Origin of the sequence: Mesorhizobium sp. M1329 (genome assembly GCF_040318035.1) — a bacterium.
In the GTDB taxonomy this organism is placed as follows: domain Bacteria; phylum Pseudomonadota; class Alphaproteobacteria; order Rhizobiales; family Rhizobiaceae; genus Mesorhizobium.
On sequence record NZ_JAMYLN010000022.1, the window covers coordinates 53,259 to 108,834 of the forward strand.

Here is a 55,576-nt window from a genome sequence, read left to right on the forward strand (position 1 = left end):
TGATTACCGTGCTGTTCTTTGCCAGCGTCATGCTGCCGCTGTTCCTGCCGGCCGGCGTCAGCTTCGACAAGTTCCTGCGCGCGCTGATCGGCGTGTCGCTGTTTGCCGCCGCCTACATGGCCGAAGTGGTGCGCGGCGGCCTGCAGGCGATCCCCAAAGGCCAGTATGAGGGCGCCGATTCGCTCGGCCTCAGCTACTGGCAGAAGATGGGTCTGGTCGTCATGCCGCAGGCGCTGAAGCTGGTCATTCCCGGCATCGTCAACACCTTCATCGGCATGTTCAAGGACACCAGCCTGGTCATCGTCATCTCGATGTTCGACCTCCTCGGCATCGTCAAGCAGAACTTCTCCGACGCCAATTGGGCGACGCCGCAGACGGCCAGATCCGGCCTGGTGTTCGCGGCCTTCATCTTCTGGCTGTTCTGCTTCGGCATGTCGCGCTATTCAATGTATACGGAACGCCGTCTCGACACCGGCCACAAACGCTAAAAAGGGGACCTTGTCATGGTCATAGAAAACGCCGTCAGCGCGGAAGAGATCAAGGTCAATGCCGCCAAGATGCACATTTCCACCACCGATGTCGCCATCGACATCATTGCCATGCACAAATGGTACGGCGAATTCCATGTGCTGAAGGACATCAATCTAAAGGTGATGCGCGGCGAGCGGATCGTCATCTGCGGCCCGTCGGGCTCCGGCAAATCGACGATGATCCGCTGCATCAACCGGCTGGAGGAACACCAGAAGGGCAAGATCATAGTCGACGGCAAGGAACTGACCAACGATCTGAAGAAGATCGACGAGGTGCGCCGCGAGGTCGGCATGGTGTTCCAGCACTTCAACCTGTTCCCGCATCTGACCATTCTGGAAAATTGCACGCTGGCGCCGATCTGGGTGCGCAAGATGCCGCGGAAGCAGGCCGAGGAAATCGCCATGCATTTCCTCAAGCGCGTCAAGATCCCGGAACAGGCCAACAAATATCCCGGCCAGCTTTCCGGCGGCCAGCAACAGCGCGTGGCGATCGCCCGCTCGCTGTGCATGAACCCGCGCATCATGCTTTTCGACGAGCCGACCTCGGCTCTCGATCCGGAAATGATCAAGGAAGTGCTGGAGACGATGGTCGGGCTGGCCGAGGAAGGCATGACCATGCTCTGCGTCACCCACGAAATGGGCTTTGCGCGCAAAGTCGCCAACCGGGTGATCTTCATGGATCAGGGTCAGATCGTCGAGCAGAACACGCCGTCCGAGTTCTTCGACCACCCGCGCCATGAGCGCACGAAGCTGTTCCTGTCGCAGATCCTGCACTGATCCTGTACGCCGGTTCGGGACAAGACCGGCGGACGGCCTCTCTGCCTTGCTTGGCTCCGTGCCTATTCGACGAGTGGTGATGCTCGGGGGATCTGCCCTTTGGTCGATGGCGAGCATCGAGAACTATATTAGCACCCACAATCCTCCTGCGACGATCACCGCATATCGTGCAGCCTTGCCCAATGCGACAAGCATCACGAATACGCCGAGATGGATGCGGGCCGCGCCTGCCGCGACGGTGAAGGCGTCCCCGACGACCGGCAGCCAGGCGAACAGGAGCAAGAACGCACCAAAGCGGCGAAAGGTCCGGCTCGCCCGCTCGTATCGTTCACGAGTGACGGGAAACCATCGCCTGGACTGGAGCATGTCGATGCCACGCCCCAGCATCCAGTTCACCACCGAGCCGAGCGTGTTGCCGATCGTGGCGATCGCACAAAGCAGCACCGGATCGCCACGGCCGCCGGCGATCAAGCCGGCGAGCACAACTTCCGACGAGAACGGCAAGATCGTTGCGGCGAGGAATGCGCTGGTGAACAGGACGCCATAGATTGCCAGTGCAGCCACGTCGAACGACCGACTAGGCCTGCACGTCGACGATGCCCATCATGCCGAGCTGCTCGTGCTCCAGGATGTGGCAATGATACATCCTCCGCCCGGGGCGATCCTGGCGCAGCAAAAGCCGCACCGTTTCGCCGCGTGCCACGTTGACCGTGTCCTTCCAGGCGAGATAGGCCGGTTTCGAGACCTGCCCACGACGTTCGTGCTCGACCACCTGGAACTGCGTCCCGTGCACATGGAACGGATGGTCCATGTCGGCCTTGTTGACGATTTCCCAGAGCTCGACCTGTCCTGTTTTTGACACCACGTCGATGCGGCCCATGTCGAACGCCGCGCCGTTGATCAGGAATCCCATCTGCATATCCGTCGCGCCCATCGTCATCGTTTCGGTGAACACGAAACGCCGGCTGACAGCAGGGGTGCCAAGTTGTGCAATTGGTCGAAGCCTTTCCGGCAGCGGAGGAAACGTCTCTGCAGGCGTGTCCGAAACATTAACCGTAAGCAATGTCAGGCCTGCATCGGCGGGGCGGCCTGCGCCCATCCAGCCGCGATCGTAGTCGAGCGTGTTCAGGGTGACGGGGCCGGGCTTCTCAAACGAGACGATCAGTTCAAGGCGTTCCGCCGGGCTGAGCAGGACGTCCTTGGCTGCCACCGGCGCCTCCAGCAGACCGCCATCGGTGCCGATGATCGTCATGGGTGCGCCGTCGAAGGAGAGCCGCAAAAAGCGCGCGTTGGTCGCGTTGTAGAACCGAAATCGCCGCTTTGTTCCAAACGGGACCGATAGGGCGGGATTTTTCTGTCCGTTGACCAGCACGTGATCGCCGACGCGCCCGTTCATCAAATCGACCATGGTGTTGTCCGGCATGGTGCCGTCGGCGGCAAGGCGAAGGTCTGTGAACACCAGCACAGTGTCGCCATACTCGGCCGGGATCGGGTCCGCCTTCGGCTTGACCACGAACGCGCCGGCAAGCCCGCGATAGACCTGCTCGGCCGTCTTGCCGTGCGGATGCGGATGATACCAGTAGGACCCCGCGCTTCCTTCGGGCAGTTCGAAGCTGTAGGTGCGCTCCGTGCCCGTCGCAACGGGGTCCATCGGATTGCCATCCTGGTCAGCCGGAACCGGCATGCCATGCCAATGGATGGTGCTCGTCTCTTCAGGAATTCGGTTCGTGAATGCAATCTCGACACGGTCGCCTTCAGTCACCTCGATCAATGGCCCCGGGCTCATGCCATTGTACCCAAGGATTGGCGTGTCGAGCCCCGCTGCAAAGCGAACCATGGCGGGTTCAGCCGTGAGGTTCGCTCTGAACAGGCGGGGCGTATCGGCTTCATTGACTAGCAGCTGTAACTCGCGCAACGCCTGGCCCTCAGGCAGCATGGCTGCGCTTTTTGGCGCCGCGCCCATGTCGTGGCCCGCCTGCCCCATATCCATGCCGGGCATCTCGTCCATCTTCATCTGGGCGATGGCGCGCGGACTAGCGAGAACCGTGGCAGCGCCTGCCGCCAGAAAACTGCGTCGATTCATGTGTTGTCTCCGAGATTAAGGTCACGCGCGTCGGCACGCGGTATAGCTCAGGTGGCACGCTCCGTAGCCAGATTGACATTGGCCTCGGTCACGTCATGCCACCCGTCTTCAGCGCCTTTTCGGGCGGGCGACACAGGAGGCGCAAGGTCATGCCCCTCGGTGCCAATCTGAATCGCGGGAGCGGAAACAGGCTCGTCTGGGATTCGAGGAGTGACGGCAGTCATGGGTTTGCAGCTCCAACCGGGCAGTTGCCACACGACATAAAGGTTCCCATCATGGGAAGGTCAAGAGGCAAATTTCGATGTGCTGCCTCGGCACAGCAGCGATGATTTGAGCTGGCTCAAAAGCCCTTGACCTTCCCGTGATGGGAAGCCTCATGACAACCCCACTAGGGGAGAGCCGCAATGATAAGACTGAAAGTTCCGGAAATGGGCTGCGGGCAGGCGTCATCAGATCAGTCGGTTACAACGAAAAATAGGCCGCCCGTGCGGCGTACGGCCGGCACGGATCATAAGCGCGCCAGCCGCGTTTGTTGCCATTAGGAGTTGCATAACAAGCCGCGTGGGCACGTGCGGCGGCAGGTCAAGGGCTCATCCTGATGCTTATCCAACCGATCGATTATTTCCTCGTCGTCTGGTTCGCGCTGGCGCTGGCTTCGACGCTTTATGTCGGCTTCGACCAATATCGCAACAATCCCGAGCCGGTGGTGATGAAATGGGGCTTCATCCTGGTCACCCTCTATATGGGTCCGCTCGGCTTGCTGCTCTACGTGCTCGCCGACAAGGAGCCCCGGCCGGGCGAGCATGAACTCTTCACCCGGCCGCTCTGGAAGCAGGGCGTCGGCTCCACCATCCACTGCGTCGCCGGCGATGCCACCGGCATCATTCTTGCCGCCGCCATCACGGCGGCGCTTGGCCTGCCGATGTGGATCGACCTGATCGTCGAATATCTCGCCGGCTTTGCCTTCGGCCTGTTCATCTTCCAGTCGCTGTTCATGAAATCGATGATGGGCGGCACCTATCGGGAGAACGTACGCAAGAGCTTCCTGCCCGAGTTCATCTCGATGAACTTCATGATGGCCGGCATGGCGCCGGTCATGAGTTTTCTGATGATGGGCCGCGACATGCGCGCGATGGAACCGACGGAGCTGTTGTTCTGGGGCGTGATGTCGATCGGCGTCATCGCCGGCTTTGCGCTTGCCTACCCGGCCAATGTCTGGCTGGTCGCCCGCGGCTTGAAGCATGGGTTGATGACACAGCGCGCGCAGGCAGCCGGCATCGATGGTCGAGAGCAGCCTGGAACGAGGCAACATGCGCAGATGCAAATGCAGCAGGCCGACGCCAGTGGCCATCGCGGACAGCGCCACAATATGGCTTCCCACAAAGGCAAAGGCGGCGGCCATCACATGGAGACAGATGCCACGACGCCGCAGGTCGCTGCCCTGGGTGCCGTCTCCCTGCTGGCGCTCGCCATCGGCATGGTCGCGCCTGCGAACTGGCTGAACCTGACGCTGTCGGCACGCGACGTCGGCGGGGTGATCATGCCGCAAGGCATGATCATGGATCGCGACACGCCGGCCGATACGATGCGCGACATGGCCGCTACCGATCCACGCCTCGTGGCCGCCTCTTATGGCCTGACGGCAAGGGGCGACCAGGAACTGCCTTTTCGGATGGAGAACGGCATCAAGGTGTTCGAGCTCAGGCCTTCAGTGGTCCGCTGGCAGATCCTGCCGGACGTCGCGGTCGACGCCTATGCCTATAATGGCCAGATTCCCGGTCCGCGAATTCACATTCGTCAGGGCGATCGGGTCAGGATCAACGTTACCAACGGCCTGCCCGAGGAAACGACGGTGCATTGGCATGGCTTGATCTTGCCGAACCAGATGGATGGGCCGGCCGAAATCACGCAGGCGCCGATCGAAACCGGCCAATCCTATTCATACGAATTCACTGCAACCCAGCACGGAACCTATTTCTACCACCCCCATGCGAAGCCCGACCGGACCCAGGCACTCGGCCTCTACGGTGCGCTGATCATCGATCCCGCCAATCCCGCCGACGAGGTCGCGGCCGACCATGACTACGTCATCGAGCTTCAGGAATGGCTGGTGCGGGAAGGGCTGACCTACCCGTCGATGCCGATGGACGGCGGCATGCCGAATTTCTTCACCATCAACGGCAAGGCCTATCCCTCGACCGAGACGATCCCGATGAAGGTCGGCGAGACGCTCAAGGTGCGGTTCATCGGCACCAACAACGGCTTCATCCATCCGATGCATATCCATGGCGGACCGTTCGAGGTCGTTGCCCGCGACGGCGAAACGATTCCTGCGTCCGGTCGTTTCCTTGCCGATACGATCAACGTCGGGCCTGGTCAGCGCTACGACGTGATCTGGAAGGCGCAGCGTCCGGGCAAATGGCTGATCCATTGCCACATCCCGCATCACACCACGAACAACAATGTCGAGGAGAAGGGCGGCGGCGGGCTGATGGTCGTCATCGATGTGACATGACCGACGTCGCCTGGGCTCGTTCCAACCGCTGCACCGGCCCGGACGCCTGCAGTGGCTGAAACCATATTTTCTCTCAGGTTGATGTGATCTGCCAGACAGCGACGCCGGCAAGGGCGAGACCGGCGGCGCCCTCGATGGTCCGGGAGATGGTTTCGAACAGCCGTGGCTGGCGCGCGAAAAACTGTACAAGCCGTTCCCGAAACAGGATCGACAACACCGCGACGCAGGACAGCGTCAGCGCCACGCCGACCATCATGGTGATGGCAAACAGGACGCCCGCGACCGGAACACCCCTGGAGATCGCGAAAGTCATCGCGAAAAGCGTCAGCGGGCATGGGATCAGGCCTGCCATGACGCCGACAGCCTCGCCCTCGTGCCTGTGGTGATGGCTGTGGCTCAAAGCGCGCCAGAGCAATCCAGACGCCAATGAGGCCCAGCAATCCGCGACTGATATGCTCCAGAAGCGGAGCGCGGCCGACGCTGCCCAATGCTATGGAAACCAGTGGCAGCGAGAGAGCCGCAATCAGAACGGCAATCGTCACATGCGTGAACGATAGCGTGATAGATACGAGCAGGCCGCGCGAGACCTTCGCATCCGAACCGGCAAGATAAGTCGCCAGCACGGCCTTGCTGTGACCCGGCGTCAGCGCATGGGCAGCCCCGAACACGACACCCATCGGCAGGAAGGCCACGAACGCCAGCCAATTGCCTCCTGCCGAAAGCAGCTTGATCTGTTCGCCGAGCGTCAGATAGATCGTGCGCTGAAATTCGACGAGCGTCTGGAACATCGGACGAGACTAGCAGAAAATCGGCGAGCGTCAGTGCATGTGGCCATGGTCCTGCGTGTGCTCGTGAGGATGGTCGTTCTCTCCACGTTCGGTTGAAAACCGCACATTCGCCTCAGCCAAGGCCGGCATATGCTGGGACAGTTCGTCCTTCAGCGCTGCTGCGATCTTGTTCGCATCCGACAGCGGCAGGCTTTCGTCTGCGGCAATTGCGATGTCGGCGTGCAATCGATGACCGATCCAGCGCGCCTTGGCATCGACAATGCGTGCGCCCAGAACATGCTCGGCGGCATGTCGGATTTCATCCATCACACCGGGTTCGATTCCATCCAGCATGCGGGTCAGCACCGAGCGGGCCGATTGCCAGACGATACCGAAGATCGCAATCGTGATCAGCAGGCCGACGATCGGGTCGGCCAAGGAAAAACCGAGCCAGACGCCGAGGGCTCCGATGACCACGGCAAGACTGGTAAGTCCGTCGGTGCGGGCGTGGTAGCCGTCGGCAATCAGTGCCGCGCTGTTGATTTCGCGGCCGACGCGGATACGGAACACGGCAACCGCCTCATTGCCGAGGAAGCCGACAATGCCCGCCGCAGTCAGCCAGCCGAGGTGTGTCACCACTTGTGGATTGATCAGCCTGTCGATGGCTTGGTAGGCGGCGACTACAGCGCTGAACAGGATGATGAGCACGATGATGATGCCGGCCAGATCCTCGACCCGACCCAAGCCATAGGTGAAGGTTCGCGACGGCTTGCGCCGCGCCAGCACGAACGCAATCCATAGCGGGATCGCCGTGGTCGCGTCGCCGATGTTGTGGATCGTGTCGGCCAGCAGCGCCACACTTCCCGACAACGCAACCACGACCATCTGCAATGCCGCGGTGATGGCCAGGATCACAAACGACCATTTGATTGCCCAGATGCCCCGGTCGGTGGTGGCAATTGTCGCATCGATGACGCCATGGGTGTGGCCGTGCGAACCGTGATCGCCATGATGATGTGCGGCGTGCGAGCCGAACCCGAGCCATTCCAGAATGGGGGCTACAATGGCATTCATAGATACTTCGCCAGCTGCTTGAGTTCCGCCAGCGAGTTGCCGCCGGTTTCCACGCTGTCCGTCAGGCAGTGCTCGATATGGTCGTTGATCAGCCCGCGCTTGGCGCTGCTGATCGCTTTTTCGACGGCATGAAGCTGCTGCGCCAGGTCAACGCAAGGGCGATGCGCCTCGATCATGGCCAGCACCGCCGCAAGGTGGCCTTGCGCGCGCTTCAGCCGCTTTATGATGGAAGGATGCGAGGCGTGGAGGTGATCTGACATGCCTCAGCATATCCTCCGGGGGAGGATATGCGTCAAGCTCTAAGTCAGCTGTGCAACTTTCGGAGAGGCTTCACCTTGAGCGTTGCTTGTTCTATGCCTTTCCCATGAAGAAGCTTGCCCGTTTTCTTGGCCTGCTGGTCGTTGCAGCAGTCCTTGCGGTGGCGCTGGGCACGCTGCTGCCGCGCCCGCTCTGGCCGGCGGCCATTGCCGATCCGATCGGCACAAGCCACCGTATCCTGGTGCTGCAAAATCCGATCCACACCGACATCGCCATCCCGGTCGACGACGATGTGCGCCGGCGCTTCCACTTTCTGGTCGATGCCGGCATTCCGGTCGACATGGCGGAGGTCCGCTACATCGTCTTCGGCTGGGGCGGCCGCGCCTTCTATCTGGAGACGCCGACCTGGTCGGAGCTGAAGGCAGTGCCGGTGATGAAGGCGCTGACCGTCGATGCCTCGGTGATGCATGTCGACATTTCCGGCGAAATCGCCGAGCCGCATCCCGACGTCGCCGGCTTCGATATCGGCGACGAACGCTTTACCGCGCTGCTCGATTACATTGCGGCAAGTTTCCAGCAGGGGCCGAACGGGGCCATCCTGATCGAGAATGCGGCCTATTCCCGCTTCGATCGTTTCTTCGAAGCCAATGGTCATTTCAATTCGCTGATCGGCTGCAACACCCGGACGGCGGCGGCACTGCGCACGGCCGGCCTGCGCACCGGATGGTGGAATCCGCTGCCGGCCTCACTCGGCCTGTCGATGCGGCTTTACAATTGACCGGGCGTTTCCAGCCGATCAGAGCCGCGATCCTTCGCGCGCCACTCTGTCCTATCGGACATCTCCCCCACGAGGGGGGAGATTAGCGGCTTCGGCGCCTTGCCAGGTCATGCAACCTTGAAGATTGGCGAAAGCCAATGTGATGGCCAATCTCCCCCCAATTGGGGGAGATGTCCGGCAGGACAGAGAGGGGCGCTGTCCCGCCAGCCTGTCGTGCGTATCATCGCGCGCCATCGTCCAACGCCCGCCAGCCATAGAGCCAGTCGAGATCGGCGGCGAGCTTTTCGGGTGAGCGCATCGCCAGGAACAGGTTGCGGACCATCGCCACCGGCCCGGCCGCATGCCAGGCGAGGCGATTGACGGCGCCGCGGCGGGCAACCTGGGCGACGCGCGGCCGCCGCGCCTGTTCCCAGGCGGCAAGTGCCCGCTCAAGATCGGCTGGCGAAGCGGCAACGAAGCCGGCAAGCGTCGCCGCGTCCTCGATCGCCATCGCCGCGCCCTGCGCGGCAAACGGCGTCATCGCGTGCGCCGCATCGCCGATCAGCGCGATGCCTTGCGGCGTCGTCCACCGCCGCTGCTCGACGGTGTGGATCGGCCATGCCGTCCATGGTGCCGCTTCGCTCGCCAGACGGACCAGCGCCGGCGCGGTACCGTGCATGGCGCTTGAGAGGCTGGCGGGGTCGGCATGCCCCGACCAGCCCTCGGCGATACGCTTGCCCTTGGTGAAGGCGGCGAGATTGAAGGCAGTGCCACGGCTGACCGGATAAGCGACCATATGGAAGCCGGGATAGAGGAATGCGCTAACGCAATCGGGCGCACCGATCACCTTTAGGGCTTGTCCGGCGGGGCTGTCGGCGGCCACCGTGGCGCGCCAGGCAAGCTCGCCCGAAAACCGGCTCCTACCGAATTCGGCCGCCTTGCGGGCAAGCGTTTCTCGCACCGAAGACCAGACGCCATCCGCGCCGATCAGCAACGATGCTTCCGTTTTGATGGCCGTGCCGGCAACCTCTACCGTTGCGGTGATGCCATGCGGTTTGACAGCGGCACCGATGACGAGAGCGCCGGTGACAAGTTCGATGCCGGGCCGCTCGGCTATCCGCTCCATCAGCGCTGACTGCAGATCCGCGCGGTGGGCAACGAGATAGGGCGCGCCCCAGCGCGTTTCGGCCGCCTGGCCAAGCGGTACGCGCGCCAGCTCGCGCAGCGTGGCGGCATCCTTGAGCACGACCGCCTCCGGCCGCACCGCCGTCGGCAGCAGCCGATCGAGTACGCCGAGCTGCCGTAGGATGCGCGTCGCGTTGGGTGAAAGCTGGATACCGGCGCCGGCAGCCTCGAGGTGCTGCGCCTGTTCGAACAGTTTTATCCGATAGCCGCGCTCGGCGAAGGCCAGTGCCGCGCTCAGCCCGGCGACGCCCGCCCCGGCGATGACCACCTGCCGGCACTGCGTTTCCTGCATCAGGCTTATCGCGGAAGAATCAGGCGGCCTGGTCGATATAGAGGCAGCCCGGCGGCTGCGTTTCCAAGGCCTTCAGCTTCGGCGAATAGCGATAGAGCGTCGAGCAGTAGGGGCAGACCTTTTCATTGTCGTCACCCATGTCGAGAAATACATGCGGATGGTCGAAAGGCGGATTGGCGCCGGTGCACATGAATTCCTTGACGCCGATGTCGATTGCCGGATAGCCCGCATCGTTCTGGAAATGGGGAATGGAACCGCCTGCCATCGTCGTCTCCTGATCTTATCGATTGCATCTGGATCATAACCCGTCTCTTTGCAAGATCGATGAAATGAAACTGTCGCAAAAGCCTGTCAGAGGATAAGTTAAGCCGGTTAAGGCTGTGGTCGTCGAACGGTGTGGGAAGAGCGGAAACCATGAACGAACTGAAGCCGGTCCAGAACGAATTCATCACCGTTGAGGCGGCGAGCCGCGAAGGCGGCAATCCCGACCGCTTCGTCAACCGCGAGTTTTCCTGGCTGCAATTCAACCGGCGCGTGCTCGAAGAGTCGCTGAACGCCAATCATCCGCTGCTCGAGCGTGTTCGCTTCCTGTCGATATCGGCAGCCAATCTCGACGAGTTCTTCATGGTCCGCGTCGCCGGTCTTGCCGGCCAGGTGCGCGAGGGCATCGTGCTGAAGAGCCCGGATGGCCGCACGCCCGAGCAGCAGCTCGAACAATTGCTGCGCGAGGTCGAGCGCCTGCAGGAGGACCAGCAAAAAAGCCTTTCGGCGCTGATGCTGCTGCTCGACAAGGAAGGCATTGAGAGCATCACTCGCGAGGCGCTGAGCAAGGACGAGAAGGCCTGGCTGGAGGACCATTTCCAGGAGCAGGTATTTCCGGTGCTGACGCCGTTGTCGATCGATCCGGCGCATCCGTTCCCGTTCATTCCCAATCTCGGTTTCTCGATGGCGCTGCAATTGCGCCACCGCAAGAACGGCGAGGAGATGAGTGCGCTTTTGCGCCTGCCGATGGCGCTGAAGCGGTTCATCCGTTTGCCGGATCGCAAGCGCCATGTCCGCTTCATCCCGCTCGAGGAGGCGGTCGGTCTTTATATCGGCAAGCTGTTCCCAGGCTATGAGGTCAAGGGCTCCGGCACGTTCCGCATCATCCGCGACAGCGATATCGAGGTCGAGGAAGAATCAGAGGATCTGGTGCGGCTGTTCGAGACGGCGCTGAAGCGCCGCCGCCGCGGTTCGGTCATCCGTATCGAATTCGACATGCTGATGCCGCCCGAGTTGCGCGACTTCGTTGCCGGCGAGCTTGGCGTCTCGGCAAGCCGCATCAGCGTGCTCACCGGTCCGCTGGCGCTCAGCCAGATTTCGGAGATCGTCGCCGTCGCCCGCGACGATCTGAAATTCACCCCCTACAATCCGCGCTTTCCCGAGCGCATCCGCGAGCATGGCGGCGATTGCTTTGCCGCCATCCGCGAGAAGGACATCATCGTCCACCACCCCTATGAATCCTTCGACGTCGTGGTGCAGTTCCTGCGCCAGGCAATGGCCGACCCGGAAGTGGTGGCGATCAAGCAGACGCTCTACCGCACCTCCAACGACAGCCCGATCGTGCGCGCTCTGGTCGACGCCGCCGAGGCCGGCAAGTCGGTGACGGCGCTGGTCGAGCTCAAGGCGCGTTTCGACGAGGAGGCCAACATCCGATGGGCGCGCGACCTCGAGCGCGCCGGCGTCCAGGTCGTTTTCGGCTTTCTCGAACTGAAGACCCACGCAAAGATGTCGCTGGTGGTGCGGCGCGAGGATGGGAGGCTGCGCAATTACGTGCATCTGGGCACCGGCAACTACCACCCGGTCACCGCCCGCATCTACACCGACCTGTCCTTCTTCACCACCGACCCGACAATCGCGCGCGATGTCGCCCAATTGTTCAACTTCATCACCGGCTATGCCGAGCCGGCCGAGCAGATGCGGCTGGCCATCTCGCCGTTCACGCTGCGCGACCGCATCCTCCAGCACATTTCGGACGAGATCAGCCACGCGCTGGAGGGCAGGCCGGCCCGCATCTGGATGAAGATGAATGCGCTGGTCGATCCGATCGTCATCGATGCGCTCTACGATGCCAGCCGCGCCGGCGTCGAGATCGATCTCGTCGTGCGCGGCATCTGCTGCCTGAGGCCGCAGGTGCCCGGCCTATCGGAGAACATCAGGGTGAAGTCGATCGTCGGCCGTTTCCTCGAGCACAGCCGCATCTACTGCTTCGGCAACGGCCACGGCCTGCCATCGGACGGGGCGATCGTCTACATCTCCTCGGCCGATTTGATGCCGCGCAATCTCGACCGCCGCGTCGAGACCATGGTGCCGATCACCAATCCAACTGTGCATGAGCAGGTGCTCGGCCAGATCATGCTCGGCAACATCATGGACAACCAGCAAAGTTTCGACGTATTGGCTGACGGAACCTCCCGGCGCGTCGTGCTGGAAGAGGGCGAGGAACCGTTCAACGCGCAGGAATATTTCATGACTAATCCGAGCCTGTCCGGACGGGGCGATGCGTTGAAGTCGCATGCGCCCAAGCGTATCGCGCAGTTCAAACGCCGCAAGAGACAGAACGCAGCGACGGGCTGATGATTTCAGCGTCCCAGGGCCGGCTCCAGGACCGCCGACCGCTGTCCATCATCGATATCGGGTCGAACTCGATCCGTCTTGTCATCTATGAGGGGCTGGCGCGCTCGCCGACCTTGCTGTTCAACGAAAAGATGCTGGCCGGCCTCGGCCGCGGCATCGTTTCGACCGGAAAACTCGATCCCGAGGCGGTGACGCGCTCGATGGAAGAGTTCCGCCGCTTCCGCGCGCTCTCCGACCAGGCCGGCGCGGAGCGCATGTATGTGCTGGCGACCGCCGCCGCTCGCGAGGCCGTCAACGGCCCCGACTTCATCCACCGCGCCGAGGATGTGCTCAAGACCGAGATCCAGGTGCTGAGCGGCCGCGAGGAAGCCCATTATTCGGCACTCGGCGTGATCTCCGGGTTCCACCCGGCCAACGGCATTGCCGGCGACCTTGGCGGCGGCAGCCTCGAACTGATCGACATCGATGGTGAGACGATCGGTGACGGCATCACGCTGCCGTTGGGCGGCTTGCGCCTGCAGGACATGGCGAAGAACTCGCTGGCCCAGGCGGCAAGGATCACGCGCGAGCAACTGGCGCGGGCGAAATTGCTGAAGGGCGGGCAGGGCAGGGCGTTCTACACGGTCGGCGGCACCTGGCGAAACCTCGCCCGGCTGCACATGGAAATGACCAACTACCCGCTCGGCGTCATGCACCATTACGAGATCGGCATCGAAAGCGCCGCGAATTTCCTCCGGCAGGTCGCCAAGGCCGAGATCGACAAGATCAAAGGCATCGAGGGCATCTCCAAGAACCGCCGCTCGCTGCTGCCCTATGGCGCCATCGTGCTGCAGGAGATCATGGCGGCGATGCAGCCGTCGAAGATCATCGTCTCGGCGCTGGGCGTGCGCGAGGGCTTTCTCTATTCGCTGCTCGACAAGGCCGAGCAGAAAGCCGATCCGCTGATCTCGGCGGCAGAAGAGCTTGCCCGCCTGCGCTCGCGCTCGGTCGACCACGCGCATGAGCTTGTCGAGTGGACCGGCAAGGCCTTCGCCGCCTTCGGCATCGACGAAACCAGGGATGAGGCGCGCTACCGCCACGCCGCCTGCCTGCTCGCCGACATCGGCTGGCGCGCCCATCCCGAATATCGCGGCAAGCAATCGCTCAATATCATCGCCCATGCCTCCTTCATCGGCGTCGACCATCCCGGCCGCGCCTTCCTGGCGCTTGTCAGCCTGTTTCGCCACGAGGGCGTGTTCAATGAAGCCGCTCCGGAAATCCGCGGGCTGGCGACACCGCGCTACCTCGAGCGCGCCCGCGTGCTGGCCGCGCTGCTGCGCGTCGTCTATTTGCTGACCGCGGCAATGCCCGGCGTCATGCCGCGGTTGAAATGGGAAAACCGCGGCAATGGCGTGCTGGCGCTGGTGCTGCCGGCAGCGCTGGCCGATCTTTACGGCGAGCGGCCGGCCGGCCGGCTGGCACAACTGGCAAGGGTCACTAACCGTCGGCTGGTGCTGGCGGTCGAGGGTGGGCCGAGCATGTCGGTGAAGTGAACGGACGGTCCGAGGCTGAATTCCGGGCGGTGGGGTAACGCGGAGCGAAGAATTCCATGACCATCCCAGAGTTATCGTCATCTCCGTCCGTAGCTGCGGCCGAAGCGCTCGGCTTCGATCCAGCGATCCACCGTAAGCTGCTTGCCGGGCTTGAGTCCGGCCTGTTGCGCGACTTGCACATCGTTCTCGCTGCCCGCTCCGAGAAGGTCTTCCTGGAGCACTATGCCGAGGGCAGGGACGAAGAATGGGGGCGCCCGATCGGGCAGATCGCCTTTGACGCCGGTACGCTGCATGATCTGCGCTCGGTGACGAAGAGCATCGTCAGCCTGCTTTACGGCATTGCGCTCGACAAGGGACTGGTGCCGCCACCCGATGCGCCGCTCTTCGCCCTGTTTCCCGAGTACGCTGATCTCGCCGCCGATCCCGCGCGCGCGAAGATCACGATCGGCCATGCGCTGACGATGACGCTCGGTATGGAGTGGGACGAAAACCGTCCCTATAGCGATCCGCAGAACAGCGAGATCGCGATGGAGAACGCGCCCGATCGTTATCGCTTCATCCTTGAGCGGCCGATCATCGCCGACCCCGGGAGCCGCTGGATCTATTCCGGCGGCAGCGTCGCTGGTTGGCGCGATCATTGAAAGAGGCTGCGGTAAATCCCTGCCGGATTTCGCGCGCGCGGCGCTTTTCGCGCCACTTGGCATCGAGCGCTTCCACTGGTCGGCTGGTCGTGACGGCGTCGCCTCCGCAGCCTCCGGCCTCAGGCTGGCGGCTCCAGACCTTTTGAAGATCGGTCAGCTCCTTCTTCGCAAGGGCTTGTGCAATGGGGAGAGGATCGCGTCGGAAGGCTGGATCAACGCGTCATTCACAGCCGCGACCTCGACGCCGGACGGCCTTGGTTATGGCCGGTTGCGGTTCACCGGCGACGCGCCGGCGCCGGCATTCGCCGCCCCGAAACCATGGTATGGCGGTTTCGGCAATGGCGGACAGCGGCTATGGCTGATGCCTGAAACCGACATCGCGGCGGTGATCTATGCCGGCAAGTACAATGCCTGGGATGCCTGGGTGACGCCGACCCGCGTCTGGCGCGAGATCATCCTGGCCAATTTCCTGAACGCTTGATGATCTGTGCTGACGCCAAAGTCTTTCACGTCGCTTCGGCACCGATGCCGATGCCACGCCCGTCGGCCGACCAGGCGCCCGCACCAGCCATTGCCAGCGCCAGAAAACCGCCGGATATGGCGATGTCCTTCATCAACATCTGTGAATGCATGAAGGTCAGCGTCGGATCGTCGCCGCCCTGGCCATAATGACCGATGAAGCCCGCCGCGATGCAGAACGCGGCGAGCAACAACGCCACGATCGGCGTCTTGAAGCCGACGAGGATGAGCAGCCCGGCGATCAGCTCGAACAGGCCTGTCGCCCAAGCCACCAGCGTCGGCAGCGGCAGGCCGAGGCCGGCGAAATAGCCCGATGTACCGGCGATGTCGGCAAGCGCATGGAAGCCGGACGGCACGAACAGCGCGGCGAGCAGCAGCCGGGAAAGCAAGAGCAGCGTATTGCGAGGCATGGTCTCCTCCGATATCGGCGGTCGATCCTAGCAGAGTTCCAGCCGGCAGATATAAACCGACAACGAAAAAGGGGCGCGGAAAATTCCGCGCCCCTTTGTTCAGGAATGCTGGGCTGCTTCAGCCGCGCTTGGCATCGATCGAATACGAGCCTGGACCCGAGGAGGCGAGTACGAGGAAGCCGCCGGCAATGCCGAGGTTCTTCATGAAATTGATCATCTGCATCTGATCGGCCCAGCCGGTGTGGGCGACCAGTGCGGTGGCGACTGTGAAGATCGCCATCACCCAGCCGACGATCCGGGTCTGGAAGCCGACGAGGATGGCGAGGCCGCCAAGCAGTTCGATCAGGCCGACGACAATGGCGGTCACCATCGGCAGCGGCAGGCCGAGGCTGCCGAAATAGCCGGCCGTGCCGGCAATCGCCGTCAGCTTGCCGAAACCGGAAAGCAGGAAGATGACAGCAAGCAGGATGCGGCCGAGCAGGATCGTGCCCGAGGCGCCGGAGGCGGTGCCGGAACCGGCAAACGAAGTGTTGGTGGACGTGTTGGTGGACATGCGTAACTCTCCAGAAGGGTTTGGCCAAACGACTTGGGATAGCCGTCCAGTTAGCGCATGCCGACTGTTCACCAAAGACGTCAGATTGGTTACGGATTGTTCACTCAGGTAACGTTTTCGCGATCAACTCACCCTGGGTGCGTCATGTCCTCCGGCCGCACCAGCCGCTCATAATCGGCTTCGCTGACCAGCCCGGTAGCCAGCGCTTCCTCGCGCAGCGTCGTGCCGTTCTTGTGCGCCGCCTTGGCGATCTTGGCCGCGTTGTCATAGCCGATCGTCGGCGCCAGCGCCGTCACCAGCATCAGCGAACGGTCGAGTGCCGCCTTGATGTTGTCTTCGCGGGCCTCGATGCCGACGACGCAATTGTCGGTGAACGACACCGAAGCGTCGGCCAGCAGCTGTACCGATTGCAGGAAACAATAGGCCATCAGCGGATTGTAGACGTTGAGCTCGAAATGGCCTTGGCTGCCGGCGAAGCTGATCGCCGCATTGTTGCCGAACACCTGCACGCAAACCTGCGTCATGGCCTCGCATTGGGTCGGATTGACCTTGCCCGGCATGATCGAGGAGCCCGGTTCGTTTTCCGGCAGCGACAATTCGCCCAAGCCCGAACGCGGGCCCGAGCCGAGCAGGCGGATGTCGTTGGCGATCTTGAACAGCGCCGCCGCGCAGGCATTGATGGCGCCGTGCGAGAAGACCATGGAATCATGGGCGGCCAGCGCTTCGAATTTGTTCGGCGCGGTGACGAAATCGATGCCGGTGATCGCAGCGATGCGCGCCGCCACCTTTTCGGCAAAACCGACCGGTGCGTTGAGGCCGGTGCCGACCGCGGTGCCGCCCTGTGCCAATTCCTGCAGGCCGGGCAGGGTCATCTCGATGCGCTTGATCGACGAGGCGACCTGCGCCGCGTAGCCCGAGAATTCCTGGCCGAGCGTCAGCGGCGTCGCGTCCTGGGTGTGGGTGCGGCCGATCTTGACGATGTGGGCGAAAGCCCTGGTCTTGGCCTCGAGTGCCGCATGCAAATGTCTCAGCGCCGGCAGCAGGTCGTGGATGATGCGCTCGGCGCAGGCGATGTGCATGGCCGTCGGATATGTGTCGTTCGACGACTGGCTCATATTGACGTGGTCATTGGGATGCACCGGCTTCTTCGACCCCATGACGCCGCCCAAAAGCTCGATCGCGCGGTTGGAAATCACCTCATTGGCGTTCATGTTGGACTGGGTGCCTGAGCCGGTCTGCCAGACGACCAGCGGGAAATGCTCGTTGAGCTTGCCGTCGATGACCTCCTGGGAGGCCTCGATAATGGCCTTGCCGATCGCCGGATCGAGCCGCTTCAGCTCCATATTGGCTTCAGCGGCCGCCCGCTTGACGATGCCCAGCGCCCGCACGATCGATGCCGGCTGCTTTTCCCAGCCGATCTTGAAATTGGCCAGCGAACGCTGCGCCTGCGCACCCCAATAGCGGTCGGCGGCGACCTCGATGGGACCGAACGTATCGGTTTCGGTTCTGGTCTCTGGCGCGCTCACGAAGTCTCTCCGGTTTGCAATTTGCAAACGGCGTATCGCGTTGCACAAACGCCTTCAAGCGGAGATTGCGGGCGATGGAGATGCAAATCGGTTGAAGCAGCGCCTTTTCCTCCTCCCGCAAGGGGAGAAGGAAGAGCGCGCGCTCCTCACCCCGCCGTGTATCCTCCATCCACGGCGAAGATTCCGCCGCTGGTCCATGCCGCTTCGTCGCTGGCGAGATAGACCGCGATGCCGGCAAGGTCGCTGGTTCGTCCGATGCGGCCGAGCGGATAGCTGCGCTCGACATAGGCCTTGAGCTCGGCTTGCGCGGCTTCCGGCAGGTTTTCGATCGACCGGCGCCGCATCGCCGTGTCGACCGTGCCGGGCGCGATGGCGTTGACCCTTATGCCGCGCGGCCCGAGCTCGAAGGCGAGCGACCTGGTCAGCGAATTGAGCGCGCCCTTCGACAGCGAATAGAGGCTGGATGGCCGCTTCGGGATCATCTTGTGCGCGAAATAGGACGAGATGTTGATCACCGAAGCCGCGCCCGGCGCGAGATGCGGCAACAGCCGCTGGGTGAGGAAGAATACCGCCGTGACGTTGAGTGCGAAGGACTGCTGGAACTGGTCCTCGCTGACGGTTTCGAACGGCACCAGGAACGCCACGCCGGCATTGTTGACGAGGATATCGAGAGGTGGGCCGCGCCTGGTATGCTCGACCACGGCATCGATGCCGGCGCTGGCCGACAGATCGGCCGACAGCGTTTCGACGCCGTCCCCGAGCTGCTTGCGGGCGGCGTCGAGTTTTTTACCGTCGCGGCCGACGATCAGCACGTCCGCCCCTTCGCGCAAGAAAGCTTCGGCGATTGCCAGCCCGATCCCGTCCGAGCCGCCGGTGACCAGTGCCCGTTTGCCGCCCAGTCTCATCCAACACTCCCACGCATTGCCGTCTTGTCTGATAAGGAGAACAGCGCCATTGCCAATTGTGGTCAAGCCGCCGGCCTATCCTACAATATGAACTTTCGGCTGATGCGCCTGTCTATTCGGCAGCGGCTGCACCGCGCCGAACAGCCAGCCGCGTAGCGACGAAATCCTTGACCTGATGAATGGCCTGTTCACGCGTGACGCCGCCGGGCTGCAGGCCAAGCCGCAACCACAGCCCGTCGATCAGGGCGGTGACGCCGAAAGCGATCTCATCAGCATCGCGCGCTGGCGCCAGACCGCGCAGGCCGGACAGCAGGTTAGAGCGCATGCGCGCATGGATCACCTTCTGGATGCGGGCAAGCTTTTCGTCGCGCGGCACCTCCGCGCAAAGTGAAAGCCAGGCATGGCAGAGGGACGGCTGGAAAAGATGCGGCTCGAAATTGCCTTCGATGATGGCATCTATTCGTTGCATTGGCGTGCGCGCCTGTCTCAGCCGCTCGACCACCGCATGCCGCAGCACCAGGTTCGATTCTCGCATGGCGTGCTCGAACAGTTCCTGCTTGCTGTTGAAATAATGCAGCACGATGCCCTTCGACGCGCCGGCCTGCGCCGCCACCTTTTCTATGGTCGCGCCAGCTATGCCTTCGCGCTGAAGCACGGCAAAGGCGGCCTGCCGCAGCTCTTTGCGGCGTATGTCGCTGAGACGCTTGAGTTTCACGAGCCTGGATCCATGCATCGAGAACCGACGTTGACATTTTCGTCCGCTGAGATCAAGAATTGACCGGTGGGACAATTTAAAAACCGAATGGTCAACATCGTTGGTGAAATGAGGAGAACCGAAATGCTTCGTAGCCTTGGAATGGGCGCCTCGCTCTGCGTCCTGCTGGCTAGCCAGCCGGCCTTTGCGGCTGAACCCGAGCAATGCAAGGTCGTGCGCATGGCCGAGCCTGGATGGAACGACCTTGCCTTCACCACCGGCGTCACCAGCGTCTTGCTCGATGCGCTCGGCTACAAGCCGGCAAGCTCGCTTCTGGGCATCAACGTCATCTATGAATCCTTGAAGAACAATGATTTGGACGTATTCCTTGGCTATTGGGATCCGGCGATGATCACCTACTACGAGCCCTATAAGAAGGACGGCTCGGTAGACGATGTGCGCGTCAATCTCGTCGGCGCCAAATACACCTTTGCCGTGCCGACTTACGTCTGGGAGGCCGGCGTCAAGGATTTTGCCGACCTGCAAAAGTTCGCGGACAAGTTCGGCAGGAAGATGTACGGCATCGAGCCGGGCTCCAACCAGTTGATGATGGACGCCATCGCCGACAAGTCGCTGGGCCTCGATGGCTGGCAGGTCGTCGAATCGAGTGAAGCCGGTATGCTTTCCGAGGTCGGCTACGAGATCAAGGAAAAGCGCTTCATCGTCTTCCAGGGCTGGGCGCCGCATCCAATGAATACGATGTACGACTTCAAATATCTGAGCGGCGGCGACAAGTTCTACGGCCCGAACTTCGGCGCCGCGACGGTGACGACGCAGGTGCGCAAGGGCTATCTGCAGCAATGCCCGAATGTCGGGCAGTTGCTGAAGAACCTCGCCTTCGATATCGATTTCGAAAATCTCGGCATGGGCTATCTCATCAATGACGGCATGAAGCCGGAGGAAGCCGGCCTGAAGGCGGTCAAGGAGAATCCGGATAGGCTCGGCGCCTGGCTTGCCGATGTCACCACATTCGATGGCAAGCCCGCGCTCGACGCAGTCAAGCAGCAGCTCGGCCTGTGATATCGGCCGATCAGGCGGGCTGGAACCGCCGCAAGCGCAAGGTCGGTGCTGAAACGGCCTGCGTCGAAATCGCTGGGCAGGAGCCCGCGCTGGTGCTGGTGCACGGCTTCTCCGATACGAGCCGCAGCTTCTCATTGCTGGCGCCGCATCTCGCCGGGCGCCGGCTTGTCATTCCAGACCTGCGCGGGCATGGCGCCTCGCCGGCCGGCACGCGCGGCTTCGCCCCAGCGGATTTCGCGGAAGACGTGGCGGGTTTGATCGAGCGATTGCGGCTCGAGCGGCCGGTTCTGGTCGGGCATTCCCTGGGCAGCATGGTGGCGATCGAGGCAGCCGCGCACTACCCCGAGATGATCGGCGGCCTTGTGCTGATGGCCGGAACGCTACGGCCGCAGATCGGCGAGGACCACCCGATGACCATTGGTGTGCGGGCGCTTCGAGATCCAATATCGCCGGCCGATCCGTTCTATGACTATTGGCATGCCTGCGAGGCCGAGGTTCCAGCGGACTTCCTGACCATGGCTGCAGAGGAGGCGTCAGCCATGCCGGCGGCACTTTGGCGCGCAATCCTGGAGCAGGTTCGGCGCGTCGATCTGACCGACAAGGCGCGCATGCTGCGCCTGCCGGCGCTTGTCATTGCCGGCGGGCGCGACCTGCTCTTCGACGAAACGCACCAACAGCGGCTCCTCGAAGAAATCCCTAGCGCCGCGTTCGTAGGCGCGGTGCGCTGCGGACACAACCCGCACTGGGAGGATCCGGCATTGGTTGCGGCAGCCATTGCCCGATATTTCAAGGTCTGGAGTGAAGCCGACCTCGAAGCGACCGGCAATCCGGGGTGAGAGCAGTCATGAACCTTTCCGAATACGTGGCGCTGGATGCCGTCGCCCTGGCCGGGCATGTTCGCTCGGGCGAATTGTCCGCCGTCGAGGTCGTCGAGGCGGCTATCGAAGCGATCGAAAGCATCAATCCCGCCATCAATGCCGTGACGCTGATCGATGCGGACCGTGCGCTTTCCGTAACGGCAAGCTGCAACCGGCAGGCCGCACTCGCCGGCATTCCCTTCCTGGTCAAGGACACCGGCGTCAATGTACGGGAGTGGCCGACGACGCACTCCTCGCTCTACTTCAAGGATGCCGCGCCGAAGCCCGACAGCGAGATCGTCCGGCGCTGGCGGGCCGCCGGTCTGATCCTGCTGGGCAAGACAAACACGCCTGAATTTGCCAACGACTTCGTGACCGAACCCAGCTTTCGCGGCCCCACCTTGAACCCCTGGGATCCGTCGCTGACGGCGGGCGGCTCAAGCGGCGGAGCTGCTGCCGCGGTGGCAAGCGGCATGGTGTCGGTCGCCCACGGTTCCGACATTGGCGGCTCTATCCGGGTGCCGGCTGCCTGTTGCGGTGTGTTCGGCATGAAGCCGTCGCGCGGGCTCACGCCTGTCGGCCCGTGTCGAGGTCAGGTCGGTGCCGGGCTCTACGCCGAGAACGTCCTGTCCCGCACCGTTCGGGACAGCGCCGCCATGCTGGACATGACTGCCGGTCCAGAACAAGGAGCGCCTTACTCCGTGTCCAAATCGGTGCCGTCCTACCTGGATTGGCTGTCTTCCCCCGGCGAGCGTCTGCGCGTCGCGTGCCTGGCGCACCGGCCGGATGGCACGCCCGTCGCGTCCGAGATCGGGGCAAAATTCCAGGAGGCCATGATCCTCCTCGAGGACATGGGGCACGAGGTCATAGAGGCGCGTTTCCCGCGGGAAGCCAGCGCCGAAGCGGACTGGAGCATCTTCTGGATGTCGGAGGTCGCGCGGCTGGTTGACGAGCGCGCCGACGAGATCGGGCGGATGCCGGGGGCCGGCGAAATCGAAAGCCTGACTCGTCACGCGCTCGACTGTTTTCGGCGGTCTTCTGCCGCCGACTATCTGAGAGCGCAGGACCATGTGCACAGCGCTTCGCTGGCGATGGCGAGAGCCTTCGATGCGTTCGACCTGATCATGACGCCGACGACGGCCGACCTGCCGCCCCGGCTTGGCGCCATCCATGGCGATGGTGCTGTCTTCGATTACGAGGCTTGGGCGAGCCGGGCCTACGGCTTTGCGCCTTTCACCGAAATCTTCAACGTCACCGGGCAACCGGCCGCCAGCCTGCCGCTGTTCCAGTCGAAAGGCGGCCTGCCGATCGGCATCCAGCTCATCGGCCGCAAGAACGAGGATCACCGGCTGCTGCGCGTTTGCCTTGACCTGGAGCAGGCAACCGCATGGACCACGCGTTACCAGGTGATCCATGCCAGATATTTTCAGGCGTGAACCAGACAGGGCTTCGGCGCACATAGGTGGCTTCGACGGCGTTGGTCACGCCGGCGTTGGCTGTCCGAGCAGCGATCGCGCCGTCGGCGCCAGGCGCAGAACCTCCACGGGCCTGGCAAATTCCCGCTGCGCGGTCTGCTCGAATGCCTGCCACTCCGGGGAGGCAGTCAAGGCTGCCTCATGGCGGGCATGGGCTTCGGCGCTGGCGAAACCTGTGATGCTGATGAAGACGTTTTCGCCGGCCCGCACCGGCAACCGCGGAAAGCTGTTTTCGGCATGTTCGGTGACGAAGGCGGCAAGCGGCCGTGCGCCAAGTGCGGCGAGCACAGGAAGAGCCCCGGTCTGGAAATCCTTGGCAAAACGGGCTTCCAGGCCCGGTTGCAAATGATGAATCCTGATGACAACAATTGCCTGCAAATCGCTGCCTGCGCTCGGTTTTTCGAGGTCCGCCTGGGGTAATCGTTGCGATCCAGAGAGGTCCAGGCCGGCGCCTGGCCAGGCCGGCTTCAGCAGCAGCACGTCGTCGGATGAGATCATCGTGGCGTTCGCGGCGTCGCGCCAGGCAGCCCAGACCGGCCCGTCATAGAAGGCGGTCAGAGCGTTTTTTCGCGCTTCCATGCCGTCGAAGCCGCGCAGCCAGACGAACATGTCCGGCCGGTCGAGATCGCGGAACTGGCCGATGATCGTCATTCCCGCGGTTTCCTGGCCCTCGATCAGCTGATTGTCGAAGATGCCGATCAGCGTCTCGCGCCGGCCGGGTTTCAGCGTGTATTGCCTGAGTTCAACAACGGGCGAGGCGAGCAGATCGGATTTAGGCGCGGCGTTCAAAGGCAGGTTCATCGCTCGATCTCCAAAACAGGACAGTCATCCTGTTTTACAAAACAGACCGGTTGTCCTGTTTTGTCAATCTGCTATCGTGTGAAGATGTCAGCAGAGATAACAGCCCGCCCAAAGTCGCGGGCTCAAAAACGCACCAACGACCCCGAAGGCATGCGCAAAAAGGTGCTCGATGTCGCCGAGGAGGCGTTTCAGGCACGCGGGTATCAGGCCTCCAGCATGGGCGACCTGATGGCGACGGCGGGCGTCACCGGCGGCGCGCTGCACCATCATTTCGCGACCAAGAAGGCGCTGGCGCTTGCAGTGATCGAGGAGCGGGTCGCCGCCGCGGTGGAAGAGACGTGGATCGAGCCGGTGCGGATGGCCCCCTCAGCGCGCGAGGGCGTGCGCTCCGTGTTCGCGGCCGTCGCGGCGGAGCTGGAGCAGCAGGGTTTCGTGCGCGGCTGCCCGCTCAACAACCTGGCGCATGAACTGTCGCTTGCCGATCCGGATTTCCGTATTGCCCTTGCCGGCATCTTTTCGGGCTGGCGTCAGGCGATCGCCGACAAGATCAGCGCCGACCAGCAGGCGGGCCGGGAGCTGGGCACCGATCCGCAGCGCTTCGCAGCGCTCGCCGTCGCCAGCTATTCGGGCGCCATGTCTATGGCCAAAACCGCACAGGACGCAAGCGTGCTGCGCGACTGCCTGATGGCGTTGGAGCAGGGAGTTATGTCGTCCAAAACAGGAACGAGGCGACGTAACAGGATACTGCACAGAGCCCTTTGACGCCGGCAGGACGGTCGCTCACTATGACCGAGGCGGGGAGGCCGAGCTCTTAATTGGGCAGCGGCTTGATCAGCTGGTAGCCGACCACGCTTTCGGCGCTGGTGCCCTCGTCATAGCGCCTGGCCAGAACTGCCTGCAGGTCGGGTGCGTAAAGCGCGGTAAACTCGTCCCGCATCTCGCCGGCCTCGCTCCTGATGGTTTGCTTGACCGCGAGCACGGAGTATTTGCAATCACCCAGGCTGAACGTCTCCTTGCCCTTGACGTTGATCTCCAGCGTCTCGGTGCCCTTCGGCGACTTATTCGGCGCGAGGCGAGCAAACACGATCTTGCTCTTAGCCCCCGCCTTCAGCGGGAACACCTTCCTGAGATCGGAAAACGGGATCATCGCCAGCTGCCCCGTGCTGCTGTCGCGAAACACTTCGATCAGCCCGCCGAACAGGTACTGCGACTGCGGCGATTGCGACTGGTATTTGTTGGCCACGGCAACCATTCCGCCCGCCGCCGGACGAAATTCGCTGTGGATGCCAGGCCTTTCGAGAATGAAGCCGGCCTTGGCCGATTTGGCGTCGATGCACGCGGAGCCATGCGCTGCGCTCGTCGCCGCCAGAATGGCCATTGTCATGCCGATGGATGCAGTTTTCATGGCGTCCTCCTCTGCTCGCGCAAGTTGAATGCCGAAAGCAATGCCAGACCTGGGAGAACGTGTCGACATACTTTGCGAGCAACTGGACTGCCGGTCCGCGTCGTGCTGAATTTTAGCGCATGATGCATCGCATTCCCGCACGACCGGTTTCCCGGCGCAGCTTCCTGATGAAGGCAGCGGCCGTTGCCGCTGCCGGCGCCGTTTCGCGCCCGGCCTTCGGCCAGACCGGGCAGCGCATTCCGTCGATCGACGCCACCTTCCTGTTTATCGCTGATGTCCATGCCTGCCGCACGGCGAACGGATTGAGCCCGCACTGCGAGCAGGAGGGCAAGACCGACGCCGCCTTGCTGCGCAATGTCGCCGCCCTCAACAGCGTCGGCGACAGGCAATGGCCGGCTGAAATCGATGGCGTCGCCACCGGCCTGCGCTCGACGGGCAACATCGGCGCGCCGCTCGGCCTCGTCGTTGGCGGCGACATCACCGATGATGGCGGCGGCCAGATCACCCAGCCCAGCGAGGGCACGCAGCTGCTCCAGTTCAGCCAGCGCTACCAGCAAGGCGTCGGCCCCGACCGCGTGCACATGCCGGTCTATGTCGGCCTCGGCAATCACGACCTCGACCAGAACGGCCCGCGCTCGCATGTCGACTGGTACCGCCGCGAAATGCGCGACTACGTCGAGGTCAATCACCGCCCCGGCGTATTCTTCAAGCCACCCGCGCCGGCGACCGACTACGATGTCGGGACCGATTGCTATTCATGGGATTGGGGCGGTCTGCATCTTGTCCAGACGCACCGTTTTGCCGGCGATACCGGCCATGGCGCCGCCAGCAGCCTGCCCTGGCTGAAGCAGGATCTGGCGACCTATGCCGGCGACGGCCGCCCGGTCATCCTGTTCCAGCATTATGGCTGGGATACTTTTTCGATCGAAAGGTGGGACGCCGCCGAGAAAACCTTCGACGACAACGGCACGGGTCCACCGCACTGGTGGAGCGAAGCCGACAGGCAGGCGCTGCTGGCTGTGCTGAAGGGTTACAACGTCGTCGGCATCTTCCATGGCCACCAGCACGCGACGCCGATGATCTACCACCGTAACGGGCTGGATTTGTTCAAGCCGAAGGCCGCCTTCATGGGCGGCTTTGCGTTGGCGCGGGTGACGGGAAACAGCATGGATGTGGTGCTGGGCGAAGCCGCCGGAGATCATGGCGAGGTCACCTTCACCAATGCATACAGCAAAAGCCTGACTTTCTGACGGGCAGGCGAGGACGCAAAAAAGGCGGCGGAGCCGCCCTTTCCTGGTTTGCGAAGGGCTGGCGTCAAAGCGCCTTCTTCACCTTGTCCTTCACGTCGCCGTAAGCCTTCTGGATCTTGCCGGTGGCCTTGTCGACGTTGCCTTCGGCCTCGGTGCGCCTGTTGCCGGTGGCCTTGCCGGCGGTCTGCTTGACCGAGCCCTTGGCTTGCTTGGCAACGCCGGCAACTTGATCCTTGTTCACCATCTCGCATCTCCTGAACCGTTCGCCTGGAGAAACGGTCGCGGATCGCTTAGGTTCCGGGTTCGGCCGGTCGAGTTGGGCCGGCTTCCGGCCGCGAAGCCGACAGGATAGGGTGCGCGAGAAGCCCGGGCAGACAGGGCCGGAGGGACAATGGCTGAATTCACGCTCTTCATCGGCAACAAATGCTTCTCGTCCTGGTCGCTGAGGCCATGGCTGGCGATGAAGCATCTGGAGATCCCGTTCGAGGAAGGTCTTGTCCGCCTGCGCACGCCCGAGACCGCGGCCAATCTGGCCAGGATATCGCCGACCGGCCAGGTGCCGGTGCTGAACCATCGGCTGCCGGCTGGCGAGGTCCGGATCGTCTGGGAAACCCTTGCCATTCTTGAATATCTCGCCGAGCTGTTTCCGGAGAAAAAGCTCTGGCCGGCCGACATCGGCGCTCGCGCGCTGGCACGCTCGGCCGCAACAGAGATGCATTCGGGCTTTCGCGAGGTCCGCTATGGCTGGCCGATGAATTTGCGCCGGCCGAAAGGCCACAAGCCGCTCGACGCCGAAGGTGAGGCGCAACGGGCGCGCATTGAGGAGCTATGGCGCGAATGCCGCGAAAAATACGGCAAAGGCGGCCCGTTTCTGTTTGGCAGTTTCACCGCGGCCGATGCCATGTACGCGCCGGTCGTCACCCGCTTCGACACCTATGGCGGCACGCTGGCAACCGATACCCGCGCCTATGTCGACGCCGTGCTTTCAATGCCGGCGATGCGCCACTGGTATGCCGAGGCGGCGAAAGAGCCTTGGCCGGAGCCCGGCCCAGACGAATAGAGCCGAGCAACCGGCAAGCTCGTCTTCCACTTCGCGGCCCGCGGCCTATCTGAAGATCGGGCAGGGGTTTTGGAGACTTCACAATGACATCTGTTCCTTCCGCACTGGCCGGCAAGGTCGCACTCGTCACCGGCGCCTCCTCGGGCATCGGCGAGGCAACGGCTGTGGCGCTCGCGGCCGCCGGGGCCAAGGTTGCCATTGCCGCACGCCGCGCCGATCGGCTCGAAGCGCTGGCCGCACGTATCGAAAAAGCCGGCGGCACGGCGCTCCGCATCGAGGCCGACGTCACCAGCAACGACGATGTCACCGCCATGGTCGACAAGGTCGTCGCCGAATGGAGCCGTCTCGACATCCTCGTCAACAATGCCGGAGTGATGCTTCTGTCGCCCGCCGCCGAGGCGGTGCTCGACGACTGGCGCCGCATGATCGAGCTCAACCTGCTGGCGCTGATGGGCGTCACCAAGGCGGCGCTGCCGCATCTGAGGGCCGCCAAGGGGCACATCGTCAATGTCTCGTCGGTCGCTGGCCGTGTCGCCAATCCGGGCGCCAGCGGCTACGCAGCAACCAAGTTCGGTGTCGTCGGCTTTTCCGAATCGCTGCGCCGCGAAGTCTACGCCGACAAGGTTCGCGTCACCGTCATCGAGCCTGGCCTGGTGCGTACCGAACTCGGCGACCACATCACCAATCCGGCGGCGAAGGCCGGGCTCGACCAACGGCTCGCCGCCATGGAAGCGCTGACCGCCGAGGACATAGCCGCGGCCATTCTCTACGCCGTGAGCCAGCCGGCACACGTCAACGTCAACGAGATCGTCATCCGCCCGACCGACCAGGAACGGTGAACGGCGTCAGATATTTTCGCTACGCTTCGAACCCCGCCCTCAGGAAATCGCCACACTCCTCGACCAGCCGCGACGGATCCCTCGCGAGGTAGACGCCGAAATCCGCCATCGGCGCCGGCGGCAGGTTGAAGCGTCCGTTGAGGCTTTGGCAGTCGGGCGGTAGTCCTTCCTGCAGCAGAAGCCCGATGCCAAGCCCGGCCCTCAGCGCCGAGATCAGTGTCGCGAAGGTCGACACGCGGCAGCCGATCTTCCAGCCGATCCCGGCCTCGGCGAGCGAAGCCAGCATCCTGTCCTGCCAGGAGCAGGCGCCCTCGAAGATGATCAGCGGAAGCTCAACCTCGTCATCGATCTCGATCATGCGGCTTGCCGCCCAGACCAGCTGTCGTGACAGATGGCCTCGCGGCGCCATCGTGAAGCGTGCCGGATCGGCCATTACGATGTCGCATCTTCCTTCGCCCAGCGACTTGCTGAGATCGCTGCTGCTGGCCGATGTCAACTCGATCTCCACGGAAGGATGCCGGCGCCGGAAGTCGGCGATGATCAACGGCAGCCGTGTCACCGCCAAATCCTCGACGATGCCCAGCCGGACACGGCCGACCAGCCTGCGGCCTTCTATCTCGCGCCTGGCATCGTCGCCGATCTCGATGGCCTTGCGGGCGAAGGCGAGCAGGATCTCGCCTGCCTCGGTCAGCGTCACGCCGCGCGGCGAACGGCGCAGCAGCTTGGCGCCGACTTCACCCTCGAGGCGCTGAAGCTGCATACTCACCGCCGCCTGGGTGCGGGCAAGCCGATCGGCCGCCCGGCTTACCGTTCCCGTATCGGCCACGGTGACGAAGGCGCGCAGCAGCTTGACGTCGATATCTCCAGTCATAAGAATTCCTGATAGCTGTGTCAGCACTATCAGGCTATCCGAAAGCCCGATCTGAATTCAAGGTCCGCTCGCACGAACGGAAACAGGAGCAGCCACCTTGTCGTACAGAAGAAGATTTGAGGAGTTCGGTGTCGCCTGGCCCTCGCTCGAGCGGCCCGCTTTGCCGTTCTCGCCGACGGTTCGGGTCGCCGACATCATCTATGTCTCCGGTCAGATCCCCGAGATCGGGCAGGAGATCGCTGCGATCGGCCAGGTCGGCAGAGAGATCGATCTGACTGCGGCGCGGAACGCTGCCCGGCTCTGCGCGGCCAACATCGTCTATTGGCTGGACAAGGAACTGGACGGCAATCTCGACCGCGTCGTGAAATTCGCCAAGCTGACCGTCTATGTAAATGCAGCGGCCGGCTTTTCGGCCTATTCGGAGGTCGGCAACGGAGCATCCGAATTTCTGCTCCATGTTTTCGGCGAGCGTGGCGAGCACGCCCGCTGCTCGCTCGGCATGGCCGGCTTGCCGGCCAATGTTCCGGTCGAAGCCGACGCTATCGTGCATATCCGCTGATGCACGCCCAAAGCATGGCCTCAGGCCTGACCCGAGGCTGCGCAGTCGAACCAGGAGGAGGCTTGGCTTGATAAGTACAGATCTTGAGGGACGGAGGGCGCTCGTTCTCGGCGGAGGCAAGGGCCTCGGTTTCGGCGTTGCCGAAGCGCTCGCGGCGAAGGGCGCCGAAGTCATCCTGGTCGGACGAGGGGAGGCCACCCTCGATGCGGCCCGGCGCGCGATCGAGGCCGCCGGCCACATCTGCTCGACCTTCAGCGCCGACCTCTCCGACAACGACAGCGTCTCCGGGCTGATCCGTGCCGTCGAGGGCGAGGATCAGCGGATCGACATCATCCTGCTCAATGGCGGCGGCCCGCCACCCTTCGCGGCCAGCGTCTTCGATGCGAGCGTCTGGGAGAAGCAGTTCACCAGCATGGTGCTGAGCCAGATGCGCATCGCCGTTTCGTTCCTGCCTGGCATGCGGGCGCGGCGCTGGGGACGCATCATCGCCGTTTCTTCGACTTCCGTCCGCGAGCCGATCCCCGGCCTTACCGCTTCGAACGCGCTGCGTGCGTCGCTCGCCGGCTGGGCCAAGACGCTGGCCGGCGAAGTGGCGGCGGACGGCGTCACTATCAATCTGTTGCTGCCGGGCCGTTTTGCGACGGACCGGACGAAACAGTTCGACGCCATGGACGCCGCCGACAGGGGTGTCGACGCTGCTGTGATCGCCGCCGAGAGTCAGGCTGAAATCCCGGCAAAGCGCTACGGCACCCCCGCCGAATTCGGCGCAGTTGCCGCATTCCTGGCCAGCGACGCGGCGACCTATGTTACCGGCGTGGCCTTGCCGGTGGATGGCGGGCTCAGCCGCGGCATGCTGTGAGGGGCAGCGGCGCGAATGGTCGTATCACACAGGAACGCCCCTCGTGCCTTTTATCTGCGCGGGGGGCGTCCTGTTTGTCGTCCGCCTTTCTCAAGATCGCTCTTTCGAGAACGGCTTTCGACACCAAAAAAATGCCCTGGCGCCGAAATGGTTCCCGGCTAAGTGGCTTGGGCTCGCCCGGCTTTCGCTCTCAAATGTGCTTGCACAGGCAGTCGCGGCGCCCCCGGCGAGTGTGACAAATCGGTAGTGTCTCAGTCTGAATTTTCAGGATTGGGCGGAAAGGCTGCCCGACATGTCAAAGGGCATCACTCGTCTGGCAGCCGCTCCGGCGACTCTTGCGCCTCTTTGGATACCCAAACTTGGCTTGGAATAGAATGACCGATCCATTCGCGCCAATGCGAGGCGAGCCACTTGGGCGATATTGCCACCGCCCCTTCTGCCTTCGCTTCTTTTGGCAGGTAAACGAGCACGTGACCTGCGTCATAGCCGCTGCACCGTACAAGACCCAGACCCGATGCCTCAAACGTATTAAACAGCATGTACTCTCGGATTTCCTCTACTGGAGTTCGAGCGCGGAAGCGGAACACCGCGCCACGGTAGAGGAGATCGTTTTCCCCCAGTGAATCAAGAGTGGTCCAAGTCAGCATCCTGCCTCTAGACTTCGCCGGTGTTCTTCTTGTATGGGCCCGCGCGACCCGGCTTCGGCGCAACGGCGTCCATCTTCTCGCAAAGATCGGCAATTGACCGGAGCGCCTCGGACTGCCGCCATGGCTGACGAAGTCTTAGGCGTCTTATAGATGTGAATGAAGTTGATGCGGGCTGCATTGCCGATTACGTCGGACGGGCGTTTCTGGCCTTTAGGTCCGGTCGGCATTGTTCAAGTCCGCCAACTCGGCTTCTGCCTCAGCTAGCTCCGCTTTGTATTCGGCGATCTTCTCAGGCGTTGGTTCCCAAATTTCCGGGTCACCCATTGTCAGAGCGCGGATCATAGCAGTTGCCGCAGTTACCCGCGCTTCCGCCGCCTGTCGCAGGAGCGAATTCACAAGGCCGTTCGTTTCGTCTGGTTGCTCACTCATACGGCGAACGTATAGGACAGAGCGTCGCAACGCGGCAAGAGAGGCGTCAAATTTCAAACTGAAACACCACCGGCAAATCAAAAAAATTGACACGGCGCGCAAAGAAGTCTACAAGAATTTTGTCGATGTTTGTTTGACCGACTTTTGTTATCCGCGCGCCGAGGCGCGCCTTTGACGAACTTCCCCATCAAAATCGAGACAAACGTTGTTATGCATCCGCATGACGGCGAATGAATATTTGCCATGGAAAGGGTTCGTTATGAGCACAGGCACAGTTAAATGGTTCAACGCCACCAAGGGTTTTGGTTTTATTCAGCCTGACGACGGTTCTGCCGACGTTTTTGTCCACATCTCTGCCGTCGAGCGCGCCGGAATGCGCGACATCGTCGAGGGCCAGAAGCTTGGCTACGAGATGGTCCGCGACAACAAGTCGGGCAAGATGTCCGCCGACCAGTTGAAGGCGGCCTAAAACGGAATTCAGCCTCACCGGTGACCACGGATGTACTGGCACCGGTGAATGGCAAATTCCAGCGCATGGTCGCGGGGAGGTTAAGTCCCCGCTCATGCGCATGAGAAGAACGTTTCTTTGCGCGTCTCTCGGGATGCGCGGGCGCTCTCATGGAAGGTCAGGCGGTGCCTGGCCTTTTTCATTTTTGCGCTTCGACCGCCGAAAGAGCGCTGCTCGACGGCCCGGACGTGCTAAGGACGTTTCAGCAATTTGAAACCGGCTGCCGTATTGCTTTGTGCGGGGTCCTGGCCGAAAGACCAGTCTCGCCACTTTTCGGCGGCGCGCTCCGAACCGGGAGAAAGACCTTGACCGAAACTTCAAAAAAACCCCGCGACCAGGCCGAATCCATTTTTAGCAAGACGCGGACCCAGTCGATGTCGCTCGACCGTATCAATTCCGAACGGGATGCCGTCAGCCAGGCCCGCGAAGCCAAGACCGCGCGGCTGCGCGAACTGCGCCTGGAAAAGGAAGCCGACGAAATGGCGGCAGCGGTTGCGCTCGCGGCCTCGCCAAAACGCGCAGGCAAACGCTAATGGCCACCAAACGCGTGCCTCAAAAGGCGATCGCCGCCGATTCGACCATCGCCGATGTCGTGGGTGAACTCGACAAGCCGGTCGAATATGTCCGGCGCGTGCTCGAAAAGCTCGAGCGCTGCAGGCGTGTCCACGGCGATGCCCAGGTTCGGCTCGGCGTGCGCGGCCGCGCCGAATGCCCCAATTACCTTATCGAATACGTCCGGGAAAACGCCAAGACCCGCGAGCGCGTGACCTTTCAGGATGCCGCCTACAGCGGCAGCACGCATCGCGAACTGGCGCCCCGGCACATCGAGGAAGCCAGGAACTGGTCGCCCGAAGAAATGAACATCACGGCCGTTTCGGCGCTCATCGGCCGCCTTCGCAATCCGAATGCGCCATCATCGCGTTTCTCTGACGAGGATTGATATGGCAATCAAGTTTTCCGCCAAGGGCCAGCCGGCAGCACCTGCTGCCGCCGTGAAGCCGGCCAAGCCGTCCGCCGCGCCAAAAACCGGTGAAGCCGCCGAAGCCGGCACCGATCTGTTCAGGTCGCCGGCCGAAGCGCCGCCGCGCAAGCCGAAGAAGAAATAGCGCCCTTGCAGCAAAATGCCGGCCGGAAATCCGCGCCAAGGCTGCTTGCCCTGGCGGTCGCGGGGGATTTTTCGTCGCCACAACAGGGCGCCGATCCGGTTGCCTTCGATTGCCAGACCTGTGGCGCCTGCTGTGCCTACTCGTCCAGATGGCCGCGCTTCTCCACCGAGGATGACGCGCAACTCGACCTTATCCCGCAAAAATACGTGGCTGCCGACGAAGCCGGCATGCGCTGCGACGGCGCGCGCTGTTCGGCACTGTGCGGCGAGGTCGGCAAGTCGACGGCCTGCGGCATCTACGACATCCGTCCTGACGTCTGCCGCGCCTGCATGCCGGGCGATGACGACTGCCTGATGGCACGCCGGGCTCACGGTCTGCCGACGCCGTAATGGCGGCCCTCGGGCTGGCGTCTCAGGTTTGAAATTCGTCAGTCAGATGATCGAAAGTCGCTGCGGTAGAGGCCGGGCGATCGTCCGGTCAACCGTTTGAATGCCTGCGAGAACGACGGCACCGATTCATATCCGACGGCGCGCCCGATCTCGCCAATGTTCTGGTTCGTTTCTCGCAGAGCCTTGGCGGCAAGGTTCATCCGCCACCGGGTCACATAGGACAGCGGCGGCTGTCCCACCAGTTGAGCGAAGCGACGCGCGAAGGTGGCTCGGGACTGTGCCGCGCCGCTGGCAAGGGAAGCGATGGTCCAGGGATTGCCCGGCCGCTCATGGATCAGGCGCAAAGCCTGCGCAATGCCTTTGTCGCGCAAGGCGCCAAACCATCCCCCTGTTCCGAGTGGCTGATGTTCGATCCAGGCACGCAACAGGAAGATCAACGTGCTGTCGAGAAGGCGTGGAGCGACAATATCGTGGCCGCCGAGATTGCCTTTCGCTTCGACCTGCAGAAGTTCCAGGGCAAGCCGCAGCGGCTCGCTGGTGCCTATCTGATTTCGGGTCAAACGGATCAGCGGAGGAAGCAGCGAAACCATCGGGTACGGCCCGACGCCGTCGAGTGAATATCTCGCACAAAGAAGAGTTGTCGCGCCGCTCTCGCTTTTCGGTTCTGGTCCGCTCCGATTTGCGGAAAGGACGGCGGATATCGATGCCGTCGGTGCATCAGCCGGATTGCAAAGGGCATGCCCGATACCGCTCGCGACAAGGATGACGTCTCCCTCGCCTAAGCGGACCGGCTCCTTTTCACCGGCTAGCCGCAGCCAGCATTCGCCGTTCTGTATGACGTGGATGGCGGCATTCCTTGTCGGATCGACCGAAATACCCCACGGCCGATGCAGGGTCGCGCTGCCGATCATGGCGCTGCCAAATCTCAGCGAAGCAAGAACTTCGGACAAGGCGTCCATGAGAACCAACCTCCAACGAATAGGACTATTAGACGATTGGATAAGAATCTAGCGGAATAGCGTATCGACCATCTCACAATCGCGACAGATCATGTTGGCAATGTCGGCGTGCGGACGCTCCTGTCCACACCGGGCAGAAGCGGGCACCTGACGGAGCAAAACATGCGTGATGAACCATCAAATCCATTCCAGCCAAGGCTCATAGTTCGCTCGAGACCAACAAGATGATCGCCCTGGACTTCATCGACAAAGCGGTAAACCAAGGCAACATCGAAGCTGCTTCGATGCATTTTGGCGAACGCTACATCCAACACAATCCGAACATTGCGGATGGTGCGGACGGCTTCAAAGCCTATCTGCAGCAGCTCAAACAGTCATTTCCCCTCGTGAAGGGAGAGGTGAAGCGGATTTTTGCCGAAGGGGATTTCGTCATCGTGCACATGCACGCAAAACGTGAACCCGAAGAGGAGGGCTTGGCCATCGTCGACATTTTCAGGCTGAAGGACAGCAAGCTCGTCGAACACTGGGAAGTTCGCCAGCCTATTGCCGATAGCAAGCTGCACGCCAACAGCATGATCTGAATGCGCATAGGCTCTCAGGCTGGCTTGTGCCCGCACGTTTCGCTGATTAGGCTGCCGGCGGCTGGGGCAGCACCGGGAGACCATCTGTGAGCATCGAATTTCTGTTGACGTCGCTGATTGTCGTGGCTTCGCCCGGTACCGGCGTTCTCTATACGCTGAGCGCCGGGCTTTCGCGTGGTGCGCGCGCCAGCATCATTGCCGCTTTCGGCTGCACGCTCGGCATCATTCCGCACATGGCGGCCGCCATCACCGGCCTCGCGGCTCTGCTGCACACCAGCGCCGTCGCCTTCGAGACGCTGAAATATCTCGGCGTCGCCTATCTTCTCTACATGGCCTGGAACACGCTGAAGGAGAAGGGCGGCCTGAGCGTCGATGAAGATGTCGCGCCGCGCTCCGCCGGCAAAGTGATCACTTCGGGCATCCTCATCAACATCCTCAATCCGAAGCTGTCGATCTTCTTCTTTGCCTTCCTGCCGCAATTCGTCAGCACCACCGAACCGCATGCGCTGTCGAAGATGCTGGAGCTCAGCAGCGTCTTCATGCTGCTCACCTTCGTGGTCTTTGTCGGCTACGGCGTTTTCGCGGCGTCAATCCGCAGCCATGTCGTGTCGCGGCCAAAGGTGCTGACCTGGATGCGCCGTACTTTCGCCGGTGCCTTTGTCATGCTCGGCGCCAAACTGGCGCTGGCGGACCGGTAGATCTCCCTGTTTTGAGGCAATTCCGGACGGAAAACCGTTCGCACATTCCTGGAATTGCTTACCGCTGCGGATCGGCCGGCCCGCTTTCGGTTTCGGAAGCCTCGCCGCCTCCGAAACCTGGCGCAGCGCGAACACCCAGCCGCCAGGCCGATGGCGGGACGCCGATCATCTTCTTGAAGGCACGGCTGAACGCCGCCTCGGACTCGTAGCCGATTTCCGCCGCTATGTTTGCGACGTTGCTGTTGCCGGTGCTGAGCAGTTCCGAGGCAATCTGCATCCGCCATTTGGCGAGATAGTGCACCGGCGGCATCCCGACGAGCCTGGTGAAACGCTCGGCGAGCACGGTGCGCGACAGCGCGGCCTCCTTCGCCAGCGCCTCCACGGTCCGAAGCTGAAGGACTTCCCCGCCGAACTCGGGGGCTCGGGTGTGAGCGTGCCGGAGTAACCCGGCAATGCCATACGATTTCGAACAGCGACATCTCACGGCAGGAGAATATGCATGGACATCACGACATTTCGCGCCACGCAGGAGCCGATCAAGGATCTATATCGCAAGGATGCGCGCGCGGCACTTCTTACGCTAAAGGCCAGGGGCAGTGCCGACGACTCCAAGGTCACCTGCAAGGTCGAGACAGGACGTGGGCTCGCGCTAGCGGGTATCCATCCGAAGGCCGGGGGCAGCGGACAGGAGCTTTGTTCCGGCGACATGCTGCTGGAAGCCCTTATCGCATGCGCCGGCGTTTCGATGAGGGCGGCGGCCGCCGTCCTCGAAATACCGATCAAGTCGGCCGAAATCTCCGCCGAGGGCGACGTCGATCTTCGCGGCACGCTCGGCGTCACCGAAGGTGTGCCGGTCGGCTTCAAGGAGATCCGCCTGCGGTTCGACATCGAGACCGACGTTGCGCAAGACCGGCTGACTGACCTGCTCGAGCTCACCGATCGCTACTGCGTGATCTTCCAGACGATCCAGCGCAGTCCCAAGACCTTCGTGAAGCTTCACAAAGTCGTGCGGTAGCCCACGACCTGCCCGGAATCCTAAACTTTGGGGATTCCGGGCAGGGCCTGAGCGCGGCCTCACTGAATGCAGCTTGGCTGAATGCAGCTTGTCGCCAAGCTCTATCCCTTAACGTAGCCCATGGCCTCGACGATCTGCCCGTCCTTGACGCGCATTAGGTTGACGCCGCGCAGCGAATTGCCGTCGGCCATCCAGTAGCGCCAGCGGATCGTCGCTCGGTCGCCGGCGACGAAGGTTTCTTCGATGTCGAAGCGCGTGCCGGGCCCGGTCGCGATCGCCGACCACAGTTCGACGCAGGCGCCCTTGCCGATGCGGCGGGCGCCGTCCGGGGCCGGCGTGGTGTTCTCGATCACGCAGTCTTCCGCCACCAGATCGTCGAGCGCCGACGGGTCGTGGCGCTGGAAGACGTCGTTGTAGCGCCGCATGATTTCGGCGGTCTCGGCGGAGCGTTCGGCTGCGGCGATGTCGATGATGAGTTCCTGTGTCATTGGATATTCCTTCCCTTCAGTGATCGGTAGCGGTTTCGATGAGCCGGGCCTTGAGCGTGATCACGGCGACGCCGGCCAGCGCCCGCGATACGAGGCAGCTCTCCTTGGCGGTCTGCGCCAGCCGCTCGAACTCCGCCGCTGCCAGCCCAGCGACGCTTGCCTCCGTCTCCAGCTCGATACGGGTCAGCGTCGGTCCGGCCGCGCTGGCGCCGAGATGGGCTTTCGCGATCGTGTGGATGTGCACGGGAGTGTGACCTTCGCGGCCGAGGATGGCGCTCAGCGCCATCGAGAAGCAGCCGGCATGCGCCGCCGCAATCAATTCCTCGGGGTTGGTACCGGGACCGTTCTCGAAACGCGACGGGAAGGAGTAGGCACCTTCAAAGACGCCGCTGCCGAGCCTCAGCCGGCCCGAACCTTCCTTCAACGATCCCTGCCATTGGGCCTCTGCTTCACGAATGGTCATTGTGTCTCTCCTTTGATTTGAGGGTTGATCAGTTTTTGAGCGAACCAGTCAGGCGCCGTCGACGACCACCTTTCCGAAGACGTCGCCTTGCTGGAAATAGCGGTAGGCGTCGTTGGCCTCGTCGAAGGCGAACACCTTGTCGATGACAGGCTTGAGCCGATGCACCGAGATGGCGCGCAGCATGGCTTCGAGGTTGGTGCGATTGCCGACGAACAGGCGGCTGATGGTGGCGAGGCTGCGCTGGTAGACGGGGCCGGGGATCTGCACCGTCCCGCCTTTCGCATCCTGTATGGTGAGAAGCACGATGCGCCCGTAAAGCGCGCAGGCGATCATCGATTGCGCGAAGGTCGGCGGGCCGCCGGTCTCGACGACGAGGTCGATGCCGCCGGTCTGCTCGCGCACCGCAGCACCCCATTCCGGCATGTCGGCGGTCGAGACGACGAGGTCGGCGCCCAGCGCCCGCAGCCGGTCCAGCTTCTCGCTGCGCGAGGTGACTGCCACGACACGGCAGCCGAGCAGCTTGGCGAATTGCAGCGCAAACAGCGCGACACCACCTGAACCGATGACGAGAACCCATTGGCCGGGCTTCGGCATTTCGGCCGCCGTCACCGCATTCCAGGCGGTCAGGCCGGCGCAGGTCAGTGTCGCTGCTTGATGCCAGTCGAGATGATCGGGAAGCCGTACCGCCCATTGCTCGTCGAGCACGGCGTATTCGGCCAGCATCCCGTCCAGCGTGCAGCCAAGCTGGTCGATCAGCCCGGCATTGATGCGGCCGTCGATCCAGCGCGCGAAATAGCTGCCGATGACGCGGTCGCCTGCCGCAAAGCGGTTGACGGCGTCGCCGACGGCAACGACTTCGCCGGCGCCGTCACTCAGCGGGATAACGCCTTGGCGCGGCGCCAGCGGATAGGTGCCGTTGAGGATCATCGTATCGCGGCGGTTGAGCGAGGTGGCGCGAACACGCACGACGATCTCGTGCGGCTTCGGGGTCGGCTGCGCCTCGTTGCGCATCACCAGGCACTTGGTCCCGCCGGTTCCTTCAAGACGATAACTGCGCATTAGCCCTCGCTCAAATATGTAGACTGATCTACATATTATATAGACCGGTTGTCATATTCGAGGCAAGGCCTATAGTGCTCACTCCTGACAGAGGTTGACATGGCGAACGACACTCGCACCCGCATGCTCGAGGCGACGGCGCTGCTGCTGAGGCAGCGCGGCTACCACGGCACGTCGCTCAACGACATCTTGAGCGCCTCCTCTGCGCCAAGAGGCTCGCTTTACTTCCACTTTCCGGGCGGCAAGGACCAGCTGGTCATCGAGGTGACGCGCAATAGCGTCGCCGATGTGACGCAGAGGCTGGACGCCGCGCTCGCCGCTGAAAAGGACCCGGCGGTGGCTGTCCACCACATCTACCAGTCGGTCGCGCGCATGCTGGAAGACAACCAGTTCACGCTCGGTTGCCCGATCGCGCCCGTGGTGTTGGATTCGCCGACCGACATGCCGGAGTTGGTTGAGTTGTGCCGGTCAGCCTTCGAGCAATGGATAGGCTTGCTCCGGGCGGCCTTCGTCAGGGCAGGGGTGCCCGAGCGCCGCGCGCATACGCTGGCGCTGCTGGTCGAATCATCGCTGGAAGGGCTGATGGTGATCGCGCGCGCCACCCACGACCGCGCCCCGGTGCTAGCGGTAGCCGATGAGGTCGCGGCGCTGATTGAGGGGGCATTGCCGGCGAAAGAGATCGCATCACGGCGCATTGACGTTTCGCGCTTCCAGGGCATCAAGGCCAGCGCGGAGCCCTGCTGAAGTGCCGACACTCCAGCTCGGCGATTCACGTTCTGCGCCGACGCCGAAGAGGGGTGAGGGGTATGCTTCCGCTTGGTTTGGAATCGAACAGCCTCTCATCCTCCGTCCCATCAACAAAAAAGGGCGACCTCTCGGCCGCCCTTTCCGTATCTGAAGGCTGACGGGTTGGATTAGAAATCCATACCACCCATGCCGCCCATGCCGCCGCCGCCCATGCCGCCAGGCATGCCGCCGCCAGCCGACTCCTTCTTCGGAGCCTCCGCGATCATGGCTTCGGTGGTGACCAGCAGGCCGGCGACCGAGGCCGCGTCCTGCAGAGCCGTGCGCACAACCTTGACCGGATCGACGATACCCATGGCGATCATGTCGCCATATTCGCCGGTCTGGGCGTTGTAGCCGAAGGTCGCGCCCTTGTTCTCAAGGATCTTGCCGGCAACGATCGATGCTTCCGCACCGGCGTTGGCCGCGATCTGGCGGGCCGGAGCCTGCAGCGCGCGACGCACGATGCTGATGCCCGCGGTCTGGTCGGAGTTGGCGCCGGTTGCCTTGATGCTCAGCGAAGCGCGCAGCAGTGCGACGCCGCCGCCGGGAACGATGCCTTCTTCGACGGCCGCACGGGTCGCGTTGAGGGCGTCATCGACGCGGTCCTTCTTTTCCTTGACTTCCACTTCGGTCGCACCGCCGACGCGGATGACGGCAACGCCGCCCGCCAGCTTGGCGAGACGTTCCTGCAGCTTCTCCTTGTCGTAGTCCGAGGTGGTCTCCTCGATCTGCTGCTTGATCTGGGCGACGCGGCCCTGGATCTCGGCCTTCTTGCCGGCACCATCGACGATGGTGGTGTTCTCCTTGGAGATCGACACCTTCTTGGCGCGGCCGAGCATGTTGAGGCCGACATTCTCGAGCTTGATGCCGAGGTCTTCGGAGATGACCTGGCCACCGGTGAGAATGGCGATATCTTCCAGCATGGCCTTGCGGCGATCACCGAAGCCCGGCGCCTTGACGGCAGCGATCTTCAGGCCGCCACGCAGCTTGTTGACGACCAGCGTGGCCAGGGCCTCGCCTTCGACGTCTTCCGAGATGATGACCAGCGGCTTCGAGGTCTGCACGACAGCCTCGAGGATCGGCAGCATGGCCTGCAGGTTGGAGAGCTTCTTCTCGTGGAGAAGGATGTAGGCGTCTTCCAGATCCGCAACCATCTTCTCGGCGTTGGTGACGAAGTAGGGCGAGAGATAGCCGCGGTCGAACTGCATGCCTTCGACGACCTCGAGCTCGGTCTCGGCGGTCTTGGCTTCCTCGACGGTGATGACGCCTTCATTGCCGACCTTCTGCATCGCTTCCGCGATCATCGAGCCAACCGAAACATCGCCATTGCCGGCGATGGTGCCGACCTGGGCAACCTCTTCTGAGGTCTTGATCTTCTTGGCGTTCTTGATCAGCGTCGCGACGACGTCGGCGACGGCGAGGTCGATGCCGCGCTTGAGGTCCATCGGGTTCATGCCGGCGGCAACCGCCTTGTGGCCTTCCTGGACAATCGACTGTGCCAGAACGGTCGCGGTCGTGGTGCCGTCGCCGGCGATGTCGTTGGTCTTCGAAGCAACTTCGCGGACCATCTGCGCGCCCATGTTTTCGAACTTGTCTTCAAGCTCGATTTCCTTGGCGACGGTGACGCCGTCCTTGGTGATGCGCGGTGCGCCGAACGACTTGTCGATGACGACGTTGCGGCCCTTGGGGCCGAGCGTGACCTTCACCGCGTCGGCGAGGATGTTGACGCCGCGCAGCATGCGCTCACGAGCGTCGCGGGAGAATTTTACGTCTTTGGCAGCCATTTTTAGCTCCTGGCAGGGGCTTGGATTGAGCCCGAAGATTTAAATGAGGGTGAGGCCGATATTCAGCCGATGATGCCCATGATGTCGGATTCCTTCATGATCAGAAGGTCTTCGCCATTGAGCTTGACTTCGGTGCCCGACCACTTGCCGAACAGGATGCGGTCGCCGGCCTTGACGTCCAGCGGGACGAGCTTGCCGGCTTCGTCGCGGGCGCCGGAACCGACGGCGATGATCTCGCCTTCCTGCGGCTTTTCCTTAGCCGTATCGGGGATGATGATCCCGCCCGCGGTCTTGGATTCGGATTCGACCCGACGAACGACCACGCGGTCATGAAGCGGGCGGAACTTCGACTTTGCCATTTTTTATTCCTCGATGAGAATGGTGAGAACAGTTCCTCCGTCCGGCGGCGCCGGACATGTGGTTAGCACTCATCTTGGTGGAGTGCTAACGTGGCCGTGAAATAGGCTGGCAGCTCGCGTGAGTCAAGGCGCCCGGTGAGCATCATCAGGACAATTGCTTCAAACATGATCATTGACTAATCGCTGATCTTGCCGGGAGGAGGATGCCATGACCATTCATCATCACCCAGGCAAGGAGCGGATCGACGCGGTGCGGGCTTTCAACCGCTTCTACACTCGCCAGATCGGGCTGCTCGACGAAGGGCTGCTGAAAAGCACTTTCTCGCTGACCGAGGCGCGGGTGCTCTATGAACTGGCGCATCGCGATGGCCTGACCGCCACCGACCTTGCGCGCGATCTCGGCCTCGATGCCGGTTATCTCAGCCGGCTGCTGAAGAAGTTCGAGGAGCGTGATCTGGTTGAGCGCGCCACGATCGAGGCGGATGCGCGGCGCTCGTCGATCGCGCTCACCAAGGCCGGGCGGCAGGCTTTCGCGCCGCTGAACCAGGGCTCGCACGACCAGGTCGCGGCTTTGCTCGAACGGCTTTCGGTTGCCGAACAGGACAGGCTGGTCAAGGCCATGCAGACGGTGCAGCGCCTGCTGGACGGGACCGCCGAACCCAAGATTCCCTACACGCTGCGGCCTCTGCAGGTCGGCGACATCGGCTGGATCATCCATCGCCAGGGTCTGCTCTACGCGCAGGAATATGGCTGGGACGAGACCTATGAAGCGCTGGTCGCCGAAATCCTCGGCGCCTTCGTCAAATCCTTCGATCCGAAATGGGAACGCAGCTGGATCGCCGAGCGGGAAGGGGAGGTCGTTGGCTCGGTCTTCGTCGTGCGCCAGTCGGACGCGGTGGCGAAGTTGCGCCTGCTCTATGTCGAGCCGTCGGCGCGCGGCCTCGGCATCGGCAAGCGGCTGGTCGAGGAATGTGTCGGCTTTTGCCGCGCCACGGGTTACGGGACACTGACGCTGTGGACCAACGACGTGCTCGCCGCCGCCCGCCACATCTATGAGGCTGCGGGCTTCAAATTGACCAACGAGGAGCGCCACCATTCCTTCGGCAAGGATCTGGTCGGCCAGAACTGGGATTTGGAGTTGTAGCAGCGCTGCAGAATTTCGGGCATCGGCCTGCGGCGGTCGCTCAGGTCGCAGGCTTGATGTTTTGGTTCAAGCGAAAGAAATTGGTAGGATCATACTTGTTTTTTAGTGCGGCCAACTTCGGATAATTCTCGCCGTAAGCTGCCAGAACCCGATCAGTGCCCTCGTCGCCGAGATTGTTGGCATAGACGCCGCCGGTCGAGAACGGTCTCATTGCATCCCACAGCTCACGCGCCCATCGGATGTGCGTTTCGTCGTCAGACGGATTGTCCCAGATCGATATCGGGAAGCAATCGTAAAGTGCATCTCGGTTGGCGCAGGGCGTTCCGTCCATCGGTACTCGCGAGATGGCGCCGCCAACCTGCTGCAGGACCAGAAGCGATTCGCTGGGTGCAGTCATGTAAGCCGCAAACATGGTATCGATCGCCTGATCTGTGATTTCGCGCATGAACTGCGCCTTCCAGTAGTAGCGCCGACCGCGCGGAAAGAGGCTGTCCGCGGCCGATTGGATTTGAAGATAGGGGACAGGAGCAATCCGGCGCTCAACCGGCGTGCCATACTCTCTCAGAGGTTGAATGATTTGCTGGCCCTCGTCGAGTGGGCCGATGTAGCACGCCGATATGCTGAAGAAGCGTTCGCCCGAGGGCGCCGTCACAAGTGCTGCATCCAGGCTCAGCTCATCCGGGGCGCCGCTCGAGAACGCACGATAGAACCGCATCGCTTCGCGTGCCTCTTCGTACCGGTATAGCATCGATCCCGCGATGAGGAGCGGACCCACGGGATGGAGCTTGTATTCGAAAGTCGTGACTATTCCGAAATTGCCGCCGCCGCCCCGAATGCCCCAGAACAAATCTGCATTTTCGGCCGCGTTTGCCGTGAGCAACCGGCCGTCCGCCGTCACGATTTCGACAGCGACAAGGTTGTCGCAGCTCAGTCCATGTTTGCGGCCAAGCTTGCCGAACCCGCCGCCGAGTGTCAGTCCGGCTATGCCGGTATCCGCGTTGACACCCATGGTCGTCGCAAGACCATGGACCTGCGTGGCTGCGTCGAACTCGCCCAGGTTCAAGCCGGCTTCTGCGCGCGCAACACGACGGATCGGGTCGACTTCGATCCGCTTCATGCGTGACACATCGATCACCACGCCGCCGTTGCATACCGAACTGCCGGCGACGTTATGGCCACCGCCGCGGACGGCGACGAGGAAGCCTTGCGATCGGGCGAAGTTGACGGCCGTGACGACATCGCTGGATTCGGCGCAATAGAAGATAGCCGCCGGCCTCTTATCGACCATGCCATTCCAAACTCTGCGCGCCTGGTCATAGCCAGGGTCGTCCGGAAGGATCAGATCGCCGCGAATCGCCTGCCTGAGGCGGGCGATATCTGGCGCCTGCAACGTCGGCTCGGAACCGTCTATAAGCTTGAACATGCTCATCGAGGGACACCCTTCGTGATTCGGCACGGTTGGACAGGCCGCTTTCGTTCACCGACATGTGTCGGATTATAATGATCTCATGCGGCGCCATTCGCTGCAAAATCGAATATCTCAGTCGCTGGATGAGCTAAATTCATCTAAACTGCCTGGATGAGAAAACTTCCGCCGCTCGGGTCGCTTCGCGCCTTCGAGGCCGCTGCCAGGCTGATGAGCTTCAGGAAGGCCGCGACGGAACTCGGAGTGACGCCAACGGCCATCAGCCACCAGATTCGATTGCTGGAGGAGGTCTGTGGGCAACTGCTGTTCCGGCGGCGCCCACGACCGCTCGTGCTCACAGGCGTGGGCGAACGGCTATTCCCGGTAATTTGCAACGGCTTCGACGCTTTCGCTGCGGCAATAGCATCAGCCTCGGCCGGTGTTGGCCAACGCCCGTTGCGCGTGACGAGCCCAAATGCATTTGCCAGCCGATGGCTGGTTCCGCGCCTGTCGAAGTGGCGCGAACAGCATCCGAACATTCCACTGGAGATCATCGGGACAGACGCCGTTCTGGACCTGCGAGCCGGTGACGCCGACGTCGCGATCCGCTATGCGCGCAGAATGCCGAGGGATGTTCCCGCGCAGGAAATTTTTCGGGACGCATTCTTTCCGGTATGCAGCCCGGAGCTGTTCGCGGAAGGCGACCGACAGATCGAGCGCGCCGCCGATCTGCTGCAACACCCGCTCATCCATTTCAATTGGACGAACCGCGACCCGGAAGCGCCGACTTGGCAGCGATGGCTGGCGATCGCACGCTCGATCGATCCCAGCATCCCCAATGCCAACCAGGCATGGGACTTAAGCTTCCGCGAAGAGCTGCACGCGATCGACGCGGTCGCGGCCGGCCAAGGCATCGCTATCTGCAGCGATGTGGTCGTCAGTGGCGAACTCGAGGCCGGCAGGCTGGTCAAGGCACATGATCTCTCTCTGCCAGGCTATGGCTTTTACCTTGCCTGCGTAGCCAATCACCCCCGACAAGCGCATATCGAAGCCTTTTCCGCCTGGATGAGATCGATGGCCTGAGCATCTGAACGCCGATTTTCTGCACGCTCGTCACAAGCGCTCGACATAATAAATTGCTAACCACGATCGCCCTGCACTGACTGCCATGCACACTTGCCGGCTTCTGGCATAATCCGGGCTCCTTGAATTATGAGCACGCTTATTATATATGTCGCTCATGGTTTCCGACGGCATCGACAGATTGGGCTTTTTGATCCACGACGTGCAGCGCCTGATGCGCAAGCGCTTCGAGGCGCGCGCCAGTGGTTTCGGCCTTTCTTCGGCGCAATGGCGGCTTCTGGTACGTGTCGCCAAGGAGGCGGGTGTCGCGCAGGCGCGGCTTGCCGAGCTTCTCGAAATCGAGCCGATCAGCGTGTCGCGCCTTGTCGATCGCATGGAGGAGGGCGGCTGGATCGAGCGCCGTCCCGACGCAACCGACAGGCGAGTGCGCATGATTTTCCCGACCGCCAAGGCGAACGCGGCCTACGCCCACGTCAAGAGCCTTGCCGGCGAGGTCTATGAGGAATCGCTCGTTGGCGTCTCGCCGGAAGATCGCCGCGTCCTGGTCAAGGCGCTGGAGACAATGGTGCAGAATCTTGCAGATGGTGAGACGCCGCCCTCGGAAAAAGTGAAGAATACGGAAGGCGCAGCAGCATGAACGCGGTAGCCAAACTAGATGAGAATGCGGCCAAGCTGGAGATGGAAGCTCCCGCGAAGCCGGCGGCAGCTCCGGTAACGGTGGCTCCGCAGGTAGCTCCAGCGCCGGTGGCGCCGAAGAAGAAGCGCCGTGCCGGCCGTTTCCTTTTGATGTTTGTGCTGCCGGCTGCGTTGATCGCCGGCGGCAGCTATGTCTGGGTGACCGGCGGCCGCTATCAGGAGACCGAGAACGCCAATCTGCAGCAGGCCAAGGTATCGATAGCCGCCGATACGGCGGGTCGCATCGTTCAGGTCGACATTTTCGACAACCAGTCTGTCAAGCAGGGCGACGTGTTGTTTGCTATCGATCCCGAGCCCTACCGGATCGCATTGGCCCAGGCCGACGCGGCGGTGGCCGGCGCACGGCTCAATGTCGAGCAGCTGCGTGCAGCCTACAGCCAGGCGCTGGCGCAGGAGAAGTCGGACGAAAGCCAGGTCAAGTACGCGCAGTCGCAATATGACCGTGCCGCCGACCTTGCCCAGAAGGGCATCAACGCCAAGTCGTCGCTGGACGAAGCCAAGAACGACCTCGACAAGGCCAAGCAGCAGCTGGCCGTGGCCCAGCAAGGGATCGTCAGCGCCAAGGCGGCACTTGGCGGCAATCCCGACATCGAGACCGACAAGCATCCAACGGTAATGGCGGCGCTCGCCGCACGCGACAAGGCGGCCTACGATCTGGTCCAGACCACGGTCAAGGCACCTGCCGACGGCATCATCAGCCAGGCCGCTTCGTTCAAGGTCGGCCAGTATGTCGGTTCGGGCACGCCGCTGTTTTCGCTGGTCGAGATCGGCGACACCTGGGTCGACGCCAATTTCAAGGAAACCCAGCTCACCAACATGAAGCCGGGCCAGAAGGCCGAAATCGCGGTCGATACCTATCCGGGCAAGACGTTCGAAGCCACCGTCAAGGCGATCGGCGCCGGCACCGGGGCCGAGTTCTCGCTGCTGCCCGCGCAGAACGCCACCGGCAACTGGGTCAAGGTGACGCAGCGCATTCCGGTCCGCCTGGAATTGGCCGATGCCGACGCCAAGACGGCGCTGCGCACCGGCATGAGCGCGACGGTCACGGTGGACACCGGCGTTTCCCGCGGGCTGCCGAGCATTTTCCACCGCGCCACGGCAGGCGAGGCCAAGTAAAGAGGCCTGGTAGCGGCCGCATAGCAAACAGCGAGATGGATGCAGGATTGGTCCGAGGGAGACGCAGGAAAAGTTGAATGCGTAGACGGGCTAGCCCGCCTGAGCAGACAACGCCGCGCAGGATCTTCGGTCCTCAGGTTTCCGGGCGGCAGGCGCCCGCTTTGTCGAGACGCTCAGTCGATGTAACCCCCACATCGATGCTCGCGTCCCACCGCGATGAGGGTCTCTCTACAGCGGGGCCTCGCCGTCCGGAAACCTAATGTACACGTTTTTGTTACCTGCTGGAAGTTTTACGTCATGAGCAGCCCAGAACCCTTTCGCGAAGTGCCGCACCGCGGCCTGATCACTGTTGCGCTCATGCTGGCGACGATCATGCAGGCGCTCGACACGACGATCGCCAACGTTGCGCTGCCGACCATGACCGGCGATCTCGGCGCCTCCCCCGACAACATCAACTGGGTGCTGACCTCCTACATCGTTGCCGCCGCGATCATGACGCCGGTGACCGGCTGGCTGGCCGACCGCTTCGGTCGCAAGGAGCTGTTCCTGACGGCCGTGGTCGGCTTCACTGTCTTCTCAATGCTGTGCGGCATCGCCTGGAGCCTTGAGACCATCGTTTTGTTCCGGCTGATGCAAGGCGTGTTCGGCGCGGCCATCGTGCCGCTGTCGCAGACCTTCCTGCTCGACATCAACCCCAGGGAACGCCACGGCCAGGCCATGGCCATCTGGGGCGCCGGCATCATGCTGGGACCGATCCTTGGCCCGACGCTGGGTGGCTGGCTGACCGAGAATTTCAACTGGCGCTGGGTGTTCTTCATCAACCTGCCGGTCGGCATCATCGCCTTCCTCGGCATGGCCGCATATCTTCCCAGCGTCGCCCGGCGGGTGCGCAGCTTCGATTTCTTCGGCTTCACCATGCTCTCGCTCGGTGTCGGCGCGCTGCAGCTGATGCTCGATCGCGGCGGCGAGGTCGACTGGTTTTCCTCGATCGAGATATGGATCGAGCTTGGCCTTTCCATCACCGGCTTCTGGGTATTCACCATTCATACGTTGACGGCGGAGCACCCCTTTATCGACCCCAAGATTTTCCTCGATCGCAATTTCGTCACCGGGCTGGCGTTCATCTTTGTCATGGGCGTGCTCATCCTGGCGAGCATGTCGCTGCTGCCGCCCATGCTGTCGACCATCTTCGGCTATCCGACACTCACCATCGGCATCGTTCTGGGGCCGCGCGGTGTCGGCACGATGATTGCGATGCTGTTCGTCGGGCGGATCATGCACAGGATCGATGCCAGGATCCTCGTCGTCATCGGCTTCCTGCTGACCGCGCAATCGCTCTACACCATGTCCAGCTTCTCGCCGCAGATGGACAACTGGCTTATCCTCAGCTCCGGCGTCATCCAGGGCCTTGGAATGGGAATGGTGTTCGTGCCGCTGTCCACCGTGGCTTTCGCTACGCTCGACGCACGCTTCCGCACCGATGCCACGGCGTTGTTCAGCCTGGTGCGCAATCTTGGCTCGTCGATCGGTGTGTCGGTGGTGACGGTTCTGCTGGTGCGTAACACGCAGATCAACCACGCCGAGCTCTCGGCCTATGTCAATCCGTTCAATCCCAACCTCTGGGCGGCATCGCCGGCAGCGGCGGGCGGCGATCCGACGGCGCTGTCGCTGATGGATCGCATGGTCAATATCCAGGCGATGATGATCTCCTACGTCAATGACTTCAAGTTGCTGATGATGATGACACTGCTTGCTGTCCCGTTTGTTTTCCTGCTGCGCAAGCCAAAGGCTGCGCCGCCCGCCGGTGGGGCGCCTGCCGCGCACATGGACTAAGCCTCACAGCTCCGGCACCGCGACCGGCTCACGGGTTCCGTTGCCTGTGCCGGTCGCGTCGGCGTTGAGCAAGGTTCACCTGCCATTAGTATATCCGGACCAATATGCACTCGCTTCTGGGTTGAAGGCGAGCCTCCATTGCTTGCTTCAAGCATCAGCGGGAGGAATTGTGTTTGGCCACGAAATCATCCAGGCAAACCGCCGAAGCGCCTGAATCCGCCAATTTGACGACGCTGGCAAAACTGGCGACTGCCTCATATGAGGCCCTCGAGCGCGAGCTTCGCACCACGATTGCGGCACTTCAGGACCAGGCACTGCGGTTCCAGACCGCGATCGAGAACATCTCGCAAGGCATCTGTTTCTTTGACGCCGATGAACGGCTGATCCTGTGCAACCGACGCTATGCGGAAATCTATCGCCTTGCGCCGGAGCAATTGCAGCCGGGTGCGGCGCTGCGCGAAATCGTCGAGCGGCGCGTCGCTGTCGGGACCTCGGCAATGAATGCGGACGCTTATCTGGCGTTGGCGCGGGCGGTCAATTCGGGCACGGCTTCGGGGAACTGGACAGCCGACCTCGCCGATGGCCGGACAATCCAGGTCTGCCATCAACCGATGCCTGACGGCGGCTGGGTGGCCACGCACGAGGACATCAGCGAGCTCAGCGCCAATCGCCTGGTCGTCGACGAGCGTATCTCGCTGCAGACGCTGATCGACCTGGTGCCTGACTACATGTGGGTGAAGGACACCGAAAGCCGCTTCGTCGTCGCCAACCGAGCCATTGCGTCCGACAGCGGTCGGGACAGCACGAGCGACATGATCGGTCTGAGCGACTTCGACCTTCACGCGCCGGATCTTGCGCAAAAATTTCGCTCCATCGAGCAGCAACTGATGCGTGATGGACAACCGATGATCGACGAGGAGGAGTTCGTCGTCGATGCGTCAGGCACCGGCAAATGGTTCCTGTCGACGAAGCTGCCGTTGCGCAACGTTCAAAACAACATTTTCGGCCTCGTCGGCATTGCCCGCGACATCACTGCGCGCAAGCAGGCCGAAATCCTTCGCGACGGGCAGGCGCATATCCTCGAGATGATCGCAAAGAGCGCCCCCCTCGAAGACGTGCTCGAGCGGCTCATGCGTCTGGTCGAGTCCCAACTGGCGGGGATATTCGGTTCGGTCTTGCTGCTCGACAAGGATGGCACCCACTTGCGCCACGCAGCCGCGCCGAGCCTGCCGAGAGACTACACCGACGCCGTCGACGGCGCCGCGATCGGCCCTCGGGCCGGGTCTTGCGGAACCGCTGTCTATCGGCGCGAGCCGGTGATTGTCGCTGACACCATGCACGATCCGCTTTGGCAAGATTATCGCGAACTCGCGCGGCCGCACGGTTTGCGTTCATGCTGGTCGACCCCGATCCTGTCGCATCAGGGCGCCGTGCTCGGCGTCTTTGCGATGTATTCGATGACGGTGCGCGAACCGACCGAGGCCGAGACACGCCTCATCGATTTCACGACGCGCATCGCCGGGATCGCCATCGAACGCAAACAGGCCGAAGACCGCATCCACTTCATGGCCAACCATGACGTGCTGACCGGGCTTCCCAATCGCGCCTTGCTCGAGGACCGGCTTTCGCAGGCGGTCTTGTACGCCCAGCGATACGGTCGCTGGGTGACGGTGGTGTTCATCGATCTGGACAACTTCAAATTCGTCAACGACACGCTCGGCCACAATGCCGGAGACGAGCTTCTGAAGATCGTCGCAAGCCGCATGGTCGACTGCGTCCGGGCGACCGATACCGTCGTGCGGCTTGGCGGCGACGAATTCGTCGTCGTACTGTTCGACCAGCCGGCGAACGTCGATCTCGTCTCCGAGACCTTGCAAAAGCTCAGGGCTTCACTCGCCGAGCCGGTTCAGCTCGGAGCGCATCTTGTACGGGCGACGGCCAGCATCGGCATTGCCAACTATCCCAAGGATGGGACGGATCCCGATACGCTGCTGGCAAATGCCGACGCGGCCATGTATCGCGCCAAGGAGTTCGGCCGCGACAACTTCCAGTTCTACGCTCCGGAGTTCAACACCAGGGCGCATGAAAAATTCGTGCTTCAGGAAGAGTTGCGAAACGCCTTGGCGCGTTCGGAATTCACGCTGCTCTACCAGCCGCAGGTGGACCTTCGGTCAGGTCGGGTTTTTGCGGTCGAGGCGTTGATACGCTGGAACCATCCAACGCTTGGCACGGTAATGCCGACGACGTTCATCCCGACCGCCGAGGAGACAGGTCTGATCGTACCGATCGGCGACTGGGTTCTGCATGAGGCGTGCCGGCAGAACAAGGCCTGGCAAGACGCAGGGCTGCCGCCCTTGACCGTTTGCGTGAACGTGTCGCCGCGGCAATTCAGGGAACGCAACCTGATCGATCGCATCGTCAGCGCGTTGAAGGGCAGCGGCCTGGAGGCCAGGTATCTCGAGCTGGAGGTGACCGAGAGCCTTATCATGCAGGATATCGAGCTCGCGGTCGCGACCATGAACGCCCTGCAAAGCCTGGGTGTCCAGATCTCGATCGATGATTTCGGCACCGGCTATTCCAGCCTCAGTGCACTCAAGACCTTTCCCGTGGCGCGGCTGAAGATCGACAAGTCCTTCATCAAGGATCTCGCCGCCGACGAGAACGACCAGGCTGTGGCCAGCGCGGTGATTTCATTGGGGCAAAATCTCAACCTGAGGGTCATTGCCGAAGGCGTTGAGACGGATGATCAGGTGGCCTTCCTGCGCAGGAACAATTGTGACGAGATGCAGGGTTATCATTTCAGCAGGCCGGTTTGTGCGCAGGACATCGAGGAATTGCTCGGCGGCGGTCGCAAAGACTGATGGGTCGGCCATCCTGCAGGCTTCCGCCGACCCAAATGGCGGAAATTATCTGCCGAGCACAAGGCACCAATAGCGAAGCGTGCTGTCGCGGCCGTCGCGTACATAGGCGAGGCCGAAGCGCGTGAAGCGCGGGTCGAGCATGTTGCGGCGGTGGCCTGGCGAATGCACCCAGATATCGAACAGCTTCTGCTGGTCGAAGCGGCCTTCGGCGATGTTTTCGGCGGCCGCGCCGGCAATGCCATTGTCTTTGACGCGCGAGGCAAAGTCCTTGCCCCAGCCGGTGGTGTGGTTCATGCGGCCGCCGCGCGCCATATAGCCGGCCTGCTGCAGCGCCGCCTGTTCGAGCTGAGGATCGGCGACAACCGGCGCGAGACCCGCCGAAGCGCGGATGCCGGCCAGCGTGCCGGCGGCGGAAGCAGAGACACCGGCGCCTTCGCCGGTAGGCAGCACTGCGGTTGCGCAGGCGGTGAGCCCGGCAAGGGCGCCAAGGCCGGCAGCTCTGAGCAGCACGCGCCTGTTTAGGCCAGGTTGGGCCTCATGATTTTCGATTTTCGTAACGGTCATGCCCGCCTGACATAACCGCGATCATGGCTTTTGCCGGGCAGGGGACTAACCGCTGCGGATAAGTTTGCAGTTGGACAATAATGGCCAGCCGGGCGATCCCGGTATTTAGCGTTGCTTCGGCGAGTCAATACTGAGCCTGCGCTTGCGCGCCGTCCCTCTCGACAAGACCAACGGTTGGACGCGATCGAGCGCAGGCGGGTTCAGTTGGGGCTGGTTGTGGCGGTGAACCCGCACTGCTTCTGTTCCATATCGATCTGCTTCGTGATGCGAATGGCGTTCTGTGCATAGGCCTCCGTCACGGAGCCACTATTCACGGTCTTGTCCTTCAGCGGACTCACGCCTGCGCAGAGGTGGAAAACATGCGGCTCGGCGGACTTCGCGGCTCCGTTTTCGGGCGCGATCCAGTAAACGACATCCTGACCGGCGGGGTGGCTCGCGTCCCGCGTCGCCGCCGCCACCGCGGCGGTGTCCGTCGCGATCGCCTGCGCCTGAGCGGCGACATCGGGCGAACAGGCGGTGGTCGGCTGCCCCGACTTGATCTGGGCTGCGCACGTGTTCATATCCTGAGTGTACTGTTCGACCGACGGGGGTTTGAAACTGATCCCCGTAACCGTCGCGAGCACAGCCAGCGCAGCGCCGACGCCGCCGGCAATCTTCTTGGTCCGCGGATCCATGTTTTTGTCGGTGAGGATCAGGAAAACCAGTGGGAGGAAGGCAATCAGCGTGATGATTGCGCCGAGCTGGTTTTGGAAGAAGAACCTGGCCGCGTCGGATGCGCGGGCCGGATCGTGCCTGTTGGCCGCCTTCCACAGCAAGTTGCCGGCGATTGCGAAAATCGCGATGCCGACCAGAAGGCCGATGATCAGCGACAGGTGTCCCTGGTCGAACTTGTTCTGGCGAAGCAGCATAATTCCGTAGATCTCGCCGCCAATGGCGACGATCCACGAGAGTGCGGCGAAAAGGCGAAGACGCGTGGCGGAGGACTTCTGGCCCTGCGTCGCTTGCCAATCCTTGGTAACGTCTGGCTTGTTGTCGGTCATTGACCAGATCCCCTGATATCGACACTTCTGCCGGCGGCGTCAGACCAGAAGCCCAACCGCCCTGCGCAGCGTCATTGAACGAGCGTTACCTGCCTTGGCGACACGGCGAAAATGTGAGCGCCACGGCAGGCCTCATCTCCATTCATAATTCATATTGCGCATGAGTGAATCCGTCCATACCCACGCAGGCAGACGCCTATGCGGCGATGGCTCTGTTCTTCTTAATCTCTGGCTCGAACTTGACGCTGCCTTCCCTCGCTTGCCTCGCTTTTCTGGCGATCCGGTGGAAGCCGCGGTGGTCACAGGACCGGTCGAAAGCAACGTCGGCAGAACTGAGGCCGGCTCGATGGTCCAAGGACCTGAAAGCGGCCAGTCCGCTTGCGGCCCAAAATGCGACGTTAGAGTATCTGCTCGGCAATGAAGCTTCTGGCGCTGCCGGTGCATTCCGGTAGTCGGCCCGGATCCGACGCGAAGCGGCTGTCCAGGCTCGGATATCAAGCGTCAGATTTTCACTATCGTGCTAGGCGGCTGTGTCCAGACTCGTTTCCGGCGTCGATGAGGCCCGGCTGGCCCGATCGTCCTCGGTATCTTCCCACCAATCGCCCAGGGCATCGATGAGCGGCACGAGCTTGAGACCGGGCTCCGTGAGGTCGTAATCCACGCGTAGCGGATAGCCGGCATGCGCCGTTCGCCGCACGATCCCGGCTTCCTCCAGCTTGCGCAGTTCGAGCGCCAGGATGCGGTGCGACACGGTTGGGTTGTCACGCCTCAGGTCGCTGAAGCGCTTGGTCCCGTCCTTGAGATAGTAGAGCAGCAAGGTGGGCCAGCGACCGCTGAGCACACGCATTGTCTCTTCGATCGGGCAGCGAGAGACGACATCTTTCATGGCGGGAACCTGGTTACAGAATAGTGCGTAATTTACATGGGGCGACCAGCGTTTAGGGTCAAGTTTCGCTGCGCAGCGTGATCCCTAAATCATGGAAGAGACAAAGAAATGGAACCTATCCTCCTTTACGGCTTCCCGCTGGGAAGTTCGATGGGGCTCGTCGCTGCTTTTGAACGCCTCGGACAACCCTATCGCCTGTGTCGCGTCGATATGCTCACTGAAATGAAGGATGACGCCTATGCCAGCATCAACGGCCGTCAGGAAACGCCGGTGTTGATCACGGACGAGGGCAGGGTGCTCACCGAGACCATGGCGATCGCCGCCTGGCTCGAAGCTCGTGACACGCAACGCCGTATCAGCTTCGAGCCTCGCTCGCCGGAGGCCGACCGGATGCACCAGTTGATGGCTTTCGTGAACACCGGTTTCACCACCGCTTTCACCCCTCTCTGGGCTGCATATGAAATGGAATCGGCCGAACCGCTGCTGCTGACAACCTTGCGTGACTTTGGCCGCAAGATCGTTGCCAACCGCCATTACCAGCTCGAGGCGATGATCGCCGACACGGAATTCCTGATCGGCGATCGGCTGACGCTTGCGGATACCACGCTGATTGGCGTGGCGCGCTGGGCGGAGTTCCACAAGGCGGTCGACGGCGCGAGCTACCCCAAGCTGGCCGCATTGCGCGGCAGGATCGAAGCTGATCCGGCAGTGGGTTACGCCCAGGCCATCGAGGATGGCGAAAAGCCGGCGGGTTCGGGTGCCTGTCTTGGCCATGTCCCGTTGACCGAAGTGATCGATCGTTTCGCTGCCTAGCTTTTGTCACGCAGCTCAGCCGCGGGGGGGGGGGGGGGGGGGGGGGGGCCGGGCGGGGGGGGGGGGGGGGCGGGGGGGGGGGGGGGGGGGGGGGGGGCGCGGCAACGCGCGCCGGGCGCTGGGGGTGGGGGGGGCGGGGGGGCGCGAGCCCGGCGGGGGCGGCGGGTGGGAGGT

General features: G+C 62.6%; 58 protein-coding genes and 2 pseudogenes (1 of these 60 running past the window's edge). 32 read left to right on the top strand and 28 right to left on the bottom strand.

Going from position 1 to position 55,576, the window contains the following annotated elements; all coding sequences use genetic code 11:
* Positions 1-488: the 3' portion of an amino acid ABC transporter permease gene (locus NKH21_RS21410; protein ID WP_352867378.1), read on the top strand. Its footprint begins 670 nt before the window's first position; only the last 488 of its 1,158 coding nucleotides appear in the window; its start codon lies off the left edge, out of view; its stop codon occupies positions 486-488.
* A gap of 69 nt (positions 489-557) precedes the next feature.
* On the top strand, positions 558-1,307 hold the full coding sequence (locus NKH21_RS21415) for an amino acid ABC transporter ATP-binding protein (RefSeq protein WP_502911905.1): 750 nt from the start codon (positions 558-560) through the stop codon (positions 1,305-1,307).
* A 123-nt stretch (positions 1,308-1,430) separates the two neighbouring features.
* Here NKH21_RS21415 and NKH21_RS21420 read toward each other — a convergent pair whose 3' ends face one another.
* Positions 1,431-1,871 (bottom strand): YqaA family protein, encoded by a 441-nt coding sequence (locus NKH21_RS21420; protein ID WP_352867384.1) that lies wholly within the window; start codon positions 1,869-1,871, stop codon positions 1,431-1,433.
* Positions 1,872-1,884: 13 nt separating this feature from the next.
* Positions 1,885-3,321 carry a multicopper oxidase family protein gene (locus NKH21_RS21425; RefSeq protein ID WP_352867387.1) on the bottom strand — a complete coding sequence of 479 codons (1,437 nt, stop codon included), beginning with the start codon at positions 3,319-3,321 and terminating at the stop codon, positions 1,885-1,887.
* Positions 3,322-3,988: 667 nt separating this feature from the next.
* Between NKH21_RS21425 and NKH21_RS21430 the strand changes: the two genes are divergently transcribed.
* Positions 3,989-5,905 (top strand): multicopper oxidase domain-containing protein, encoded by a 1,917-nt coding sequence (locus tag NKH21_RS21430; protein ID WP_352670154.1) that lies wholly within the window; start codon positions 3,989-3,991, stop codon positions 5,903-5,905.
* Positions 5,906-5,978: 73 nt separating this feature from the next.
* Here the strand turns inward: NKH21_RS21430 and NKH21_RS32825 are convergent.
* The 3 genes and pseudogenes from NKH21_RS32825 to NKH21_RS21450 form a co-directional block, all read right to left on the bottom strand.
* Positions 5,979-6,693, bottom strand: a pseudogene (locus tag NKH21_RS32825) (HoxN/HupN/NixA family nickel/cobalt transporter).
* Between the two features lie 30 nt (positions 6,694-6,723).
* A complete protein-coding gene (locus tag NKH21_RS21445) occupies positions 6,724-7,746 on the bottom strand; it encodes a cation diffusion facilitator family transporter (protein ID WP_502911903.1) in 1,023 nt (340 codons plus the stop codon).
* A complete protein-coding gene (locus NKH21_RS21450) occupies positions 7,743-8,006 on the bottom strand; it encodes a metal-sensing transcriptional repressor (RefSeq protein ID WP_352867392.1) in 264 nt (87 codons plus the stop codon). The genes NKH21_RS21445 and NKH21_RS21450 overlap by 4 nt, the downstream gene beginning before the upstream one ends.
* A gap of 104 nt (positions 8,007-8,110) precedes the next feature.
* Between NKH21_RS21450 and NKH21_RS21455 the strand changes: the two genes are divergently transcribed.
* Positions 8,111-8,782, top strand: coding sequence for a TIGR02117 family protein (locus tag NKH21_RS21455; RefSeq protein WP_352867394.1), 672 nt, complete (start codon positions 8,111-8,113; stop codon positions 8,780-8,782).
* Positions 8,783-9,002: 220 nt separating this feature from the next.
* Here NKH21_RS21455 and NKH21_RS21460 read toward each other — a convergent pair whose 3' ends face one another.
* Together NKH21_RS21460 and NKH21_RS21465 are read right to left on the bottom strand one after the other, a co-directional pair.
* Complete coding sequence (locus tag NKH21_RS21460; protein WP_352867397.1) at positions 9,003-10,238, bottom strand: FAD-dependent monooxygenase; 1,236 nt, start codon at positions 10,236-10,238, stop codon at positions 9,003-9,005.
* 19 nt (positions 10,239-10,257) lie between these two features.
* Positions 10,258-10,503, bottom strand: coding sequence for a zinc-finger domain-containing protein (locus NKH21_RS21465; protein ID WP_254820632.1), 246 nt, complete (start codon positions 10,501-10,503; stop codon positions 10,258-10,260).
* A gap of 149 nt (positions 10,504-10,652) precedes the next feature.
* Between NKH21_RS21465 and NKH21_RS21470 the strand changes: the two genes are divergently transcribed.
* The 3 genes and pseudogenes from NKH21_RS21470 (at position 10,653) to NKH21_RS21480 (ending at position 15,508) form a co-directional block, all read left to right on the top strand.
* The gene (locus tag NKH21_RS21470; RefSeq protein WP_352867400.1) at positions 10,653-12,854 is read left to right on the top strand and encodes an RNA degradosome polyphosphate kinase; all 2,202 of its coding nucleotides are present in this window, start codon (positions 10,653-10,655) and stop codon (positions 12,852-12,854) included.
* On the top strand, positions 12,854-14,386 hold the full coding sequence (gene ppx, locus NKH21_RS21475) for an exopolyphosphatase (RefSeq protein WP_352867402.1): 1,533 nt from the start codon (positions 12,854-12,856) through the stop codon (positions 14,384-14,386). The genes NKH21_RS21470 and ppx overlap by 1 nt, the downstream gene beginning before the upstream one ends.
* 56 nt (positions 14,387-14,442) lie before the next feature.
* Positions 14,443-15,508 (top strand): annotated as a pseudogene (locus NKH21_RS21480) (serine hydrolase domain-containing protein).
* Positions 15,509-15,533: 25 nt separating this feature from the next.
* On the opposite strand, the gene NKH21_RS21485 reads toward NKH21_RS21480, so the two are convergent.
* The 5 genes from NKH21_RS21485 to betI form a co-directional block, all read right to left on the bottom strand.
* Positions 15,534-15,956 carry a DoxX family protein gene (locus NKH21_RS21485; RefSeq protein ID WP_352867405.1) on the bottom strand — a complete coding sequence of 141 codons (423 nt, stop codon included), beginning with the start codon at positions 15,954-15,956 and terminating at the stop codon, positions 15,534-15,536.
* A 118-nt stretch (positions 15,957-16,074) separates the two neighbouring features.
* Positions 16,075-16,509 carry a DoxX family protein gene (locus NKH21_RS21490; protein WP_352663318.1) on the bottom strand — a complete coding sequence of 145 codons (435 nt, stop codon included), beginning with the start codon at positions 16,507-16,509 and terminating at the stop codon, positions 16,075-16,077.
* Between the two features lie 128 nt (positions 16,510-16,637).
* Positions 16,638-18,035, bottom strand: a complete 1,398-nt coding sequence (gene fumC, locus NKH21_RS21495) for a class II fumarate hydratase (protein WP_352867408.1) — start codon at positions 18,033-18,035, stop codon at positions 16,638-16,640.
* A gap of 146 nt (positions 18,036-18,181) precedes the next feature.
* Positions 18,182-18,940, bottom strand: a complete 759-nt coding sequence (locus NKH21_RS21500; RefSeq protein WP_352867411.1) for an SDR family NAD(P)-dependent oxidoreductase — start codon at positions 18,938-18,940, stop codon at positions 18,182-18,184.
* A 112-nt stretch (positions 18,941-19,052) separates the two neighbouring features.
* On the bottom strand, positions 19,053-19,655 hold the full coding sequence (gene betI, locus NKH21_RS21505) for a choline-binding transcriptional repressor BetI (protein ID WP_352867413.1): 603 nt from the start codon (positions 19,653-19,655) through the stop codon (positions 19,053-19,055).
* Positions 19,656-19,778: 123 nt separating this feature from the next.
* Between betI and choX the strand changes: the two genes are divergently transcribed.
* From choX to NKH21_RS21520, 3 genes are read left to right on the top strand one after another with little or no spacing between them, the layout of a single operon-like run.
* Positions 19,779-20,714: a choline ABC transporter substrate-binding protein gene (gene choX / locus NKH21_RS21510; RefSeq protein WP_352867416.1), complete on the top strand. Its 936-nt coding sequence runs from the start codon at positions 19,779-19,781 to the stop codon at positions 20,712-20,714.
* Complete coding sequence (locus NKH21_RS21515) at positions 20,711-21,550, top strand: alpha/beta fold hydrolase (RefSeq protein WP_352867419.1); 840 nt, start codon at positions 20,711-20,713, stop codon at positions 21,548-21,550. The genes choX and NKH21_RS21515 overlap by 4 nt, the downstream gene beginning before the upstream one ends.
* Positions 21,551-21,558: 8 nt before the next feature.
* A complete protein-coding gene (locus tag NKH21_RS21520; RefSeq protein ID WP_352867422.1) occupies positions 21,559-23,007 on the top strand; it encodes an amidase in 1,449 nt (482 codons plus the stop codon).
* A 45-nt stretch (positions 23,008-23,052) separates the two neighbouring features.
* Here NKH21_RS21520 and NKH21_RS21525 read toward each other — a convergent pair whose 3' ends face one another.
* A complete protein-coding gene (locus NKH21_RS21525) occupies positions 23,053-23,847 on the bottom strand; it encodes an NIPSNAP family protein (RefSeq protein WP_352867424.1) in 795 nt (264 codons plus the stop codon).
* Between the two features lie 150 nt (positions 23,848-23,997).
* Here NKH21_RS21525 and NKH21_RS21530 point away from each other — a divergent pair, with 150 nt between their 5' ends.
* On the top strand, positions 23,998-24,609 hold the full coding sequence (locus tag NKH21_RS21530; RefSeq protein ID WP_352867426.1) for an LmrA/YxaF family transcription factor: 612 nt from the start codon (positions 23,998-24,000) through the stop codon (positions 24,607-24,609).
* Positions 24,610-24,658: 49 nt separating this feature from the next.
* Here NKH21_RS21530 and NKH21_RS21535 read toward each other — a convergent pair whose 3' ends face one another.
* On the bottom strand, positions 24,659-25,252 hold the full coding sequence (locus NKH21_RS21535) for a hypothetical protein (RefSeq protein WP_352867428.1): 594 nt from the start codon (positions 25,250-25,252) through the stop codon (positions 24,659-24,661).
* 119 nt (positions 25,253-25,371) lie between these two features.
* Here NKH21_RS21535 and NKH21_RS21540 point away from each other — a divergent pair, with 119 nt between their 5' ends.
* On the top strand, positions 25,372-26,502 hold the full coding sequence (locus NKH21_RS21540; protein WP_352867430.1) for a metallophosphoesterase: 1,131 nt from the start codon (positions 25,372-25,374) through the stop codon (positions 26,500-26,502).
* A gap of 64 nt (positions 26,503-26,566) precedes the next feature.
* Here the strand turns inward: NKH21_RS21540 and NKH21_RS21545 are convergent, their stop codons facing one another.
* A complete protein-coding gene (locus NKH21_RS21545; protein WP_352867433.1) occupies positions 26,567-26,746 on the bottom strand; it encodes a CsbD family protein in 180 nt (59 codons plus the stop codon).
* A 147-nt stretch (positions 26,747-26,893) separates the two neighbouring features.
* Here NKH21_RS21545 and NKH21_RS21550 point away from each other — a divergent pair, with 147 nt between their 5' ends.
* Together NKH21_RS21550 and NKH21_RS21555 are read left to right on the top strand one after the other, a co-directional pair.
* Entirely contained in the window at positions 26,894-27,562 is a 669-nt protein-coding gene (locus NKH21_RS21550) for a glutathione S-transferase family protein (protein ID WP_352867435.1), read from the top strand.
* Positions 27,563-27,645: 83 nt separating this feature from the next.
* Positions 27,646-28,401: an SDR family NAD(P)-dependent oxidoreductase gene (locus tag NKH21_RS21555; protein ID WP_352867437.1), complete on the top strand. Its 756-nt coding sequence runs from the start codon at positions 27,646-27,648 to the stop codon at positions 28,399-28,401.
* A gap of 19 nt (positions 28,402-28,420) precedes the next feature.
* Here the strand turns inward: NKH21_RS21555 and NKH21_RS21560 are convergent, their stop codons facing one another.
* A complete protein-coding gene (locus NKH21_RS21560; protein WP_352867439.1) occupies positions 28,421-29,272 on the bottom strand; it encodes a LysR family transcriptional regulator in 852 nt (283 codons plus the stop codon).
* 97 nt (positions 29,273-29,369) lie between these two features.
* Between NKH21_RS21560 and NKH21_RS21565 the strand changes: the two genes are divergently transcribed.
* Positions 29,370-29,831, top strand: coding sequence for a RidA family protein (locus NKH21_RS21565; protein ID WP_352663284.1), 462 nt, complete (start codon positions 29,370-29,372; stop codon positions 29,829-29,831).
* A gap of 67 nt (positions 29,832-29,898) precedes the next feature.
* Positions 29,899-30,690, top strand: a complete 792-nt coding sequence (locus tag NKH21_RS21570) for an SDR family oxidoreductase (RefSeq protein ID WP_352867441.1) — start codon at positions 29,899-29,901, stop codon at positions 30,688-30,690.
* Between the two features lie 305 nt (positions 30,691-30,995).
* On the opposite strand, the gene imm45 is transcribed toward NKH21_RS21570, so the two are convergent.
* Entirely contained in the window at positions 30,996-31,337 is a 342-nt protein-coding gene (gene imm45, locus NKH21_RS21575) for an Imm45 family immunity protein (RefSeq protein ID WP_352867444.1), read from the bottom strand.
* 688 nt (positions 31,338-32,025) lie between these two features.
* On the opposite strand from imm45, the gene NKH21_RS21580 reads away from it, so the two are divergent.
* The 5 genes from NKH21_RS21580 to NKH21_RS21600 all read left to right on the top strand — a co-directional run bounded on the left by NKH21_RS21580 (position 32,026) and on the right by NKH21_RS21600 (position 33,769).
* Entirely contained in the window at positions 32,026-32,235 is a 210-nt protein-coding gene (locus tag NKH21_RS21580; RefSeq protein WP_010915421.1) for a cold-shock protein, read from the top strand.
* Positions 32,236-32,579: 344 nt separating this feature from the next.
* Complete coding sequence (locus NKH21_RS21585) at positions 32,580-32,807, top strand: hypothetical protein (RefSeq protein WP_352492637.1); 228 nt, start codon at positions 32,580-32,582, stop codon at positions 32,805-32,807.
* Complete coding sequence (locus NKH21_RS21590; RefSeq protein WP_292664441.1) at positions 32,807-33,214, top strand: hypothetical protein; 408 nt, start codon at positions 32,807-32,809, stop codon at positions 33,212-33,214. The genes NKH21_RS21585 and NKH21_RS21590 overlap by 1 nt, the downstream gene beginning before the upstream one ends.
* Before the next feature lies 1 nt (position 33,215).
* Positions 33,216-33,380 carry a hypothetical protein gene (locus tag NKH21_RS21595; protein ID WP_352867447.1) on the top strand — a complete coding sequence of 55 codons (165 nt, stop codon included), beginning with the start codon at positions 33,216-33,218 and terminating at the stop codon, positions 33,378-33,380.
* A 50-nt stretch (positions 33,381-33,430) separates the two neighbouring features.
* Positions 33,431-33,769, top strand: a complete 339-nt coding sequence (locus NKH21_RS21600; protein ID WP_352867485.1) for a YkgJ family cysteine cluster protein — start codon at positions 33,431-33,433, stop codon at positions 33,767-33,769.
* 38 nt (positions 33,770-33,807) lie between these two features.
* On the opposite strand, the gene NKH21_RS21605 is transcribed toward NKH21_RS21600, so the two are convergent.
* Positions 33,808-34,728 carry an AraC family transcriptional regulator gene (locus NKH21_RS21605; RefSeq protein ID WP_352867450.1) on the bottom strand — a complete coding sequence of 307 codons (921 nt, stop codon included), beginning with the start codon at positions 34,726-34,728 and terminating at the stop codon, positions 33,808-33,810.
* Between the two features lie 224 nt (positions 34,729-34,952).
* Between NKH21_RS21605 and NKH21_RS21610 the strand changes: the two genes are divergently transcribed.
* On the top strand, positions 34,953-35,309 hold the full coding sequence (locus NKH21_RS21610) for a nuclear transport factor 2 family protein (RefSeq protein WP_352867453.1): 357 nt from the start codon (positions 34,953-34,955) through the stop codon (positions 35,307-35,309).
* An 86-nt stretch (positions 35,310-35,395) separates the two neighbouring features.
* Positions 35,396-36,007 (top strand): LysE family translocator, encoded by a 612-nt coding sequence (locus NKH21_RS21615; protein ID WP_292664434.1) that lies wholly within the window; start codon positions 35,396-35,398, stop codon positions 36,005-36,007.
* Between the two features lie 58 nt (positions 36,008-36,065).
* Here the strand turns inward: NKH21_RS21615 and NKH21_RS21620 are convergent, their stop codons facing one another.
* Positions 36,066-36,389, bottom strand: a complete 324-nt coding sequence (locus tag NKH21_RS21620; protein ID WP_352867456.1) for a helix-turn-helix domain-containing protein — start codon at positions 36,387-36,389, stop codon at positions 36,066-36,068.
* A 117-nt stretch (positions 36,390-36,506) separates the two neighbouring features.
* Between NKH21_RS21620 and NKH21_RS21625 the strand changes: the two genes are divergently transcribed.
* Entirely contained in the window at positions 36,507-37,022 is a 516-nt protein-coding gene (locus NKH21_RS21625; RefSeq protein WP_352867458.1) for an OsmC family protein, read from the top strand.
* 101 nt (positions 37,023-37,123) lie between these two features.
* On the opposite strand, the gene NKH21_RS21630 is transcribed toward NKH21_RS21625, so the two are convergent.
* The 3 genes from NKH21_RS21630 to NKH21_RS21640 are packed head-to-tail and all read right to left on the bottom strand — an operon-like array spanning position 37,124 to position 39,032.
* A complete protein-coding gene (locus tag NKH21_RS21630) occupies positions 37,124-37,510 on the bottom strand; it encodes a nuclear transport factor 2 family protein (protein ID WP_352867460.1) in 387 nt (128 codons plus the stop codon).
* A 16-nt stretch (positions 37,511-37,526) separates the two neighbouring features.
* Complete coding sequence (locus NKH21_RS21635) at positions 37,527-37,973, bottom strand: OsmC family protein (RefSeq protein ID WP_352867462.1); 447 nt, start codon at positions 37,971-37,973, stop codon at positions 37,527-37,529.
* Positions 37,974-38,021: 48 nt separating this feature from the next.
* Entirely contained in the window at positions 38,022-39,032 is a 1,011-nt protein-coding gene (locus tag NKH21_RS21640) for a zinc-dependent alcohol dehydrogenase family protein (protein WP_352867464.1), read from the bottom strand.
* Positions 39,033-39,131: 99 nt separating this feature from the next.
* Between NKH21_RS21640 and NKH21_RS21645 the strand changes: the two genes are divergently transcribed.
* Positions 39,132-39,776: a TetR/AcrR family transcriptional regulator gene (locus NKH21_RS21645; RefSeq protein ID WP_352867467.1), complete on the top strand. Its 645-nt coding sequence runs from the start codon at positions 39,132-39,134 to the stop codon at positions 39,774-39,776.
* Positions 39,777-39,946: 170 nt separating this feature from the next.
* Here the strand turns inward: NKH21_RS21645 and groL are convergent, their stop codons facing one another.
* Together groL and groES are read right to left on the bottom strand one after the other, a co-directional pair.
* Complete coding sequence (gene groL / locus NKH21_RS21650) at positions 39,947-41,602, bottom strand: chaperonin GroEL (protein WP_352481739.1); 1,656 nt, start codon at positions 41,600-41,602, stop codon at positions 39,947-39,949.
* 62 nt (positions 41,603-41,664) lie between these two features.
* Complete coding sequence (groES, locus tag NKH21_RS21655) at positions 41,665-41,961, bottom strand: co-chaperone GroES (protein ID WP_006203049.1); 297 nt, start codon at positions 41,959-41,961, stop codon at positions 41,665-41,667.
* Positions 41,962-42,169: 208 nt separating this feature from the next.
* Here groES and NKH21_RS21660 point away from each other — a divergent pair, with 208 nt between their 5' ends.
* Entirely contained in the window at positions 42,170-43,105 is a 936-nt protein-coding gene (locus NKH21_RS21660; RefSeq protein WP_352867470.1) for a bifunctional helix-turn-helix transcriptional regulator/GNAT family N-acetyltransferase, read from the top strand.
* A 40-nt stretch (positions 43,106-43,145) separates the two neighbouring features.
* On the opposite strand, the gene NKH21_RS21665 is transcribed toward NKH21_RS21660, so the two are convergent.
* On the bottom strand, positions 43,146-44,534 hold the full coding sequence (locus NKH21_RS21665; protein WP_352663245.1) for an FAD-binding oxidoreductase: 1,389 nt from the start codon (positions 44,532-44,534) through the stop codon (positions 43,146-43,148).
* 150 nt (positions 44,535-44,684) lie between these two features.
* Between NKH21_RS21665 and NKH21_RS21670 the strand changes: the two genes are divergently transcribed.
* From NKH21_RS21670 to NKH21_RS21690, 5 genes are all read left to right on the top strand, one after another.
* Positions 44,685-45,593 (top strand): LysR substrate-binding domain-containing protein, encoded by a 909-nt coding sequence (locus NKH21_RS21670; protein ID WP_352663242.1) that lies wholly within the window; start codon positions 44,685-44,687, stop codon positions 45,591-45,593.
* Positions 45,594-45,750: 157 nt separating this feature from the next.
* Positions 45,751-46,230 carry a MarR family winged helix-turn-helix transcriptional regulator gene (locus NKH21_RS21675; RefSeq protein ID WP_023717107.1) on the top strand — a complete coding sequence of 160 codons (480 nt, stop codon included), beginning with the start codon at positions 45,751-45,753 and terminating at the stop codon, positions 46,228-46,230.
* Positions 46,227-47,405 (top strand): HlyD family secretion protein, encoded by a 1,179-nt coding sequence (locus NKH21_RS21680; RefSeq protein ID WP_352867474.1) that lies wholly within the window; start codon positions 46,227-46,229, stop codon positions 47,403-47,405. The genes NKH21_RS21675 and NKH21_RS21680 overlap by 4 nt, the downstream gene beginning before the upstream one ends.
* Positions 47,406-47,702: 297 nt before the next feature.
* On the top strand, positions 47,703-49,238 hold the full coding sequence (locus tag NKH21_RS21685) for a DHA2 family efflux MFS transporter permease subunit (RefSeq protein WP_292653931.1): 1,536 nt from the start codon (positions 47,703-47,705) through the stop codon (positions 49,236-49,238).
* Between the two features lie 173 nt (positions 49,239-49,411).
* Positions 49,412-52,099: an EAL domain-containing protein gene (locus NKH21_RS21690; RefSeq protein ID WP_352663236.1), complete on the top strand. Its 2,688-nt coding sequence runs from the start codon at positions 49,412-49,414 to the stop codon at positions 52,097-52,099.
* A 45-nt stretch (positions 52,100-52,144) separates the two neighbouring features.
* On the opposite strand, the gene NKH21_RS21695 is transcribed toward NKH21_RS21690, so the two are convergent.
* The 3 genes from NKH21_RS21695 to NKH21_RS21705 all read right to left on the bottom strand — a co-directional run bounded on the left by NKH21_RS21695 (position 52,145) and on the right by NKH21_RS21705 (position 54,589).
* On the bottom strand, positions 52,145-52,663 hold the full coding sequence (locus NKH21_RS21695) for a CAP domain-containing protein (protein ID WP_352663233.1): 519 nt from the start codon (positions 52,661-52,663) through the stop codon (positions 52,145-52,147).
* A gap of 200 nt (positions 52,664-52,863) precedes the next feature.
* Positions 52,864-53,703 (bottom strand): hypothetical protein, encoded by an 840-nt coding sequence (locus NKH21_RS21700; protein ID WP_352663230.1) that lies wholly within the window; start codon positions 53,701-53,703, stop codon positions 52,864-52,866.
* A 520-nt stretch (positions 53,704-54,223) separates the two neighbouring features.
* Positions 54,224-54,589: a winged helix-turn-helix transcriptional regulator gene (locus NKH21_RS21705; protein ID WP_352663227.1), complete on the bottom strand. Its 366-nt coding sequence runs from the start codon at positions 54,587-54,589 to the stop codon at positions 54,224-54,226.
* Positions 54,590-54,697: 108 nt separating this feature from the next.
* Here NKH21_RS21705 and NKH21_RS21710 point away from each other — a divergent pair, with 108 nt between their 5' ends.
* Complete coding sequence (locus tag NKH21_RS21710; RefSeq protein WP_352663224.1) at positions 54,698-55,402, top strand: glutathione S-transferase family protein; 705 nt, start codon at positions 54,698-54,700, stop codon at positions 55,400-55,402.
* Positions 55,403-55,576: the final 174 nt, after the last annotated feature.

Coding starts and splice junctions, on each gene's coding strand:
- NKH21_RS21550 (WP_352867435.1), top strand. CDS start 26,894: ATGGCTGAATTCACGCTCTTCATCGGCAACAAATGCTTCTCGTCCTGG.
- NKH21_RS21700 (WP_352663230.1), bottom strand. CDS start 53,703: ATGACCGACAACAAGCCAGACGTTACCAAGGATTGGCAAGCGACGCAG.
- NKH21_RS21555 (WP_352867437.1), top strand. CDS start 27,646: ATGACATCTGTTCCTTCCGCACTGGCCGGCAAGGTCGCACTCGTCACC.
- NKH21_RS21560 (WP_352867439.1), bottom strand. CDS start 29,272: ATGACTGGAGATATCGACGTCAAGCTGCTGCGCGCCTTCGTCACCGTG.
- NKH21_RS21710 (WP_352663224.1), top strand. CDS start 54,698: ATGGAACCTATCCTCCTTTACGGCTTCCCGCTGGGAAGTTCGATGGGG.
- NKH21_RS21455 (WP_352867394.1), top strand. CDS start 8,111: ATGAAGAAGCTTGCCCGTTTTCTTGGCCTGCTGGTCGTTGCAGCAGTC.
- NKH21_RS21545 (WP_352867433.1), bottom strand. CDS start 26,746: ATGGTGAACAAGGATCAAGTTGCCGGCGTTGCCAAGCAAGCCAAGGGC.
- NKH21_RS21680 (WP_352867474.1), top strand. CDS start 46,227: ATGAACGCGGTAGCCAAACTAGATGAGAATGCGGCCAAGCTGGAGATG.
- NKH21_RS21625 (WP_352867458.1), top strand. CDS start 36,507: ATGGACATCACGACATTTCGCGCCACGCAGGAGCCGATCAAGGATCTA.
- NKH21_RS21470 (WP_352867400.1), top strand. CDS start 10,653: ATGAACGAACTGAAGCCGGTCCAGAACGAATTCATCACCGTTGAGGCG.
- groES (WP_006203049.1), bottom strand. CDS start 41,961: ATGGCAAAGTCGAAGTTCCGCCCGCTTCATGACCGCGTGGTCGTTCGT.
- NKH21_RS21520 (WP_352867422.1), top strand. CDS start 21,559: ATGAACCTTTCCGAATACGTGGCGCTGGATGCCGTCGCCCTGGCCGGG.
- NKH21_RS21605 (WP_352867450.1), bottom strand. CDS start 34,728: ATGGACGCCTTGTCCGAAGTTCTTGCTTCGCTGAGATTTGGCAGCGCC.
- NKH21_RS21430 (WP_352670154.1), top strand. CDS start 3,989: ATGCTTATCCAACCGATCGATTATTTCCTCGTCGTCTGGTTCGCGCTG.
- NKH21_RS21695 (WP_352663233.1), bottom strand. CDS start 52,663: ATGACCGTTACGAAAATCGAAAATCATGAGGCCCAACCTGGCCTAAAC.
- ppx (WP_352867402.1), top strand. CDS start 12,854: ATGATTTCAGCGTCCCAGGGCCGGCTCCAGGACCGCCGACCGCTGTCC.
- groL (WP_352481739.1), bottom strand. CDS start 41,602: ATGGCTGCCAAAGACGTAAAATTCTCCCGCGACGCTCGTGAGCGCATG.
- NKH21_RS21675 (WP_023717107.1), top strand. CDS start 45,751: ATGGTTTCCGACGGCATCGACAGATTGGGCTTTTTGATCCACGACGTG.
- NKH21_RS21445 (WP_502911903.1), bottom strand. CDS start 7,746: ATGAATGCCATTGTAGCCCCCATTCTGGAATGGCTCGGGTTCGGCTCG.
- NKH21_RS21535 (WP_352867428.1), bottom strand. CDS start 25,252: ATGAAAACTGCATCCATCGGCATGACAATGGCCATTCTGGCGGCGACG.
- NKH21_RS21540 (WP_352867430.1), top strand. CDS start 25,372: ATGATGCATCGCATTCCCGCACGACCGGTTTCCCGGCGCAGCTTCCTG.
- choX (WP_352867416.1), top strand. CDS start 19,779: ATGCTTCGTAGCCTTGGAATGGGCGCCTCGCTCTGCGTCCTGCTGGCT.
- NKH21_RS21500 (WP_352867411.1), bottom strand. CDS start 18,940: ATGAGACTGGGCGGCAAACGGGCACTGGTCACCGGCGGCTCGGACGGG.
- NKH21_RS21640 (WP_352867464.1), bottom strand. CDS start 39,032: ATGCGCAGTTATCGTCTTGAAGGAACCGGCGGGACCAAGTGCCTGGTG.
- NKH21_RS21635 (WP_352867462.1), bottom strand. CDS start 37,973: ATGACCATTCGTGAAGCAGAGGCCCAATGGCAGGGATCGTTGAAGGAA.
- NKH21_RS21630 (WP_352867460.1), bottom strand. CDS start 37,510: ATGACACAGGAACTCATCATCGACATCGCCGCAGCCGAACGCTCCGCC.
- NKH21_RS21530 (WP_352867426.1), top strand. CDS start 23,998: ATGCGCAAAAAGGTGCTCGATGTCGCCGAGGAGGCGTTTCAGGCACGC.
- NKH21_RS21665 (WP_352663245.1), bottom strand. CDS start 44,534: ATGAGCATGTTCAAGCTTATAGACGGTTCCGAGCCGACGTTGCAGGCG.
- NKH21_RS21485 (WP_352867405.1), bottom strand. CDS start 15,956: ATGCCTCGCAATACGCTGCTCTTGCTTTCCCGGCTGCTGCTCGCCGCG.
- NKH21_RS21645 (WP_352867467.1), top strand. CDS start 39,132: ATGGCGAACGACACTCGCACCCGCATGCTCGAGGCGACGGCGCTGCTG.
- NKH21_RS21580 (WP_010915421.1), top strand. CDS start 32,026: ATGAGCACAGGCACAGTTAAATGGTTCAACGCCACCAAGGGTTTTGGT.
- NKH21_RS21525 (WP_352867424.1), bottom strand. CDS start 23,847: ATGAACCTGCCTTTGAACGCCGCGCCTAAATCCGATCTGCTCGCCTCG.
- NKH21_RS21590 (WP_292664441.1), top strand. CDS start 32,807: ATGGCCACCAAACGCGTGCCTCAAAAGGCGATCGCCGCCGATTCGACC.
- NKH21_RS21685 (WP_292653931.1), top strand. CDS start 47,703: ATGAGCAGCCCAGAACCCTTTCGCGAAGTGCCGCACCGCGGCCTGATC.
- NKH21_RS21415 (WP_502911905.1), top strand. CDS start 558: ATGCACATTTCCACCACCGATGTCGCCATCGACATCATTGCCATGCAC.
- NKH21_RS21460 (WP_352867397.1), bottom strand. CDS start 10,238: ATGCAGGAAACGCAGTGCCGGCAGGTGGTCATCGCCGGGGCGGGCGTC.
- NKH21_RS21465 (WP_254820632.1), bottom strand. CDS start 10,503: ATGGCAGGCGGTTCCATTCCCCATTTCCAGAACGATGCGGGCTATCCG.
- NKH21_RS21450 (WP_352867392.1), bottom strand. CDS start 8,006: ATGTCAGATCACCTCCACGCCTCGCATCCTTCCATCATAAAGCGGCTG.
- NKH21_RS21490 (WP_352663318.1), bottom strand. CDS start 16,509: ATGTCCACCAACACGTCCACCAACACTTCGTTTGCCGGTTCCGGCACC.
- NKH21_RS21660 (WP_352867470.1), top strand. CDS start 42,170: ATGACCATTCATCATCACCCAGGCAAGGAGCGGATCGACGCGGTGCGG.
- NKH21_RS21670 (WP_352663242.1), top strand. CDS start 44,685: ATGAGAAAACTTCCGCCGCTCGGGTCGCTTCGCGCCTTCGAGGCCGCT.
- NKH21_RS21610 (WP_352867453.1), top strand. CDS start 34,953: ATGATCGCCCTGGACTTCATCGACAAAGCGGTAAACCAAGGCAACATC.
- NKH21_RS21595 (WP_352867447.1), top strand. CDS start 33,216: ATGGCAATCAAGTTTTCCGCCAAGGGCCAGCCGGCAGCACCTGCTGCC.
- NKH21_RS21425 (WP_352867387.1), bottom strand. CDS start 3,321: ATGAAGATGGACGAGATGCCCGGCATGGATATGGGGCAGGCGGGCCAC.
- NKH21_RS21705 (WP_352663227.1), bottom strand. CDS start 54,589: ATGAAAGATGTCGTCTCTCGCTGCCCGATCGAAGAGACAATGCGTGTG.
- imm45 (WP_352867444.1), bottom strand. CDS start 31,337: ATGCTGACTTGGACCACTCTTGATTCACTGGGGGAAAACGATCTCCTC.